35 protein-coding genes (1 of these 35 only partly in view) are annotated in these 41,364 nt (G+C 31.5%); 21 read left to right on the top strand and 14 right to left on the bottom strand.

The genetic code is table 11. The features are described from left to right. The 5 genes from ACFQ1R_RS00640 to ACFQ1R_RS00620 all read left to right on the top strand — a co-directional run. A partial coding sequence (locus ACFQ1R_RS00640) for an HYR-like domain-containing protein (RefSeq protein ID WP_379924148.1) occupies window positions 1-3,051 on the top strand: 3,051 nt, incomplete at its 5' end. Between the two features lie 10 nt (window positions 3,052-3,061). After that, window positions 3,062-4,009: a PorP/SprF family type IX secretion system membrane protein gene (locus tag ACFQ1R_RS00635; RefSeq protein WP_379924147.1), complete on the top strand. Its 948-nt coding sequence runs from the start codon at window positions 3,062-3,064 to the stop codon at window positions 4,007-4,009. A 10-nt stretch (window positions 4,010-4,019) separates the two neighbouring features. Continuing rightward, complete coding sequence (locus tag ACFQ1R_RS00630; RefSeq protein ID WP_379924146.1) at window positions 4,020-5,936, top strand: OmpA family protein; 1,917 nt, start codon at window positions 4,020-4,022, stop codon at window positions 5,934-5,936. Window positions 5,937-6,008: 72 nt separating this feature from the next. Next, window positions 6,009-7,922, top strand: coding sequence for an OmpA family protein (locus ACFQ1R_RS00625; RefSeq protein WP_379924145.1), 1,914 nt, complete (start codon window positions 6,009-6,011; stop codon window positions 7,920-7,922). Window positions 7,923-8,092: 170 nt separating this feature from the next. Next, entirely contained in the window at window positions 8,093-8,641 is a 549-nt protein-coding gene (locus ACFQ1R_RS00620; protein ID WP_379924144.1) for a hypothetical protein, read from the top strand. A gap of 192 nt (window positions 8,642-8,833) precedes the next feature. Here the strand turns inward: ACFQ1R_RS00620 and ACFQ1R_RS00615 are convergent, their stop codons facing one another. Together ACFQ1R_RS00615 and pdxH are read right to left on the bottom strand one after the other, a co-directional pair. Beyond that, window positions 8,834-9,328: a CAP domain-containing protein gene (locus tag ACFQ1R_RS00615; protein ID WP_379924143.1), complete on the bottom strand. Its 495-nt coding sequence runs from the start codon at window positions 9,326-9,328 to the stop codon at window positions 8,834-8,836. Between the two features lie 166 nt (window positions 9,329-9,494). Further along, window positions 9,495-10,142, bottom strand: coding sequence for a pyridoxamine 5'-phosphate oxidase (gene pdxH / locus ACFQ1R_RS00610; RefSeq protein WP_379924142.1), 648 nt, complete (start codon window positions 10,140-10,142; stop codon window positions 9,495-9,497). Window positions 10,143-10,230: 88 nt separating this feature from the next. Between pdxH and ACFQ1R_RS00605 the strand changes: the two genes are divergently transcribed. Both ACFQ1R_RS00605 and ACFQ1R_RS00600 read left to right on the top strand, forming a co-directional pair. Next, entirely contained in the window at window positions 10,231-10,659 is a 429-nt protein-coding gene (locus ACFQ1R_RS00605) for a hypothetical protein (RefSeq protein ID WP_379924141.1), read from the top strand. A 183-nt stretch (window positions 10,660-10,842) separates the two neighbouring features. Then, on the top strand, window positions 10,843-11,154 hold the full coding sequence (locus tag ACFQ1R_RS00600; RefSeq protein WP_379924140.1) for a hypothetical protein: 312 nt from the start codon (window positions 10,843-10,845) through the stop codon (window positions 11,152-11,154). Window position 11,155: 1 nt separating this feature from the next. Here the strand turns inward: ACFQ1R_RS00600 and ACFQ1R_RS00595 are convergent, their stop codons facing one another. From ACFQ1R_RS00595 to rpsA, 5 genes are all read right to left on the bottom strand, one after another. Next, a complete protein-coding gene (locus ACFQ1R_RS00595) occupies window positions 11,156-12,061 on the bottom strand; it encodes a ribonuclease Z (RefSeq protein WP_379924138.1) in 906 nt (301 codons plus the stop codon). A gap of 77 nt (window positions 12,062-12,138) precedes the next feature. Continuing rightward, window positions 12,139-12,471 carry a ribonuclease Z gene (locus ACFQ1R_RS00590; protein ID WP_379924136.1) on the bottom strand — a complete coding sequence of 111 codons (333 nt, stop codon included), beginning with the start codon at window positions 12,469-12,471 and terminating at the stop codon, window positions 12,139-12,141. Between the two features lie 3 nt (window positions 12,472-12,474). Further along, window positions 12,475-13,404 (bottom strand): aspartate carbamoyltransferase catalytic subunit, encoded by a 930-nt coding sequence (locus ACFQ1R_RS00585; protein ID WP_379924135.1) that lies wholly within the window; start codon window positions 13,402-13,404, stop codon window positions 12,475-12,477. A gap of 125 nt (window positions 13,405-13,529) precedes the next feature. Next, window positions 13,530-14,069, bottom strand: coding sequence for a bifunctional pyr operon transcriptional regulator/uracil phosphoribosyltransferase PyrR (gene pyrR, locus ACFQ1R_RS00580; RefSeq protein ID WP_379924134.1), 540 nt, complete (start codon window positions 14,067-14,069; stop codon window positions 13,530-13,532). Between the two features lie 203 nt (window positions 14,070-14,272). Continuing rightward, window positions 14,273-16,123 (bottom strand): 30S ribosomal protein S1, encoded by a 1,851-nt coding sequence (rpsA, locus tag ACFQ1R_RS00575; protein WP_379924133.1) that lies wholly within the window; start codon window positions 16,121-16,123, stop codon window positions 14,273-14,275. A gap of 342 nt (window positions 16,124-16,465) precedes the next feature. Here rpsA and ACFQ1R_RS00570 point away from each other — a divergent pair, with 342 nt between their 5' ends. The 6 genes from ACFQ1R_RS00570 to ACFQ1R_RS00545 all read left to right on the top strand — a co-directional run bounded on the left by ACFQ1R_RS00570 (window position 16,466) and on the right by ACFQ1R_RS00545 (window position 21,902). Then, on the top strand, window positions 16,466-16,846 hold the full coding sequence (locus tag ACFQ1R_RS00570; RefSeq protein ID WP_379924132.1) for a LysM peptidoglycan-binding domain-containing protein: 381 nt from the start codon (window positions 16,466-16,468) through the stop codon (window positions 16,844-16,846). 148 nt (window positions 16,847-16,994) lie between these two features. After that, a complete protein-coding gene (locus ACFQ1R_RS00565) occupies window positions 16,995-18,056 on the top strand; it encodes a sensor histidine kinase (RefSeq protein WP_379924131.1) in 1,062 nt (353 codons plus the stop codon). After that, window positions 18,053-18,739 (top strand): LytR/AlgR family response regulator transcription factor, encoded by a 687-nt coding sequence (locus ACFQ1R_RS00560; protein WP_379924130.1) that lies wholly within the window; start codon window positions 18,053-18,055, stop codon window positions 18,737-18,739. Before ACFQ1R_RS00565 ends, ACFQ1R_RS00560 begins: the two co-directional genes overlap by 4 nt. Window positions 18,740-18,830: 91 nt before the next feature. Further along, window positions 18,831-19,940 (top strand): DUF3500 domain-containing protein, encoded by a 1,110-nt coding sequence (locus ACFQ1R_RS00555; RefSeq protein WP_379924129.1) that lies wholly within the window; start codon window positions 18,831-18,833, stop codon window positions 19,938-19,940. Next, window positions 19,927-21,090 carry a HupE/UreJ family protein gene (locus tag ACFQ1R_RS00550; RefSeq protein ID WP_379924128.1) on the top strand — a complete coding sequence of 388 codons (1,164 nt, stop codon included), beginning with the start codon at window positions 19,927-19,929 and terminating at the stop codon, window positions 21,088-21,090. Before ACFQ1R_RS00555 ends, ACFQ1R_RS00550 begins: the two co-directional genes overlap by 14 nt. Window positions 21,091-21,185: 95 nt before the next feature. After that, entirely contained in the window at window positions 21,186-21,902 is a 717-nt protein-coding gene (locus ACFQ1R_RS00545) for a dioxygenase family protein (RefSeq protein WP_379924127.1), read from the top strand. A gap of 72 nt (window positions 21,903-21,974) precedes the next feature. Here ACFQ1R_RS00545 and cmk read toward each other — a convergent pair whose 3' ends face one another. From cmk to ACFQ1R_RS00525, 4 genes are all read right to left on the bottom strand, one after another. Then, window positions 21,975-22,658 (bottom strand): (d)CMP kinase, encoded by a 684-nt coding sequence (gene cmk / locus ACFQ1R_RS00540; RefSeq protein WP_379924126.1) that lies wholly within the window; start codon window positions 22,656-22,658, stop codon window positions 21,975-21,977. A 104-nt stretch (window positions 22,659-22,762) separates the two neighbouring features. Further along, window positions 22,763-23,782 carry a type IX secretion system protein PorQ gene (porQ, locus tag ACFQ1R_RS00535; RefSeq protein ID WP_379924125.1) on the bottom strand — a complete coding sequence of 340 codons (1,020 nt, stop codon included), beginning with the start codon at window positions 23,780-23,782 and terminating at the stop codon, window positions 22,763-22,765. Window positions 23,783-23,991: 209 nt separating this feature from the next. Further along, a complete protein-coding gene (gene lon, locus ACFQ1R_RS00530) occupies window positions 23,992-26,442 on the bottom strand; it encodes an endopeptidase La (RefSeq protein ID WP_379924124.1) in 2,451 nt (816 codons plus the stop codon). Between the two features lie 202 nt (window positions 26,443-26,644). Further along, complete coding sequence (locus ACFQ1R_RS00525) at window positions 26,645-27,280, bottom strand: rhomboid family intramembrane serine protease (protein WP_379924123.1); 636 nt, start codon at window positions 27,278-27,280, stop codon at window positions 26,645-26,647. Between the two features lie 63 nt (window positions 27,281-27,343). Here ACFQ1R_RS00525 and ACFQ1R_RS00520 point away from each other — a divergent pair, with 63 nt between their 5' ends. Then, window positions 27,344-28,213: a lysophospholipid acyltransferase family protein gene (locus ACFQ1R_RS00520; RefSeq protein ID WP_379924122.1), complete on the top strand. Its 870-nt coding sequence runs from the start codon at window positions 27,344-27,346 to the stop codon at window positions 28,211-28,213. A gap of 87 nt (window positions 28,214-28,300) precedes the next feature. Here ACFQ1R_RS00520 and ACFQ1R_RS00515 read toward each other — a convergent pair whose 3' ends face one another. Beyond that, complete coding sequence (locus ACFQ1R_RS00515; RefSeq protein WP_379924120.1) at window positions 28,301-28,864, bottom strand: DUF4256 domain-containing protein; 564 nt, start codon at window positions 28,862-28,864, stop codon at window positions 28,301-28,303. Between the two features lie 16 nt (window positions 28,865-28,880). Beyond that, window positions 28,881-30,269, bottom strand: coding sequence for a phosphoglucosamine mutase (glmM, locus tag ACFQ1R_RS00510; protein WP_379924119.1), 1,389 nt, complete (start codon window positions 30,267-30,269; stop codon window positions 28,881-28,883). 64 nt (window positions 30,270-30,333) lie between these two features. Between glmM and ACFQ1R_RS00505 the strand changes: the two genes are divergently transcribed. Then, on the top strand, window positions 30,334-30,936 hold the full coding sequence (locus ACFQ1R_RS00505; RefSeq protein WP_379924118.1) for an acyl carrier protein phosphodiesterase: 603 nt from the start codon (window positions 30,334-30,336) through the stop codon (window positions 30,934-30,936). 153 nt (window positions 30,937-31,089) lie between these two features. Further along, window positions 31,090-31,806, top strand: coding sequence for a hypothetical protein (locus tag ACFQ1R_RS00500; protein WP_379924117.1), 717 nt, complete (start codon window positions 31,090-31,092; stop codon window positions 31,804-31,806). Window positions 31,807-31,854: 48 nt separating this feature from the next. On the opposite strand, the gene ACFQ1R_RS00495 is transcribed toward ACFQ1R_RS00500, so the two are convergent. Beyond that, window positions 31,855-32,379, bottom strand: a complete 525-nt coding sequence (locus ACFQ1R_RS00495) for a hypothetical protein (protein WP_379924116.1) — start codon at window positions 32,377-32,379, stop codon at window positions 31,855-31,857. Window positions 32,380-32,529: 150 nt separating this feature from the next. Between ACFQ1R_RS00495 and ACFQ1R_RS00490 the strand changes: the two genes are divergently transcribed. From ACFQ1R_RS00490 to ACFQ1R_RS00470, 5 genes are all read left to right on the top strand, one after another. Then, the gene (locus ACFQ1R_RS00490; RefSeq protein ID WP_379924115.1) at window positions 32,530-32,997 is read left to right on the top strand and encodes a septal ring lytic transglycosylase RlpA family protein; all 468 of its coding nucleotides are present in this window, start codon (window positions 32,530-32,532) and stop codon (window positions 32,995-32,997) included. Window positions 32,998-33,072: 75 nt separating this feature from the next. Next, window positions 33,073-35,922, top strand: a complete 2,850-nt coding sequence (gene uvrA / locus ACFQ1R_RS00485) for an excinuclease ABC subunit UvrA (RefSeq protein ID WP_379924114.1) — start codon at window positions 33,073-33,075, stop codon at window positions 35,920-35,922. Window positions 35,923-35,994: 72 nt separating this feature from the next. Continuing rightward, on the top strand, window positions 35,995-36,684 hold the full coding sequence (locus ACFQ1R_RS00480) for an LOG family protein (RefSeq protein ID WP_379924113.1): 690 nt from the start codon (window positions 35,995-35,997) through the stop codon (window positions 36,682-36,684). Window positions 36,685-36,884: 200 nt separating this feature from the next. Further along, the gene (locus ACFQ1R_RS00475; protein WP_379924112.1) at window positions 36,885-39,644 is read left to right on the top strand and encodes a metalloprotease; all 2,760 of its coding nucleotides are present in this window, start codon (window positions 36,885-36,887) and stop codon (window positions 39,642-39,644) included. Between the two features lie 165 nt (window positions 39,645-39,809). Then, window positions 39,810-41,364 carry the 5' portion of an alpha-ketoacid dehydrogenase subunit alpha/beta gene (locus ACFQ1R_RS00470; RefSeq protein ID WP_379924111.1) on the top strand. It continues 857 nt past the right edge of the window, so 1,555 of the gene's 2,412 nt are visible here — the first part of the coding sequence; it begins with the start codon at window positions 39,810-39,812; the stop codon falls past the right edge of the window.

Raw genomic sequence — 41,364 nt, 5'->3', positions numbered from 1 at the left:
GCTGATATTGCTTGTTCTGGTGATATGGTTTGGGTATATACTTATACCGATTGTGAAGGTAATACACATGATTGGTCATATACTTACACTATTGATGTACCAGACTTTACAATGCCTGCTAATGGTTCTCAAACCGTTACGAATCTAGCCAATGCGGTGGAACCAACACCTCCTAGCGTGAATGATGCTTGTGGAAACCCTATTACACCTGCAGCTCCTACTAAAACCGATACTCCTGACTGTCAGGGTTCTATCGTATACACATTTAAATATACCGATTGTGAAGGTAATACGCATGATTGGACCTATACTTACACTATTGAATTGGCACCTTTTACAGCGCCTGCTAATGGTAGCTCTACTGTAGAATGTATCGCAAATGCAACTATTCCAATACCTCCTGTCGTTTTAGATGCCAATGGTACTGCCATTACACCAGTAATGAGTCAAAACACAGATCCAATTTGTGAAGGTGATAAAGTTTATACATTTACGTATACTGACTGTGCTGGTAATACTGCTGATTGGACCTATACTTACACTATTGATGTAACTACACTTCCTGTAGTACCTACTAATGCTGGATCAACTGTTGAATGTATTGCAGATGCAACACAACCAACTGCTCCTGTAGTAACCGATGTATGTGGTAACAACATCATACCAGTAATTACTGAAAATGCAGATCCTATTTGTGAAGGTGATAAAATTTATACATTCACTTATACCGATTGTGCTGGCAATATATCTGTTTATGTATATACCTATACTATCGATGTAACTACAGTTCCTGCAGTACCTACTAATGCTGGATCAACTGTTGAATGTATTGCAGATGCAACACAACCAACTGCTCCTGTAGTAACCGATGTATGTGGTAACAACATCATACCAGTAATTACTGAAAATGCAGATCCTATTTGTGAAGGTGATAAAATTTATACATTCACTTATACCGATTGTGCTGGTAATGTATCAGTTTATGTATATACCTATACTATCGATGTAAATACAGTTCCTACAGTGCCTGCTAATGTTGGATCAACTGTTGAATGTATTGCAGATGCAACACAACCAACTGCACCAGTAGTAACCGATGTGTGTGGTAACAACATCATACCAGTAATTACTGAAAATGCAGATCCTATTTGTGAAGGTGATAAAATTTACACATTCACTTATACAGATTGCGCTGGTAATGTATCGGTTTACACATATACTTATACTGTAAAAGATACAACTGCTCCTGTTCTTACACTACCTGCTAATGTAAGTGCTGAATGTAGTGATGACATATCTCCTATTGCGTTTGGAAATGCAACAGCTATTGATAACTGCGATCCATCTCCAATTGTAACCTATAATGATGTAATTACAAATGGTTCTTGTTCAGGAACTTATACAATAACCCGTACTTGGACAGCTACCGATGCTTGTGGTAATGTTGCTACGGCAGATCAAATAATTTCAACTTCTGATACAACAGCTCCAGAATTTGTTGAAACAAATCTTCCTGGAAACATAACTGTTGAGTGTACTACAATTCCTGTTGCCGAAACTTTAACTGCTACTGATAATTGTGGTAATGCTACTGTAACAGTACAAGATGTAAGAACTAACGGAAATTGTCCAAACAATTATATAATTACGCGTACTTGGACAGCAACTGATGATTGTGGACTTACAAAAACTCATGTTCAAACCATAACTGTTCAAGACACTACACCTCCTAGTTTTGTTGAAACATTACCTGTATCTAACTTAGTAGTAGAGTGTGATGCTGTACCAACAGCTGAAGTACTAACCGCTATTGATGCTTGTGGTACTGCAACAGTTTCTGTAACAGATGTAAGAACTAATGGTAGTTGTACAAACAACTACACACTTACTCGTACCTGGACAGCAACTGATGAATGTGGTTTAACAACAAAACACACTCAAATTATCACTGTTAGAGATACCAAAGCGCCAACATTTGTAGGAACGCTTCCTGTTAACACCTTAACTGTTGAATGCGATGCAGTACCAACTGCACAAACATTAACAGCTACTGATAATTGTGGAGATGCAACAGTAACAGTGCAAGATGTAAGAACTAATGGTGATTGTCCAAATAACTACATTATTACTCGTACTTGGACAGCAACCGATGAGTGTGGTTTAACAACTAAATACACACAAATCATCACTGTACAAGACACAAAAGCACCTGTTCCTGCTACAACATTTGATACTGTTTTAAATGTTAGTTGTACAAACATACCTGAAAAACCAGCTTTAACGTTTACAGATAATTGTTCATCTGCATCATCTATCGTAGTGGTATATAATGAAACAAGTACGTTTGTTGATAATGTTTATGAAGACTACCAAATTGTTAGAACATGGACAGTAAGAGATGAATGTGGTAACGAAGCTATTTACAAACAAACACTTAATGTAGCACTTGATGAAATTATTACAGATATTGTTGCTGAAGACAGATGTTTTGATGATGGTCTTGTAAACTTAAACGACATTATATCATCAACACTAAATACTAATGGTACTTGGGAATTAATTGAAGGTAATCCAGTAGCAACATTAAATGGTAGTATTTTCAACCCAACATTATTAGAGCTTAGTGCCGATTTCCTTCCACAAGATGGTGGTATGGATTATAAATTTAGATATACTACTACAGATAATGGCTGTATAAGCATAACAGATGTAACCATGAATATCAATGCCGATTGTGTGGTATTACCATGTGGTGAAAACGATGTTATAATATCAAAAGCTGTAACACCTAATGGTGATGCTCATAATGAATTCTTTGAAATCTCTGGAATTGAACTATGTGGCTTTAGATACGACGTTAAAATTTTCAACAGATGGGGTGCATTAATTTACGAATCCAACGATTATAAAAACGACTGGAATGGTTTTGCTAGCAAAAAATCTGTAGGAAATTCTGGCACTGTACCAAACGGAACATATTATTACATAGTAACTTTAAAAGATAGTGGATTGCCTCCTTTTACTGGACCAGTTTACTTAGGAACCAAATAAAACTTAACCTATGAAATTTATAAAACATAACATAATCGCTATTGCATTGTTTAGCTGTACGGTTGGAGTTGCGCAACAATTACCGCAATTCACACAGTATATGTACAATACAATCTCCATAAACCCTGCGTATGCTGGTAGTAGAGAAGCTTTAAGTATTGTTGGGTTGCACCGAAGCCAATGGGTTGGTTTTAAAGGCGGTCCTATTACACAAACACTTTCTATTCATACACCGTTAAGAAATGATCGTGTGGGTGTTGGTTTATCTTTTATTGAAGATGATTTAGGTCCTGAAAATTTCACTTATTTGTATGGTGACTTTTCATATAGTATCCCAACAGGACAAACAGGTAAGCTTGCTTTTGGTATTAAAGGTGGTTTTACACAATATAGTTTTGATTCTGAATTTTTAAATGATACAGATATTTCTAATGATGATTATTTCAAAGGGTTTCAAAACCGTTGGTCGCCTAACATTGGTCTTGGTATTTATTGGAGTACAAATAGAATTTATGCTGGTTTATCAACACCTAGAGTTCTTAATACTGATAGAAACAAAAATAATGTAAACCCTATCACAAATAAAGACTACGAAGCTCTAGACAAATTAAGTTACTATTTTACAGTTGGTGGTGTAATTGATTTAAGTAACAATATTAAATTTAAACCTGCCGGTTTAGTAAAAGCTACTAATGGTGCGCCAGTTTCTTTTGATTTAACCGCAAATTTCTTATTTAATGAAAAATTTTGGTTAGGTGGCTCGTATAGAATAAACGAACAAACAGCAGCCATAGGCGGTATTGCAGATTTTCAAGTATCTAGACAACTTCGTGTAGGATATGCTTATGAAAAACCAATTTCTGAAATTGCTCGTTACACAACTGGCACACACGAAATATTAATGATTTACGAATTCAAATTCTTAAGTTCTAAATTAAAATCACCAAGATATTTCTAATACTTTTTTTATGAAATTTAAAAATTACATATTAGTCTGTATCGCATTAATGATTAGTGCTTCTTCGTTTTCTCAACAAGGAAAACAAAAAAAGGCTGACACATTATTCAACAAGTTTTCATTTGTAAAAGCTGCCGAAGTTTATAATGAACTTATAGCTAATAATTACAATAAAGATTATGCAACAAGGCAACTTGCAGATTGTTATGCATACTTAAGAGATCCAAATAACGCATCTAGATACTATAAAAACGTTGTAAAACAAGAAAAAGTGCCTATTGAATATTATTATAAATATGCACAATCTCTTAGAGGAATGAAAAAATACGACGAATCTCAAGAGTGGTTACAACGGTTTATTGATTCTGGTGGCGTAGTTAATGCTAACGATTTTTCAAAAGATGTAAACTTCATAACAAGTGTTTTTGGAGCAAAACAACAATACTTTTTAGATAAAGTTTACTTCAATACAAAGTTTAGTGATTTTGGAGCTTTTGAACAAAATGGTAAAGTCTATTTCACTTCTTCTCGCGATGAAGGTGTTGCCGTAAAACGTTTATATGGATGGAACGAACAACCTTTTTTAGATATCTATGTAACTGATGCTAAAACGAAACGAAATGTTGATCATTCATCTAAACTAAAAGGAGATGTAAACTCAATTTACCATGATGGTCCTGTTACAATTACAAAAGATGGTCTTACCATGTATTTCTCAAGAAATAACTACAAAGATCAAGTTGAAGTAAAAGATAAAAAAGGACTTACCAACATGAAAATTTACAGAGCTACTTTAAGAGATAGCATCTGGACTGATGTTGAAGATTTATCAATAAACGGTGATGAGTTTTCAACCCAACATGCCGCTTTAAATAGTGATGATACTAAATTATACTTTACTTCCGACAGACCTGGAGGTTATGGTGGTTCAGATATTTGGGTAGTTAATATTTATCCAGATGGCACACTTAGAGATCTTCAAAATGTTGGAAAAGTTGTAAATACAGAAAGCGCAGAAGGGTTTCCATTTATAAACAATGAAGGTACTTTATTCTTTTCTTCTGATGGGCATACTGGTTTAGGTTTACTAGATATTTTTGGAACCATTAAAGGTGATAATGATGAAATTGTTGATGTTATAAATTTAGGCGTTCCTGTAAATTCAAATAAAGATGATTTTGCGTTTACCATGAACCAAAATGGCATTACCGGTTACTTTTCTTCAAATAGACCAGGTGGTCGTGGTGATGACGATATCTATGCATTTCATAGAGTGCCAACACTACAAGTAGAAGGCGTAGTTACCGATGCAATTAATTCAAACCCAGTACCAAATGCTATAATTACCTTATTTGATGATAAAGGCAATAAAATAGCATATATGGAAACCGATAAAAATGGTTTTTATCAAATAAATATCGATAGAAATAAAGATTATAAAATTGTAGCAAGTCAAAACAAATATATTGACGACTATAGAAACTTTACATCAAAAAATGTTCAAACAGAGCTAATAACCATCAACGCCAACTTATTACTAAATCCGAAGCCAGATGTTGTTAAACTTGCAGAATTAAATACCATTTATTTTGATTATGATAAGCACAACATAAGAGAAGATGCTGCTTTAGAATTAGACAAAATTGTTAAACTAATGATGGTAGATTATCCTGAAATGGTTATTAGAATTGAATCGCATACAGATTCTCGCGGTGCATTAACCTACAACGATAAATTATCTATTGATAGAGCAAATTCAACCTACGAATATTTAATTTCTAAAGGTATTAAACCAGAAAGAATTACTGCACACGAAGGTTTTGGTGAACGTAGATTAACTAATGGTTGTGAAGATGGTGCAAAATGCGAAGAAACCGATCATCAATTAAACCGTAGAACACAATTTATAGTTGTAAAAATGGAATAAAACACATAATTAACAACTGTGTATATAACTAAAAAATTCTAGTATAGATTTTTTTAATTAAAACAAGTCCCCATGAAATTAAAACATTACATAATAACTAGTTTGGTTTTAGCAGTAAATTTATCTGCTTTAGCACAATCTGGTTTACAAAAAAAAGCAGACAACCTATTTAACAAATTTGCATTTGTTAATGCTGCTAATGTATATAAAGAACTTATTTCAAAAAATGATAATGCAGATTACGCTACCAGACAATTAGCCGATTGTTATGCCTTTATGCGAAACCCAGATGAAGCTGTTATATACTATAAAACAGTAGTACAACAAGCAAATGTGCCTACAGAATACTATTATAAATATGCTCAAGCACTACGTGGTATTAAGGATTACAAAGAATCGCGTGTTTGGTTAAAACGCTTTAAAGATGCTGGAGGCGATATAAACGATTCTAAATTTTTAAAAGATGCCGATTTTATAAACACCATTTTCAATGCAAAACCGCAATACACACTTAAAGATGTAAAATTCAATTCTAAATATAGTGATTTCGCAGCTTATGAAAAAGATGGTAACGTTTACTTTGCTTCTTCAAGAGATGAAGGTGTATTAAAAACACATAATTACGGATGGAACAACGAGCCTTTTTTAGATATTTATGTAAAAGCTGAAACCGATACCGTTGTAAGCACAAAATCTAAAATAAAAGGCGATATTAATACGGTTTTTCATGAAGGTCCTTTAACTATTTCAAAAGATGGAAAAACACTTTATTTTTCAAGAAACAATTTCAATAAACAAGTTTTAGGAAAAAGTAATGAAGGTATAACCAACCTAAAAATTTACAAAGCAACACTTATAGACAATAAATGGAAAAATATTGAAGAAGTATCATTTAATAGTGATGATTACTCTGTAAGTCATCCAGCTTTAAGTAATGATGATTCGAAGTTATATTTCACATCCGATATGTCTGGTGGTTTGGGTGGAACAGATATTTATTATGTAGATATCAAAAATGATGGTTCTTACGGAACACCACAAAACTTAGGAAACGTTATAAACACAAATAAAAACGAAAGCTTTCCTTTTATAAATAATGAAGGTTCTTTTTTCTTTGCTTCTGATGGACATCCAGGTTTAGGATTACTTGATATTTTTGGCACCGTTTCAGATAATAACAAGATAGTTAGTGTTATAAATTTTGGAATTCCTGTAAATTCTAGTAAAGACGATTTTTCTTTTTTTATGAGTGAAGACGGTCTATCTGGTTATTTTGCTTCAAATAGAGATGGTGGTGTTGGTAGTGATGATATTTATGCATATGATAGAACGCCACAATTAAAAATTGAAGGTACTATAACAGATGCAAAAACCAATAAACCTATTGCAAATGCTACTGTAACCTTACTAGATAGCAACAACAACCAAATTGCAACGCTACAAACAGACAATAACGGACATTACGAAATTAATATAGATAGAGATACAGATTACTATGTTAATACTAAAAAAGAGGATTTTTTAGACAAAATAATTCCAGTAACATCAAAAGGTGTTGAAAAAAGTGTTACAAGTATTAATGCAAACATATCGATTAACCCAAACACCAATAAAGTAACGCCTATTACAGAGCTTCAACCTATTTATTTTGACTTTAATAAATATGATATAAGACGTGATAGTACTGTGGAATTAGACCAAATTGTAAGCCTAATGAAAACAACCTACCCTAACATGGTAATTAAAATTGAATCGCATACCGATGCTAGAGGAACAGTAGATTACAACAATGAATTATCAGAAGAAAGAGCAAAAGCTACTTATGATTATTTAATAAATAAAGGTATAAATCCCGCAAGAATTACTTCTTACAAAGGTTTTGGTGAACAAAAATTAACCAACCAGTGTAATGGTACTGTACCATGTACAGAAGAACAACACCAATTAAACAGGCGTACACAATTTATTGTGATAAGAATGCAATAAATTATATTCTTAGTTTTATAATAATTAAAAAACCATCAAAAGACTATTTCTTTTGATGGTTTTTGGTTTTATACTAAATGTCTATTTTCCTTTTTTTTATAAATAAACAGATAATGTGTATATTGTTTTGTATGACGCTTTACAACAACCAAAAAATAATTTAAATTAAAATGAAAAAAATTGACCTATATGAAATTGCAATTAAAATATTAGGACTCTATTTATTGACCCTAATAATAAGTCAATTTCGAGAAGTAATGATTTATTTAACGGTTTGGTCACAGCAAAAAAATAATCCTGAAATATTCGGTGACTTTGACCAATTTCCAGCATTCATTGTAACCTTATTAAGCTTTTTAGCATTAATTATATTATCTAGTATCTTAATTTTTAAAACAAAACAAATTGCAAAACTAATAAGTAGAAAATCTGATTTTGAAGAAGATTTAAGATTATTTGCAAACAAGAAAACAATTTATGAAATATGCTTAGTTCTGTTAGGTCTTGTAACGTTTGTTCTAACTTTACCAGACTTCATTTATAAATTAAAAAATCATATCAATTTAGTTCAAAGCAATTTGCCAACAAAAGATTATGACAATGCCTTTTTGTTAACTTCGGGAATAAAAATTGGAATTGGTCTAATTGCAATTATATATTCTACCGAATTATCAAACTTAGTAACAAAAAAAAGTGAAATTGATAAAACTAATGATTAATAAAAATTTCTAAAAAAAAATCCTGTCATAAAGAAAAGAGAGGATTTTATACCAAAAGCTAAATTTAATGACAATACAAGTTATTAAAATAACCTATTAATTTCTTTAATGCTTTAAAATTAAAACATGTAGTTTGTTACTAAACAGTCATCAATAAGGTTATGTTGTTATTGTTTTAGATCAAAAACAACGTTATTTTTTTATAAAAATGTTGGTGTAATACCATTTTCCTTCTGCATTTTTTTCAGCAGCTAAATCAAAATCGGTATAATCACCTTCAATATTTGCTCGGTGTCCATCACTTTTCAACCAAGCTTTCACCACCGATTCTGCAGATGTGTAACCATAAGCCACATTTTCTGATACTTTTGTTGCTCCAGCATTAGCTTTTAAATAATCACTTCTTTTATAAAAATTAGCATGAGATACTTCATTTTTATCAACCATATAATCGGTATGGCTAAAAGCTACTTGTTTAACCAAAGTCATATCAGAAAGCGTATTTAAACCCAATGATGCACGATGGTTATTTATAAGTTCAAGTATTTCTACTTCTATGGTTTTTGTTTCAGGTGTTATAAGGCTTAATTCAATCGCATCTGCTTTATCATCAAGACTATCCGTAGTACAAGAAAAGCTTAAAATAGCTAACAGTGCCAGTAAAGGCAGTTTGGTTAATAACTTCATAAGTAGGCAATTTAGATTTGGTTCTGTAAAATTAACCTGCTAATCTGAAGTAAACGTTAATAAAATGTTAAAATCGACCAAAAACACGTCATACGTCGATATTAATTGTATTATATCGATGAAATACACATTTTAAAAAGAAATAAGCTGTATTTCATCAGTCAAATTAAGGAGATAGTCGATTTTTAATCCAATTATAGTCTGGTTGAAGTTTATAGCTAATTCTATCATGCAATCTATTTGGTCTACCTTGCCAAAATTCCATTTCATCGGGTTTAACTATGTAACCACCCCAATACGCTGGTCTTGGAATTTCTTTACCAACAAATTCCTTTTCTAATTCTAAAAGTTTTTGTTCTAAATATTCTCTGTTTGGAAGAACTTCGCTTTGATGAGATACTAGAGCTCCTAATTGACTACCACGTGGTCTAGACTCAAAATAGCCATCACTTAAATTTTCTGCAATTTTTTCAGCTTTACCCTTAATTATTATTTGACGTTCGGCACCGTGCCAAAAAAAGGACAAGCATACATTTGGGTTTTGTGCTATAGCTTTTCCTTTTTCACTTTCATAATTGGTGTAAAAAATGAAGCCTTCAAAAGTAAATCGTTTTAATAGCACTACCCTATTTTTAGGGAAGCCATCTAAACCAATAGTGCTTAAAGTCATAGCATTAGTTTCATCTTTACCAAAAAAATTATCGACTTCAAAAAACCACTTTTGAAATAATTCTACAGGGTTTTCTGGTGTGTTTTCTAAAAGAAGTTCACTCTTTTCGTATGATTTTCTGTAATTACTTAAGTCTTGTTCCATGATTACAAAATAACAAAAAATTTATTTTGCTTTTTTGAATATTTGTATTGATAAACTTTATAAATTAGTATAACCCTAATTAGCATATATGACGTTTGAAAATTCTGAGTTTTTTAAACTGAAACATTTCAAGTTAGAAAAACCTTTTGGTAATTTTTATTTTTTTGAAACCTTTTTTATTTCTGAAGTTAATGAAGGTGTACATTTTGATTGGAATATGATTCAAGAAGTTATGGATTATATAGTAGAATTTTATGGCATTACTGCTAAATTAGGATATATATCAAACCGAATAAATTCGTATTCAACAAACCCTCATACATGGAATAAAGTTAAAAACAAGTATAATATTATTATTGCTGGTGCTATCATATCTTATACTAAAACTACTTTTTTAAATGCTTCCTTGGAAAAAGAATTATCCAAAACAAAAATAAAAAGATGCTTATCTTTAAAGGAAGCTATTGAATGGATTTTAGATTTAAATGAATTTAAAAAAGAAGAAATTCATTTTTAAATAATAATAATAAATACATTTCATTATTTCTGTAATATATAATTAACAAAAACAAAACATTGTTTTTAAAAAAAAATTGTATATTCTGACATGAAATTTGAAGATTCAAAAAATCTAACAAAATTTATACATAAAAAAAATCAACTTTCTTTCGGAAATTTTTTTCTTTGTGAACACTTTGTTGTGGCTGAACTTAACCACGAAATTCATGTAGATTGGTCAATAATTAAAAGAATTGCCAATATGATTATTGAGCAATATGGTAGAAGCTCAAAAATTGGGTTTATTTCAAACAAAGTAAATTCATACTCTATAGATCCATTTGTTTGGGTAACTTTTAGTAAAGAATACGATTTTATTGATTCTGCAGCCATTGTTTGGTATAACGATGCAGGTTTTATGAGTTCTACTTTAGAAAAAATGTTTTTAAAAAACAGTGTTAAATTATGTGAATCGCTTGATGAAGCTATTGAATGGGTTACAAATACCAAATAACTTAAAAATTGAAAACTTTGCCATCTTCACTTAGTTCTACGGTGCTAAATACTTCTTCAGCTTCTTCTTTAAAAGCATTTAAACCATCATATCGTGTAGAATAATGTCCTAACAACAAAACACCTGCATTGGCTTGTTTTGCAATTCTAGCGGCTTCTTTTGCTGTAGCATGCTTTGTTTTTGGTGCTAAATGTGCATGTTTTTCTAAAAAAGTAGATTCATGGTATAAAACATCAACATTTTTTATTATTGGCACAATATCTTCTTTATACATAGTATCACTACAAAATGCATAACTTTTTGGTTTTGCACCTGCTTTGGTTACTGTTTCATTTTTAATAAGCACTCCATCATCATTAATAACATCAAAACCTTGAGCTAGTTTTCTATAATATGCTACGTTAATGTTGGCTTCTTCAACTAAATTAATATCTAATTTACGATTACCTTCTTTTTCTTTGAAAAGATATCCGTTTGTATAAATACGATGGTTTAGTGGAATGGTATAAACTTCAATTTCCTCGTCTTCAAAAATTAATTCGGAATTTGGTGATGCTAATTCATGAAAAATTAGGTTGTAATTTGTCCACGAATCGGCCAACTTCATTTGAAGGGTTACTATTTCTTTAATGCCTACTGGCCCATAAATATGCAAATCGGTTTCACGCGTTAATAACCGAAAAGTTGAAATTAAACCTACTAAACCAAAAAAATGATCGCCGTGTAAATGCGAAATAAAAATATGCTTTATTCGGTTAAATTTAATTTTATGTTTACGCAGTTGTACTTGTGTTCCTTCGCCACAATCAATTAAAAACATATGATTGCTAATTTCTAAAACCTGCGATGTGGTATTATTTAAAGTTCGTGGTGTGGCACTATAGCAACCTAATATGGTTAATTTCATTTTTTGTGAGTTGTTAAGTTGTTAAGTTGATAAGTCGTGTTCAAATACCCGACATACACCTAAACAACAAACTAATTTTAGAACCCTAAATCGCGTTCCATTTCTTCCATTTCAATAATATCATAAGCTTCTTGTGTAGTAGGTACTATCACAATTTCATCAGGAACAATATTTAAATCAATTTTATCAGAAACAATAACGAACGATTGTTTTGAACTTCTATGGGTATTTGAAAGTTCTAAAAATTCAATTATATCTTGTAAACCAAGGTTGTTTAAAGATGATAAACATACAATAATATTGTTCTTTTTAAACTTAGGATATAAAGCTTGTATTTTTTTTACTAATTCTACAATTGTTGCTTTTTCTTGAGTTATGATGGAAATTGTACCGTCTTGATCTATAATCATGATTTACTGTTTTATTTTTGAAGCTAACAAATAAATAACTGCCATTCTTATGGCAACACCATTTTGAACTTGGTCTAGTATGATAGATTGCTTAGAATCGGCTACATCGCTAGTTATCTCAACACCTCTATTTATGGGTCCAGGATGCATGATAACTATTTCTTTATTTAATGAATCTAACAATTCTTTATTAACGCCAAACTGTTGTGTATATTCTCTTGTTGATGGAAAATAACTAATATCCATACGTTCGTTTTGCACACGTAACATATTTGCTACATCACACCAGTTTAATGCTTTACGTAAATCTGTTTCAACTTTTACTCCAAGTTCATTTATATACTTAGGTAATAGTGTTTTAGGTCCGCAAACCATTACTTGAGCACCTTGTAATTGCAATGCAAATATATTGGATAGCGCTACCCTACTATGTAAAATATCACCAACAATAACCACTTTTTTACCAGCAACATCACCTAATTTTTCTCTTATAGAATACGAATCTAATAATGCCTGAGTTGGGTGTTCATGTGCACCATCACCTGCGTTTATTATACTCGCTTTTACGTGTTTTGATAGGAATACTCCAGCGCCTGGATTTGGGTGACGCATCACTACCATATCTACTTTCATTGATAAAATGTTGTTAACAGTATCAATTAAAGTTTCTCCTTTTTTTACTGATGATTGTGATGATGAAAAATTAAGCACATCGGCAGATAGACGTTTTTCTGCCAATTCAAAAGACAACTTCGTTCTGGTTGAATTTTCGAAAAACAGATTAGCAATGGTAATATCTCTAAGCGAAGGTACTTTTTTAATAGGCCTGTTTATCACTTCTTTAAAATGATCGGCAGTTTCAAAAATAAGTTGAATATCCTGTTTGTTTAGATATTTGATTCCTAATAAGTGATTTACACTTAATTCGCTCATTGTCAAAGTTAAAAGTTAAAAGTTAAAAGTTAAAAGTTAAAAGTTACTCGTATGCGTATCTAAAACTTAAACTTTGGTTATTCATTTTTAATTGTTAATTGACAATTACCAATTGTTAATTGTCTTTATTTCTCTATTAAGTAAACCGAATCTTCATTATCATGCTCTTTCCAGTTTACTTTTACTTTTTCATTGTTTATCACATCTACTTGTCTGCCTCTATAATTTGGTTGAATTGGTAAATGCCTGCTAAAACGCCTATCAATAAGCGTTAAAAGTTCAATTTCATTTGGTCTTCCAAATGACTGAATAGCTGTTAATGCCGCACGAATACTTCGACCGGTATACAAAACATCGTCAATGAAAACAACGTTTTTATCTTCAACAATAAAATTGATATTTGTGGTATTGGCTTCCAATGGTTTTTCGCCTCTGCGGAAATCATCCCTAAAAAAAGTGATGTCCAAATGCCCTAATTGAATATTTTTTACTTTATAGTCTTCTCGTAATATTTTAGCAATTCTGTCGGCTAAAAACACGCCACGAGGCTGTAAACCAATAAGAACCGTGTTTGAGAAGTCGTTATGTTTTTCAATAAGTTGACAAGCCAATCGGTGAAGAATGATGTTTACCTCTTTCGCGTTAAGTAAAACTTTTTGACTCATATAGTATCCAAACGTATTCGGATTACAAATGTAATGTAAAATATTAGAAATTTAAACGATTGCAGAAATTTTTAGTTCGGTTAGAATTTATAAGATTTTGTTTTAAATATTACAGCTTTGTGGCTTTACGCGAAAAAAAAACCTTCTCCCAATATTTTGGAAGAAGGCTTAATTTTATAAATGAATTTTTAATTTACTTAAAACTATTTTTTAGTTTTTTTTGCAGCTTTACCGTCCATTTTATCTTTAAGAGCTTGTAACGCTTCGTTAGCATCACCTAAAGTTGGTTTAGCTTCAGCAGCAGCGGCTTCAATTTTCTTAGCAGCAGCTTTTACGTTTGCAATTTCTTCTGCTTTAAAAATAGCAGTATGAGATGCAACAACACGTTTGAACTCTTTGTTAAATTCTATTATTTTGAATTCAGCAGAATCGCCTTTTTTAAGTTTGCTTCCGTCTTCTTTTTCAAGGTGACGTGCAGGAATAAATGCAACGATATCTTCATTAAATTCTACAGTTGCACCTTTATCAACGATTTCAGAAATTTCACCTGTATGAACAGTTTCTAAAGCGAAATCGGTTTCGTATGCATCCCAAGGGTTTTCTGTAGTTTGTTTGTGACCTAAAGATAATTTACGTCCTTCAACATCTAACTCAAGTACGATAACTTCTAATTTATCACCAGCTGCACAGAATTCAGATGGGTGTTTGATTTTCTTAGTCCAAGATAAATCAGAGATGTAAATTAATCCATCAATACCTTCTTCTAATTCAACAAAAACACCAAAGTTTGTAAAGTTACGAACAATACCTGTGTGCTTAGAACCTAATGGGTATTTAGTTGTAATATCAGTCCAAGGATCAGATGTTAATTGTTTGATACCTAAAGACATTTTACGTTCTTCTCTATCTAAAGTTAAGATAACTGCTTCAACTTCATCACCAACATTTACGAAATCTTGAGCTGAACGTAAGTGTGTAGACCAAGACATTTCAGAAACGTGGATTAAACCTTCAACACCATCAGCAACTTCAATAAATGCGCCGTAATCTGCAATAACAACTACTTTACCTTTTACTTTATCACCAACAGCTACAGTATCAGCAAGTGCTTCCCATGGGTGTTTAGATAATTGTTTTAAACCTAATTGGATTCTTGATTTATTTTCATCAAAATCAAGGATTACCACGTTAAGTTTTTGATCTAATTCTACAATCTCGTTTGGATGATTGATACGAGACCAAGATAAATCGGTAATGTGGATTAAACCATCTACACCACCAAGATCGATGAATACACCGTAAGACGTAATGTTTTTAACAATACCTTCTAATACTTGACCTTTTTCTAATTGACCAATGATTTCTTTTTTCTGAACCTCAATATCAGCTTCAATAAGCGCTTTATGAGATACTACTACGTTTTTGAATTCGTGGTTGATTTTCACAACTTTAAATTCCATAGTTTTATTTACGTACTGATCGTAATCTCTAATTGGTTTCACGTCAATTTGAGAACCTGGTAAGAATGCTTCGATACCGAATACATCTACAATCATACCACCTTTAGTTCTACATTTAACAAAACCGTTAACGATTTCACCAGTTTCGTTAGCTTTAATAACGCGGTCCCATGCTTTGATTACACGAGCTTTTCTGTGAGATAATACTAATTGTCCAGTTGCATCTTCACGAACATCAATTAATACTTCTACTTTGTCACCAACTGCTAAGTTTGGGTTGTAACGGAATTCGTTTAAAGAAATAACACCTTCAGATTTAGCGTTGATATCAATAATAGCATCTCTATCAGAAATGTGTACTACGGTACCTTCAACAACTTCATCATTTAAAGTGTCAACGAAATTCTCAGCTACTAATTTTTCAAATTCTTGTAATTGCTTTTCATCAACTTCATCAATACCTTCTTGGTAATTGTGCCAGTTAAAGTTTGCTAAGAATTTTTCAGGGTTTGCTTTAGCTTCAGATACTACTGGAGCTTCTACTGTTGGAGCGTTAGTTGCTTCAACTTCAGCTTGATTTGCTTTTTCAGCCATTGAGATAATTTAAAAATGTATTAAGAATTCTATCAATTAAAATCTTAATTACACTTGTTTTGTATTCTGTATGCTTCGGAAGATTTAAGCAATTTACACACAGAAGTGTTATTGTTTTTTTGTTTCACGTTCCTTCTATCTTTCCGACGATTTGCTAAAAGGAGTGCAAAAATACATATTATTAAGGTAATTACCTAAAAATGAGTAAACAAAATTGATTGTGACTTCCAGCTCTTTTTGGTGTCTAAATTGTAAAGACAAAAAGTTAACTTTAAATTAATAAAATATAGCTGAATAATTCAGTATATTTAAGAACAATAAACTATTAAAAAATTTATAATTATGGCAGTAAAAGCAAAATACCAAGCAGTATTAGATTTAGGTGAAGCGTTAAACATTAAAAATGGTGATGTACAAGAAGAAAATGGCGTTTTAAAAGTAAAAGGCATCGCAAATACACCTTATGAAAAAAACCTGCTTTGGGATAAAATAAAAGAAATTGGTGGTGAAAACCCAAGCGATATTAAAGCAAATATTACTGTTGCTGATGAAAGTATTTACCATAAACACACCGTAAAAAGTGGAGAAACTTTAGGTAAAATAGCAAAACAGTATTATGATAATGCATCAAAATACAATGCTATTTTTCAGGCTAATACTAACATTTTAAAGAATCCGGATTTAATTCATCCAGGACAGGAATTGGTAATTCCTAATTTATAGAGTTTAAATTAATTGCTTATAAAAGGTGAATTTTATTTAAAAAATTCACCTTTGTTTTTTGGTTTACCTTATTATTTCTTTAATTAACCTCATTTATTTTAAAATACATACATAAATATTTTAGATTTAGATGTGTAAACAACCAAAAATGTCACTTTTAAAAAATCGTCAACTTGTTATTAATATTTTTATTGGTTTAGGACTAATTAGTATTCCTTTTTTGTCTTCACCCGATTTAAGTAATGGTTGGCAAATGCTTCAAGTAAAAGGCTTTCAAAAAAGTTTATTCAGCTACACATTATTATTACTTTTTTTCTACACCAATTATTATTTAATAATCCCTAAATTTTATATAACTAAACGCTGGATTGTATTAACAACCACAGTAATTGTTAGCTATTTAATTATTTTAAAACTTCCAGACTTAATTTTAGGCAGTCATCCTAAATTACCATTTAACCCACGTATTAGCAATTCTCCTTCAAACTTACCGCCATATCTGCCTAAAAGGAATGAAATTCCGTTTTTTAATTTATTTGATAAAGAACATTATTTATACCAGTTTTTAGGGGTTTTTAGTTTATCCCTTTTTTTAAGAACTCATGAGCATTTAAACGATGTTAAAAACGAAAAATTAACCACAGAAGTTTCTTATCTAAAAGCCCAAATAAACCCTCATTTTTTATTTAATACACTTAATAGTATATATGCATTAGCTTTAACAAAATCAGATAAAACACCTAACGCTATTTTAAAACTTTCTGATTTAATGCGTCATGTGGTAACCGAGAGTCATCAAAACAATATTTCATTACAAAAAGAAATAAATTATATTCAAAACTTTATAGATTTACAAAAATTAAGATTGACTGAACGCACAAAACTTACTACCATTTTTACTGGTAATTTTAAAAAATACCAAATTGCACCACTCATACTTATTTCTGTTATTGAAAATGCTTTCAAGTATGGCGTAAGTAGCGAAGATGCTTCAGAAATTAATTTAAGCCTTTCTGTTAACAAAAATAATTTACTAACTTTAAACGTTGAAAATACAATTGTTGTTAAATCAAATAAAAATAATTCAACAGAAGAAGGAATAAAAAACACAAAAAAACAACTAAATATATTTTATCCAAATAAACACGTATTAAGAATTAAAACAGATAAAAACACCTACAATATTAACTTAACCATACAATTGGAATGATAAAAGCTATTGCTATAGACGACGAACCACTAGCCTTACAAGTTCTTGAAGTTTATTGCAATTCTATTCCAAATATTTCTTTATTAAAAACCTTTAGCAACCTTTCTAATGCAAAAAAGTACTTAAATAAATTTCCTGTTGATGTTGTTTTCTTAGACATTGAAATGCCAAACATAAATGGTATCGATTTTTATAAATCCTTAAACAAAAATATAAAAGTAATATTTACTACAGCATACGACCAGTATGCTGTAGAAGGTTTTAATTTAAATGCTATAGATTATTTGTTAAAACCTTTTTCTATAGAACGTTTTACGGAATCTGTAGGGCGAATTGAAAAAATAAAACACATTGATAATAATACACAAGAAAACACCCATTTGTCAATAAGAGCAGATTATAAATTGCATCGTATTCCTTTTGAAACTATTTTATACATTGAAGCAATGGATGATTATGTTAAAATTTATATTCAAGATGAAAAAACCATAGTAGCACGAGCTACAATGAAGGGCGTTTTAGAAAAATTACCAAAAAACATATTTGTTAGAATACATAAATCGTACATCATACCAATTTCAAACATTAAACAAGTAAACAGCTACGAAGTAAACTTAAATTATATACTACTTCCAATAGGAAATAGTTATAAAAAAGAACTAGAAAAACTTCTAAGCGTTTAAACTTACCGCAAACTTTTCTTAATTAATCGCAAAAAGTTTAACAAAACTAAACTGCTATATACTTTTGAGTTCAATTAAAAAAAAACATGCTATGAACTCGATAATTGGAAAAACAAATGTTATAGCTACGTTGCTAATAGTTTTTATTTTACTTGCATGTAGTTCTGATGAAACCAAAACAGAAACAGAAAATGAATCTGAAACTGAAACAACCACAAGTGGTTTGGGTAATGGACTTACAAATGCTGCAACTGTAACGACCTGTAATAGTGAATCTGGTTTTGCAAAAATACTATGTTTAGCAAATGCCTTTAAGGCTACACTAAATGCCAGTCAAATAGCAACATTACAACGTGCGTATTCTATTTCGGTAGCAAAAAGCAGTTGGTCTAACTTACCAGGAGTACAAGGTAGAGTTGGTTTACGTTTTGAAGTTTTAACCAATGAACAAATAAGCTACGCTAAAGCTTTAATACAAGCTGCTTCTGGCACAGGTACTAGTGAGGGTTACAATGAAATAAATGGTTTATTGGCAGCCGATGAAACTTTAGGAGGCAATAGCTATGGTTCTGGTCTTTACTATATTGCATTTCATGGCACACCTTCTGCAACAAATAAATGGGAACTACAATTTGGCGGACATCATTTAGCATTTGCAAACACATATTCCAATGGTGCACTAGTTGGAGCTACACCTTCTTTTAGAGGCATTGAACCATTTAATGAATTTACTTATGATGGTGTAACTTATAGTCCTGTAAACCAAGAACGTGATGCCTTTGCTACGATGCTTCAAAGCTTATCTACAACCGAGTTAACCACAGCAAAATTAAGCGGTATATTTTCCGACATACTTGCTGGTCCAGGTTCAGATAATGTTTTCCCATCAACAGCTTCTGGTTTACAAGTTGGCACATTATCTACTGCCAAACAAACATTGGTTTTGAATGCTATAAAAACTTATGTTGAAGATATTGATAGTGAAAACGCTGCAAGTATATTGTTAAATTATACAAACGAATTAGCCAATACTTACATTGCTTATTCTGGCACTACAGCAGTGGCTTCACAAAATGATTATGTTCGAATAGATGGTCCTTCAGTTTGGATTGAGTTTTCAATGCAAAGAGGTGTTGTTTATTCTCCTAATCATCCACATTCTGTTTGGAGAGATAAAACCAACGATTATGGCGGAAACTAAAATTGTTAAATCCTTTTTTTACTTTTTAATAATAATTGGTTTCTTTTTAGGCATTGGTAAAGCGTTAGCACATCCAATGCCTAATTCTGTATTGCAATTAAAAATTAAAGAAGCATATGTTTTAGGTGAGTTAAAATCGCCTTATATAGAATATCAAAATGCTTTAAGTAAAAAATTTATAGACTTAAATACACTACCCACATATTATTTAAAACATATAAAAGCAAGTTCAAATACGAACCAATGGCAAACTAAAATAGATACGATTTATATTCAAAATGATTCCATTCCAAATTTTGGAACATACCAAGAAATTATTGTAAAATTTAAACTAATACCTGTTTCATTAACTGATATTAGATATTTTACCTTGAATTTTGATGTTATAACGCATCAAGTAATTAATCATCAAATCATGGTGGTCTTATGTGAAGATTGGATAAATGGTGTGTTAAATGATAATAAAACCCCACTTCTTTTAGGAACTATTAAATACGCCTTAGAAACAGATAAAATTTCACCATTAACTATTCATCTTGAAAAAGGTAGTGTTTGGAAAGGTTTTAAAAGTTTTTGTATTATGGGTATAAATCATATAATTCATGGTTTAGATCACATATTTTTTATCGTGCTTTTACTACTTATTGCACCAGTTAGAAATGAGGGTAAAAAATGGTCTTTATTTCAAGGAAACACTTATACATTTAAAAGATTTTTAAGCATAAGCTTATTTTTTACCTTAGGACATTCGTTTTCTTTATTTCTAGGAACTTTTAATTTAATACCTTTTGAAATAGGATATATTGAAGTATTTATAACTATAACAATCATATTAACAGCTATTCACACAATCAAGCCAATTTTTCCTTCAAAAGAAACTATGGTTGGTCTTATTTTTGGTACTATACATGGCTTAGCTTTTTCAGAAAGTATTTCAAGTCTTGATTTAACATTTAAACCAAAACTTATCAGTATGCTAGGTTTCAATTTAGGTATTGAAATTGCTCAAATAGGTATTATTTTAATTGTATTTCCATTATTACTTTTTAGCAAATATAAAATATATCATACCTTTAGATTTTGGTTTGCCTTAACAACCATACTACTTTCTATGTTTTGGTTTTATAACAGAATTCAATTTTTATTTTAATACTATATTCACCGCAAACTATTCTTAGTTAATCTCAAAAAATTTCAAAACTTATTCGTAAAATCTATTTTTGAATGAAAAGAAAATAAGATGTTATGGAAAGAAAAGATTTTTTTAAAAAAGGATTAGTAGGTTTAGGTAGTATTGTTGCTATTCCAACATTAATCTCTGCTTGTTCTAAAGAAGATGATTCCGTTTCTAATGATGATTCTAGTGAAACAACAACAGGAACAACAGGAGATTGCATCCTATCACCAAGTGAAACTGCTGGACCATTCCCTATTAAAACACCATCCGATTTAGTTCGTGAAAATATTATTGGAGATCGTTCGGGTGTTGCTTTATTAATTACCCTAACCATTCAAGACCAAAGTAACGATTGCAAACCATTAGCTGGAGTGTTGGTAGATATTTGGCATTGCGATTCAAAAGGTGATTATTCAGAGTATGGTGGAACGTCTATGCAAAGTACCAATTATACTAATAACCACTTTTTAAGAGGCAGACAAACTACAAATGCAAACGGTCAAGCTTCTTTTATTAGTATTTTTCCAGGTTGGTATAATGGTCGTGCACCACATATTCATGTTGAAATTTTAACAAGTGGCGCAAAATCTATTAGAGTTACACAGATTGCTTTTCCTAAAAACGTTTGCGATACGGTGTATGCTACTTCGGGTTATAACGGACAAGCTAATACCTTAAACGCTAACGATAATGTGTTTTCTAATAGTTTAGAAGGTAATATGTTAGACTCTATCACAGGAAATACCACCGATGGTTATACGCTTTTAAAAACCATTGTAGTTTAAATGTTAATTAGTAGCTTTTTTTTCTAAAGGGTTGGATATTATAATGATAACAACCCTTTTTTATTATGCATTTTAATTGATAGAATTCACTAATTCTAAAATTTTATTAAACTGTTCTTGTAAAGTCATGTTTGAGTTATCAATTTCAATAGCATCGGTAGCTTTAACTAATGGCGAATCTTCTCTATTTGTATCAATATAATCGCGTTCTTCAACGTTTTTTAAAACAGCATCATATGTTACGGTTTCGCCTCGCTCTATTAATTCTGAAAAACGACGTTTTGCTCTGGTTTCGGCTGAAGCCGTCATAAATAACTTTAAGTCGGCATTAGGAAACACCACCGTTCCTATATCACGTCCATCCATAATAACACCACCATGTTTTCCAAATACCTGCTGTTGTTCTACTAATTTTTGACGAACTTCTGAAACTTCGGCTACTTTACTAACAAAGCTTGAAACTTCTAAAGTACGTATTTGATTTTCTATGTTTTCACCGTTTAAATACACTTCAGCAAATCCTAAACTTTCATTAAACTTAAAACTTATGGTTATATTTTTAAGATTTGCTATTAAACCATCCTTATTAAAATGATGCTTGGTAATGTATCCTTCTTGCATCGCATAAAACGTAACAGCTCTATACATAGCACCAGAATCTACATATACATAGCCTAAATGTCTTGCAAGTTGTTTAGCTACTGTACTTTTTCCTGTTGAAGAAAATCCATCAATAGCAATCGTAATGTGTTTCATTGAAATTAAATTAGTTGTAAAGTTAAAAAGTTATAAAGTAAAAAGTTGACTCTTTTCATTAAAAATAACTTTAAAAACTTTCTACTTTATAACTTGAAAAACTTCTATTGCAAATCTATCTGTAAACCGACAAAATTTGCATTCGCTGCACTAGAATATTTCATGTGTGTATAGCTAAAACGCATTTTATTCATTTTTAATGAAAAACCAGCAGATAAGCCTGAAAAATTTCGTTGGTCTATAATTCGTAATTCTTCGGCACGTCTAAAATTATAGCCAAAACGAATGTTAAATCCACGTTCAGGAAAAATTTCAGCACCAACAATAGTGTGTCGCATTATTTGACCCAAAAATCCAATTTTTTCATCGGTTTGGTTGCCACTTAAATCGTTTATTGTTCTAGAAGGATTTGGTCTTGCTATGGGCCATTCCTGCAAATTCTCTAGAGTAAGATGCCAACGAAGGGGTACATTTTCTAAACTTTGCGACATACCAAAATCTACCTCAAAAGGCAATTTTTCATTTAAACCCGCATAAGTGGTAATTTGTGTTCCCAAATTTCTAACAGCTAATGCTGCGTGAAAGTCTATATCTTCATTGATATATAACAAACCAATATCAATAGCCGCACCAAACGAACCATACTGTTCAAGTGCAGAGGTTATTATTTTTAAATTACTTCCAAAATAAAAATCAGAATAGCCTAATTGTAATGCATATCCGATTGATAAAGCTGTTTCTTTTCCTGTAAACGAACCTGTTTCTTGACCAGATTCGTCATACCCATCAAACGTACCGTAATCTATATATGTAATACCCGCGTGAAAAGTTTGTGTACGTCTATCAACCGTATAGGCATAAGCTGCAGACCCATAGCTAATAGCCCCCAAATAGCTGGTATAATTTAATGCTAGTTGATTATCCATTTCCACATTAATGGTTGCTGGATTATAAAGTGCCTGCGTAACGTCATAATCTACATTAGTTAACACTTTACCTCCTAAAGCAGCTTGACGTGGAGATGTTATTAAATTCAGAAATTGATACGTAGACTCGCCTCCTACCTGCGCATAGGTTAAGACTGTAAGAAGCAAACAAAAAAGCGTGATAATTTTTTTCAGCATATTTACATCGCAAAGTAAGTAAATCTATCTTAAAACGGTAGCATGAATGTTTTATTTTAAATCATAAAAAAAAGGCTTTCAAAAAAAAAATGTATTTAAGTCTTTACGAAGTATGAAGCAATCGGTAAAATTGATAATCAAATTATTGAGATTGCTTAACTGTGCTCGCAATTACGTTACCAGTTAATTTTTGAAAACCCTTTTAATGTTTAAAGTGTTTTTGCATTAACAACCTTTTGATTTGTGAGTGCTATTTTAATAACATCACTCATATCAGTCACATAATGAAAAGTTAAACCTTTTAAGTAATCTTGTTTTATTTCTTCAATATCACGTCTGTTTTCTTCACAAAGTAATATTTCTTTAATCCGAGCTCGTTTTGCTGCCAGAATTTTTTCTTTAATACCACCAACAGGCAGTACTTTGCCTCGAAGCGTTATTTCACCTGTCATAGCTAAACTTTTCTTCACTTTTTTCTGGGTGAATAACGACACTAACGAGGTTAGCATGGTTACACCTGCACTTGGACCATCTTTTGGTGTTGCACCTTCTGGCACGTGTATGTGTACATTGTATTTTTCAAAAATCTCAGAATTAATTCCAAATTCATCAGCGTTAGATTTTATGTATTCCATAGCAATTGTAGCAGATTCTTTCATAACTGTACCTAAATTACCAGTAATAGTCATGGTACCTTTTCCTTTTGAAAGAATAGATTCTATAAATAAAATATCACCACCAACACTTGTCCATGCTAATCCGGTTACAACACCTGCAACATTGTTGTTTTCGTATTTATCACGCTCCATTTTTGGACCACCCAATACCTCAATAACATCTTCGTTAGTTACTTTAATGTTGTAATCCTCCTCCATTGCAATGTTTTTAGCTGCATAACGCACCATTTTTGCAATTTGTTTCTCCAAACCACGAACACCAGACTCTCGGGTGTAACCTTCAACTATTTTTTCTAATTGTGCTTTACCTATTTTTAAGTGTTCATCAGTTAAACCATGCTCTTTTAATTGTTTTGGAAGTAAATGGCGTTTTGCAATTTCAACTTTTTCTTCAATGGTATAACCTGTTACATTGATAATTTCCATACGATCTCTCAATGCTGGTTGAATGGTTGATAAACTATTTGATGTTGCTATGAACATCACTTTCGATAGGTCGTAACCCATTTCCAAAAAGTTATCGTAAAATTCAGAATTCTGTTCTGGATCCAACACTTCTAACATTGCTGAAGATGGATCGCCTTGATGTGAATTTGATAATTTATCAATTTCATCTAATACAAATACTGGGTTTGATGTGCCTGCTTTTTTCAAACTTTGAATGATACGTCCTGGCATTGCACCAATATAGGTTTTTCTATGACCACGTATTTCAGCTTCATCACGTAAACCACCTAATGAAATACGCACATATTCTCTACCCAACGCTTCTGCAATCGATTTACCTAACGATGTTTTACCAACACCTGGTGGTCCATATAAACACAGAATAGGCGATTTCATATCATTACGTAGCTTTAAAACCGCTAGATATTCTATAATTCTACGCTTTACATCTTCTAAACCAAAATGGTCGCGGTCTAGAATTTTCATGGCGCGTTTTAAATCGAATTTATCTTTACTGAATTCATTCCAAGGTAAATCTAAAAACAATTCTAAATAGTTTCTTTGTATAGAATATTCTGCTACTTGCGGATTCATGCGTTGCATTTTTGCAAGTTCTTTTTCAAAATGCTTCGCTACTTTTTCATCCCAAACTTTATCATCAGCACGTAAGCGCATTTCTTCAATTTCTTCATCATGACTTACGCCTCCCAATTCTTCTTGGATGGTTTTCATTTGCTGATGCAAGAAATATTCACGCTGTTGCTGATTCATATCCATTTGCACTTTCGATTGAATATCGTTTTTAAGTTCCAGTTTTTGAAACTCCATATTCATATACTTAAGTGTAGCAAGGGCGCGTTTTTTAAGATCGTCAATTTCTAATAACGATTGCTTTTCTGCAACCGAAAGATTCATGTTTGACGATACAAAATTTATTAAAAACGAATCGCTTTCAATGTTTTTTATAGCAAAAGAAGCTTCACTAGGAATGTTTGGGCTTTCTTTAATTATGCTAAGTGCTAAATCTTTAATAGATTCTATGATGGCTAAAAACTCCTTGTTTTTTTGTGCTGGTCTTGCTTCAGGAATTTCACGTACTGTAGCATTCATATACGGTTCTTCAGTAAGAACTTCGGCTACTTTAAAACGTTTTTTTCCTTGGATGATAACCGTTACATTACCATCTGGCATTTTTAAAACACGTAAAATTTTGGCAACTGTACCTATACCATGTATTTCTTTTGCTGAAGGATTTTCAACCGATTCATCTTTTTGGGCTACAACACCTATAACCTTATTGCCTTTATTAGCATCGTTTATTAAACGAATTGATTTATCACGACCTGCTGTAATAGGAATTACTACACCAGGAAACAAAACCGTATTTCTTAATGATAAAATTGGTAGTGTTTCGGGCAATTTCTCGCTGTTTATTTCTGCTTCATCTTCAGGCGTCATTAGTGGAATTAATTCTGAGTTCTCATCAAAATCCTGTAATGACAAACTGTCAAGCGTTAAAAAATTAGATTTTTTCATATATGTATTTAGGTCAATCTGTCATTAAAACAAACCGTTCCTTTATTTTTAATAATTTACAAAAAATTTATAATACTGAATACCAGTTAATTAAAAACAATCCTTATTACTCAGTTATTGTATAAATTCAATAGCTATGCCAATTGTAAGTTTAAAGTTAAAAGTTTCAAAGTTGAAAGTTATAAAGCTTTAAAAATAAGTGCTAAATTTTCCCTGCTTTTTTCAAAATGAATAACAGTATAATTGGTATTAATAATAAACATACAAACAATAAGTCTGTTTTAAAAAGTGAAGGAGATAATATTAAGGTAGTAACATAACCTCCAATTGCCCCTCCAAAGTGAGCATCGTGTCCTATGTTTCCAACTTTATTCTTCATTCCATAAATCGAATACAGTAAATATCCTATTCCAAAAACAAAGCCTGGAATAAAAAAGTTAATTTCCATCCATGGATCAAACAATATTGCAGAATAAATAACTCCCATTACAGCGCCACTTGCCCCAACTGCACTATAATGATATTCTGTTTTGTGAAAATATAAAGTTAATAAATTCCCAAAAATTAAACTACTTACATAAATTGTTAGAAACCCAAACACATCTAATTCATTAATTACAATTCCTGCAAAAAAATATAAGGTTAGCATATTAAACAACAAATGTTGCGTATCTACATGTAGAAAACCAGAACTAAACATACGTAGCTTCTCGCCTCTTTGTACACCGCCAATGTTAAATTTATAAGCATCAAAAAAGGCATAGTCATTAAATCCTTTGTATGATATAATTACATTTGCTGCTATAATAATAATGGTAATCAAATCTAAATTGCCCATAAGGTGTAAAGGTTTAAGTTCAAAATTAGCATATATTTGCTTTTACAAATCTAAAATTAATTCATGCAATTTTTAGCATATATTCTTATTTATCCACTTTTATGGATGGTTTCTATACTACCGTTCCGATTATTATACTTAATTTCCAATGGTTTATATGTTTTACTTTATTATGTAATTGGCTATCGAAAAAAAGTAGTTTACAACAATTTAAAACTTGTTTTTCCTAACAAAAGTGAAAATGAATTAACTAGCATTCAAAAGAAATTCTATAAACATTTGTGCGATATGTTTTTAGAAATGGCAAAAACCATGACTATTTCTGAAAAAGAATTAAAGAAACGATTTAAAATATTGAATCCTGAGGAATTTCAACGTTTAGAAAGTTTAAATAAAAGTATATTGTTAATGTATGGGCATTATGCAAGTTGGGAATGGTCTGTTGTTTTGCAAAATTACATCAACTTTAAAGGCTTTGGTGTTTACAAAAAATTAGCAAACACCTATTTTGACAAATTGGTAAGAGCGATTCGGTCTAGGTTTAATACACAATTAATTAGCACAAAAGAGACAATAAGTGTAATTAACCAGAATGAAGCTAAGGGAAGAAAAAGTATTACTGCTTTTTTAAGCGATCAATCGCCCAGGCTTACAAAAGAAGTTTATTGGGGTACATTTATGGGTATTGAAACGCCATGTTTTACCGGTGCTGAACGATTAGCTAAAAAATTAGATTTAACCATTGCCTATTTAAAAGTAACCAAAGTTAACCGCGGTTATTATGAAGCTGAAATTATAACGCTTTCTGAAAATCCAAACGATTTTAAAGATTATGAATTAACAGATTTGTTTTTACGTGAAGTTGAAAAACAAATTTATGAAGCACCTGAATATTATTTTTGGACGCATAAACGCTGGAAACATAGCCGTTAGAACTTCAATTTTTAGATTATTGCGAGAAATAGACGCAATCTTTTAATAAAATTGAAATTTAGTTAAATTACTTCGAACTTAATAACATTAAACTCTTAACGAAGCACGAAACCCACGCCCTGCATAATAAGATTCTGCACCGTTATGGTACACAAATACGGTATTAAAACGAAAATCGGCAAAAAGTGAACCTCCTAATTTTCTAATATCAGCAGGTGTTTGTATCCAACTAGATGTTTTTTGATCAAACTTCCCTAGTTTTTGTAATGCTCTATACTCTGTTTCATTTAAAAGCTCAACACCCATTTTGGTAGCCATACCAATAGCACTATCATTTGGTTTGAATTTTTTTCTAGACTCTAAAGCTTCAGGGTCAAAACAAATACTTCTTCTGCCTTCTGGTGTTTCAGCAGAACAATCGTAAAAAATATAGCTGTTAGTGGTTTTATCAAAACCAACAACATCAGGTTCGCCTCCTGTTTCTTCCATTTGGTTAAGCGACCATAATTTTTCTGGATTTGAACGTAGTTTACCTTCAACAGAAATCCAATCAATATCCTTATGACGATTTTTGTGCGTTTCAAAACGCAACTTTAATATATTAATAAGTTGATTTTGTTGTTCTATTGAAAGTTGTTTTTTATCACTCATAACTAACAATTAAAAATTATGTCTTAGCAATTGCACTAATTTCTTCAATAAATTTATCAGCTAAAGCATCTGCCTCTTGTTGCGATTTTGCTTCGGTATAAATTCTAATAATTGGCTCGGTATTACTTTTGCGCAAATGCACCCAACTTTCAGAAAAATCTATTTTAACACCATCAATTGTGGTTAGTTGTTCGTTTTGGTAACGATGTTCCATCGCTTTTAAAATACCATCTACATCCAAACCTTCTGTTAATTCAATCTTCTTTTTACTCATAAAATAGTTTGGGTAGGTTTTTCGAAGTTCACTAACCTTCATGTTTTTTTCAGCTAATAAGCTTAAAAATAAAGCAACACCAACAAGCGCATCACGTCCGTAATGCGATTCTGGATAAATAATACCGCCATTACCTTCGCCTCCAATAACAACCTTATTTTTTTTCATTAACTTAACAACATTCACTTCTCCTACTGCACTTGCTTCATATTTACCACCATGTTTTTCGGTTACATCGCGCAATGCTCTGGTAGAACTCATGTTACTAACTGTATTTCCTGGTGTTTTACTTAGTACGTAATCGGCACAAGCAACCAAAGTATATTCTTCACCAAACATCTCGCCATTTTCGTCCATAAAAGCTAATCTATCAACGTCTGGATCTACAACAATACCAAAATCGGCATTATGTTTTTTTACAGCTTCAGATAAATCTCCTAAATGCTCTTTTAGTGGTTCTGGATTGTGTGGAAAATGTCCGTTTGGTTCGCAATATAATTTAACAACATCAACACCTAAACGCTCTAAAAGTAATGGAATTGCAATGCCACCAGTAGAGTTTACACCATCAACAACCACTTTAAAACGGGCTTCTTCAATAGCAGGAACGGTTACCAATGATAAATCTAGAACTTCAATAATATGTAAGTCTATATAGGCTTTGTTTTTTGTTATTTGCCCCAAACTATCTACATCGGCAAAACTTAAGTTATCACTTTCTGCAATTTCTAAAATTTTTGCACCTTGCATGTCATCTAAAAATTCGCCTTTAGCATTTAGTAGTTTTAAAGCATTCCATTGTTTTGGGTTATGACTTGCCGTTAAAATAATTCCGCCATCGGCATGTTCCATAGGTACTGCCATTTCTACTGTAGGCGTTGTAGATAAACCTAAATCAACCACGTTAATACCTAAACCAACCAACGTATTCATAACAAGGTTTTGAATCATGGCTCCTGAAATTCGTGCATCTCTACCAACAACTACTTTGTAAGTATCTTTTTCACGTTGTTGCTTTAACCAAACGCCATAAGCGGCAGCAAATTTTACAGCATCAATAGGTGTTAAATTATCGCCTACGTTTCCGCCAATAGTTCCTCTAATTCCTGAAATTGATTTTATAAGTGTCATAATTTTTTTTTCAATTTGATGAACAAATATACTATTTCAAAATTGTAATTCGTAAATTTCCAAAATGAATTACTTAGCGCATATTTATCTTTCTGGAGATAACGATTTGGTTACCATAGGAAATTTTATTGCAGATGGCATTAAAGGTAAATTGTATAAAAAACATCCAAAAGACATTCAAATTGGCATTTTGCTTCATCGAAATATTGACACATTTACCGATGCACATCCTATTGTTAGACAAAGCACCAAACGGCTACATGAAAAATACGGGCATTATTCGGGTATAATTGTAGATATTTTATACGATCATTTTCTAGCTAAAAACTGGAGTAAATATAGCAACACACCATTAAAAGATTATGTTGAAAATTTTTATGATTCTTTAGAAACGCATTATGAGTTACTATCGCTTCGTATTCAAAAAATGATGCCTTACATGATGACCGATAATTGGCTATTAAGTTATGCCTCGATTGAAGGTATTTCAAGGGTTTTAGATGGCATGAACAGGCGTACAAAAAACCGTTCTGGTATGGATGAAGCCGTAAATGAATTAGAACTATTTTATTCTGAATTTGAAACCGAATTTTCTATTTTTTTTGATGAATTAATTCGCTTTTCAAAAGAAAAATTACAAGAACACACACATAACATAATAGAATAACTGCTTCGATAGAATTCCTTTTTTTAAGATTAAGTGTAAAAGCAAATACAGGTTATCGAAATAGACTTAACCGCCGTCGGATTTTAACCTTTTTCTTTGATTAATATATTAGTAATTAATAATTTAGACTCAAGTTTTACAGATTATATTTAAATGAGGTCAAAAAAAATATTAAAAATAACAACAGGTGTACTTGTGTTTCTTACCTTACCAAGTCTGTTATTTTTTTGTTTTTTATATTTTAAATATGATGAAACGTTGCCCACAGGAATTATAGGAAACGAAGCAGATGCTTTAGCCTACAAAATGCTTGATGCTTTAAATTATGATGCTTTTAAAAAAACCGATTATATTGAATGGACATTTAAAAGAAGACATCATTATAAATGGAAAAAAGACAAAAATATTTGTGATGTATATTGGAAAGAATATAAAGTAAGCTTAAACTTAAATGATGCATCACAAAATAAAGCCTACGTGCATAGTTTTAAGGTTGATAATGATATGGCTGAAGAACTTATAGCCAAAGCAACAAATTACTTTAATAATGATTCCTTTTGGCTTGTTGCACCTTATAAAGTATTTGATAAAGGCACAGAACGCCGATTGGTAACCTTAAAAAACAACGAACAGGCGCTTTTAGTAACCTATACAACTGGTGGGTCAACACCAGGTGATTCGTATTTATGGCATTTAGATAAAACAGGAAAACCCACAAGTTTTCAAATGTGGGTTGATATTTTACCTATTAATGGTTTAAAAGCTACTTGGAACGATTGGGTTACTACCGAAAGTGGTGCACAACTACCAAACTTTCATAAAATGAGCGTTTTCGGTTTAGAAATTTCTCATATTAAAGGAACTGAATAAATTCGCAGTCTCGTTTTTTTCTAAAAAACTAAGACTTCAAACAAAGTCTTAACTCCCTTTCTGCCCAACAAAACGATGGCTATCAGATTTAAACAAAATATTAAAACTAGTTAAGCTACCGTAAATTCGAGTTATGTATTGTTGTAAATCTATTTTTCCTTGCTCATCCAAGTCACTAGCATTTACACGTTGTTCCATAACGCGCAAACGATCGCGAACCATCGTTATTTTATGAAAAAACGTATCAATTGGTAATTCATAACTTTTCAAATTGGTATCTGCTGGTTCTAAAATTAGTTTTCCGCCTTTATATTTATCAGCAATAGGCACAACCTCACTAGCATCACTCCATTTTTTTAAAATGTTTACCAAGCTACTTTCAACATCAAAAAAGCTTACAGTATCTACATCGCCATCGGCAGCTTCAATAACTTCAAAATCACTATCTAAATCTATTGTTTCTAATCCGTTTTCTATAAAAGTTACCCAATAATGCTGTGTTGTAACATTGGTAACTACGCCTTTTCCGTATTCTGCATGATTAATTCTAGAGCCTATTCCTAATAATTTCATGTTACTATTATTTAATAATATTTTGTACAATTATAACAAATATCAAATAAAATTTCACCTATTTTAAACTACAAAAGTCTAAATTGATTAATTTTTCGTATAATTAAAAATCAATTCTTTCGTTACTATGAAGAATTTAACAAAAAATACATGAAGTTAACTACTCAAATTATTAGTTTTTTAGGCTTAATTATTGTTTTAAGTAGCTTTAAATCTTCAAGTATAATTAATAGTAAACAACTTAATTACAACGTTATACAAATTGATTCTGTTTTAACCGATAGTACTGTTGTAGATTCATCCTTACTAGTTTATACACCATACAAAGAAATGGTACATGCTTCATACTATGCTGATAAATTTAATGGAAAAAAAACAGCTAGTGGTGAAAAATTTGACAATGAATTATATACCGCTGCACATAAAACCCTAAAATTTGGCACTAAAGTTAAAGTAACAAATACCGTAAATAATGAATCTGTAATTGTTACAGTAAATGATAGAGGTCCATTTGTTAAAGGCAGAGAAATAGATTTGTCAAAAAAAGCCTTTATGGAAATAGCCAAATATAAACTTAGAGGCTATTTAATTGTAAATATTGAAGTTCTTGAAGAGTAGCTAGTTTTCTAATTCAGATTAAATCTTCACACCAATTTAACAACTAAAATTGTAACTTTGCGCTTTTGCCTATTTATGAGCCAATTTAACGATTTTATTGAAGTAAAAGGAGCTAGAGTTCACAACCTTAAAAATATCGATGTATCCATACCACGCGAAAAACTTGTTGTAATAACAGGACTTTCTGGTAGTGGAAAATCGTCATTAGCCTTTGATACTATTTATGCTGAAGGACAACGTCGTTACATTGAAACATTTTCGGCTTATGCGCGTCAGTTTTTAGGTGGTTTAGAACGTCCTGATGTTGATAAAATTGATGGTCTTTCGCCAGTTATCGCTATTGAACAAAAAACAACCAGCAAATCGCCACGATCTACCGTTGGCACCATTACTGAAATTTACGATTTCCTACGTTTGTTGTATGCTCGTGCTAGTGATGCTTATAGCTATAACACAGGCGAAAAAATGATTAGTTATAGTGACGAGCAAATTAAAGAACTAATTATTAGTGATTTTAAAGGCAAACGCATTAATATTTTAGCACCTGTAATTCGTTCGCGCAAAGGACATTACCGCGAATTGTTTGAACAAATTGCAAAACAAGGTTTTGTAAAGGTACGAACCGATGGTGAAATAAAAGATCTTACCAAAGGCATGATGCTCGATCGTTATAAAAATCACGATATTGAAATTGTGATTGACAGATTGGTTATTGATGATACAGCTGAAAACAATAAACGCCTTACCGAAACCATAAATACCGCCATGTATCATGGTGAAGATGTGCTTATGGTTTTAGACCAAGATACTCAAGAAACACGCTATTTCAGTAGAAGTTTAATGTGTGCAACCTCTGGCATTTCGTACCCAAATCCTGAGCCTAATAACTTTTCATTCAACTCACCAAAAGGTGCATGCGATACATGTAATGGCATTGGAACACTTTACAAAGTAAATGAAAAAAAGATTGTTCCAGACGATAGTATTTCTATAAAAGCAGGCGCATTAGCACCTCATGGTCCAGAAAAAAATAGCTGGATTTTTAAACAGTTTGAAACCATAGCACAACGCTTCAACTTCAAATTAACCGATGCTTATAAAGATATTCCTGAAGATGCAAAACACATGATTTTGTATGGTGGTAATGAAAAGTTTTCAGTTGAAAGCAAAACTTTGGGCGTTACCCGCGATTATAAAATAGATTTTGAAGGTGTTGCCAACTTTATTGAAAACCAATACAAAACAGCCGAATCTACATCCTTAAAACGATGGGCAAAAGATTATATGGACAAAGTAACTTGTCCTGAATGTGAAGGTTCTCGTTTAAAAAAAGAATCGCTTTACTTCAAAATAAATAATAAAAACATCGCTGAATTAGCTAACGCCGATATTGTTGAATTAACGACTTGGTTTAACGATTTACACAATCATTTATCTGATAAACAATTTAAAATAGCTGAAGAAGTTTTAAAAGAAATTAAAGCCCGTTTGCAGTTTTTATTAGATGTTGGTTTAGATTATTTATCGTTAAATAGAAGTTCAAAATCATTATCTGGTGGCGAAGCACAACGCATTCGATTGGCAACTCAAATTGGCTCGCAATTGGTTGGTGTTTTGTATATTTTAGACGAGCCTAGTATTGGTTTACATCAACGTGACAATGAAAAATTAATAAATTCATTAATCTCACTTCGTGATATTGGTAATTCTGTTATTGTGGTTGAACATGATAAAGACATGATTGAACGTGCAGATTACGTAATTGATATCGGTCCAAAAGCAGGAAAACATGGCGGCGAAATTATAAGTGTTGGTTCTCCTAAAGAATTACTGAACCACAACACTTTAACTGCCGATTATTTAAATGGTAACAAACAAATAGAGGTGCCTAAAAAACGTCGGGAAGGTAACGGCAAGTTTATGGAACTTAAAGGCTGTACAGGTAATAACCTTAAAAATGTATCCGTAAAATTTCCTTTAGGAAAAATGATAGGTGTTACAGGTGTTTCTGGTAGTGGAAAATCGACCTTAATTAATGAAACTCTCTACCCTATTTTAAACGCTCATTACTTTAATGGCGTTAAAAAACCAATGCCTTATAAAAGCATTTCCGGATTAGAACATATTGACAAAGTGATTGATATTAACCAATCGCCCATTGGTAGAACACCACGAAGCAATCCTGTTACGTACACAAAAACTTTTGATGAAATTAGAAGTTTATTTGCTAAAGTTCCTGAAGCGATGATACGCGGTTACAAAGCTGGTCGTTTTAGTTTTAATGTTACTGGTGGTAGATGCGAAACCTGTCAAGGTGGTGGTTTGCGCGTTATTGAAATGAATTTTTTACCCGATGTGTATGTAGAATGTGAAACCTGCCAAGGAAAACGTTTTAATCGTGAAACTTTAGAAATTCGCTATAAAGGTAAAAGCATAAGCGATGTTTTAGATATGACTATTGATGATGCTGTACAATTTTTTGAACACATACCTAAAATTCATAATAAATTAAAAACCATTAAAGATGTTGGTTTGGGTTACATCACTTTAGGGCAACAAAGTACCACGCTTTCTGGTGGTGAAGCACAACGTATAAAATTGGCAACCGAATTAAGCAAACGAGATACAGGAAACACCTTTTACATTTTAGATGAACCTACTACAGGCTTGCATTTTGAAGATATTAGAGTGCTTATGATTGTTTTAAATAAATTAGCTGATAAAGGTAATACCGTTTTAATAATTGAACATAATTTAGATGTTGTTAAAACCGTTGACCATATAATTGACGTAGGTTATGAAGGAGGAAAAGGTGGCGGACAAATAATTGTTGAAGGCACACCAGAAGACGTAGCTAAACATAAAAAAAGCCATACAGCTAAGTTTCTTAAAAAGGAATTAGCTCCAATGATAGTTGAAAATTAAACTTAGTTTGGCTGTTTGTTTTGGAGTCATTTAATTTATACTTAACTTAACAATAAATAAACTTAACATAAAATGAGATTAGAAAAACACAGTAAAGCCTGGAACGAAATAAAAACAAACGATTCATGGGCTATTTTTAAAATAATGGGCGAATTTGTAAATGGCTATGAAAAACTTAGCAAAATTGGTCCATGTGTATCCATTTTTGGTTCTGCAAGAACAAAACCAGATAGTCCGTATTACATACTTGCCGAAAAAATAGCAAAGCGCATTGTAGAAGCTGGTTATGGCGTTATTACTGGTGGTGGTCCTGGTATTATGGAAGCAGGAAATAAAGGCGCGCATTTAGGTGGTGGTACTTCGGTAGGTTTAAATATAGAATTACCTTTTGAACAGCATGATAACCCGTATATCGATTCGGATAAAAGTTTAGATTTCGATTATTTTTTTGTACGCAAAGTTATGTTTGTAAAGTATTCGCAAGGCTTTATTGTAATGCCTGGTGGTTTTGGAACTTTAGACGAACTATTTGAGGCAATTACATTAATTCAAACACATAAAATTGAAAAATTTCCTATTATTTTAGTTGGAACATCGTTTTGGGAAGGTTTAATAGATTGGGTAAAAGCAACACTTTTAGAGTCTTTTGGAAATATAAGTGCTAAAGATTTGGATTTAATTCATTTAGTTGATACTGATGATGAAGTTATTGAAATTCTTGATGGTTTTTATAATGGTGCTGGGTTAAGTCCTAATTTCTAAAGCATCAATATAAATTTTAAAAAATAAAAACCAATCAACAAAAAAACATAAACTCTTTAAACAACTATAATTTATTATATTGCAGCCCCTTGCGAATTTTTAACCTTAAATGTTTTAACAGCAAATTGAATTTACGTCTTCTTAGTGGTATCCTATACATTTTTGTATGTTATGCTAGCTTTAGTCAAAATAACATTGACTTGAAGGCTATTTTTGATATTGAAAACAAACAAATTAGAATATCGCAAACCATACAATACCAAAACACAACGCAAGACGAATTGCAAACCATCTACCTAAACGATTGGAATAATAGCTATTCAACAAAAAAAACGCCACTTGCAACTAGAATTGCGGATGAATATAAAAACGATTTCCATTTAGCTAAAAGTAAAGACAGAGGTTTTTCAGTTATAACATCCATTAAACAAAATGGCGAAAGTTTAGAATTTCAACAATTAAAAAATCAAATTGATATTATAAAAGTTGAACTTAAAGAACCTTTAAAACCTAATAATTCATACACCATTCATTTAGAATATATTGTTCAAATACCTAGCGATAAATTTACAAGTTATGGTGTTACAAACACCGGCGATTTAAACCTACGATATTGGTATATAACGCCTGCGGTTTACAATGGTACATGGCAATATTACAGCAATAAAGATTTGGATGATTTGTATATTCCTGCTTCAAATATATCGCTTCAAATTGAGTTTCCTATAGGTTATAAAATAACTTCAGAATTAGATGTAATTAACAGTTCTCAATCTAATAAAAATCAAATAGTTAACCTTAAAGGAAATCAAGTCATTAACAATAAATTATTTCTAAGTAAAGCATCAAATTTCAACACCATACAGTCGGATGATTTCTCATTAATTTCAAACATTAATGATGAAGGTTTAGAGATGATTGATAAAGTTTTAATCACCGAAAAAATAACCAAATTCATTCAAAATAAATTTGGCAACTATCCGCATCAAAAACTGCTTTTAACAGATATTGATTATAATAAAGACCCAATTTATGGCTTAAATTTTTTACCAAGTTTTATTAAACCGTATCCACCACATTTTCAATACGAATTAAAATTATTAAAAGTAGCACTTCGCAACTATTTAGAAAATACACTTTTAGTAAACCCAAGAACCGAACAATGGTTGTTGGATGGTATCCAAATTTATTATTTAATGAATTATGTTGATGAACACTACCCAGACATGAAATTTTTAGGTTCGTTAGCCAACTTTTGGGGTATTAAATCGTTTCATGCAGCCAACATGAAATTTAACGACAAATATGTTATGGCTTTTATGTTAATGGCTAGAACCAATCGAGACCAACCTTTAACTACACCTAAAGATTCATTATTAAAATTTAATTATAGTATAGCAAATAAATACAAAGCTGGTTTAGGATTAAAATATTTAGGTGATTTTATCAATCACGACATAGTTGAAAACAGTTTATCATCATTCGTTATTGAAAACAAATTAAAACCAGTAACAACCTTAGATTTTGAAAAATACATAAAATCAAAAACCAATAAAAACATCGATTGGTTTTTTACAGATTATATAGCAACCAGAAAACGTATTGATTTCAAAATAAAAAAAGTTATTAAAACTGAAGATTCAATTACGGTAACTGTTAAAAATAAACGCGATAATAGCATGCCTGTTTCATTGTATGCGTTAAATAACGATAGTGTTATTTCTAAAAAATGGATAGAAACAATTACAAAAAGTAAAACACTTACTATACCAAGAAATGATGCTAATAAATTGGTTTTAAATTACAATAATGTTATTCCTGAAATTAACGAACGAGATAATTGGAAATCGTTAAAAGGCTTCTTTTTTAATAACAAACCGTTGCAATTTAGACTTTTTCAAGATATTGAAGATCCATATTATAATCAAGTTTTTTTTATGCCAATAGCTCAATTTAATAACATTTATGATGGTTTTACTTTAGGAATGAAAGTTTACAATAAAACCGTTTTAAGAAAACAACTTAATTATAAAATTGAACCACAATACGCATTAAAGTCAAAAACATTTACAGGATCTGCGGTAGTATCAATGACGCATAATTTAGAAAACAATAACCTATACGCAATTAATTACGGCATTGGTTTTGGTTATCTATCTTATGCACAAAACGCATTTGTAAGAAAAACAATACCTTCTTTAACATTTATGTTTAGACAAGAAAATGATTTTCGTTCAAACAAAAGAGACGCTTTAATGTTTAGATTTGTAGATATACATAGAGACAATCCAAATACAATTTTAACAAATAATCAACCTAACTATAGTGTATTTAATGCGCGTTATGTTGATTCTAACGATAATTTAATTAACTACAGTCGTTGGTCTGCAGATTTTCAAGCTTCCAAAAACTTTAGTAAACTTTCATTTAATTATGAATATAGACGTTTATTTGAAAGTAATAGACAATTAAACTTGCGCTTTTTTGCAGGCACTTTTTTAAAAAATGACAACGACCCAACGTCCATCTTTTTCAGTTTTGCATTAGATAGACCAACCGATTATTTATTTGAATATCCATATTTAGGAAGATCTGAATCTTCAGGCATTTTTAGTCAGCAATATATTGATGCTGAAGGTGGTTTTAAATCGAAATTTGACCCAGACACCCGATTTGCAAATCAATGGATTTCAACTGCAAATGCTAGTACAACTTTATGGAAATATGTTTTACTATATGGCGATTTAGGTTTAGTAAAAAGCAAGTTCAACAACGCTAAATTTGTTTACGATTCTGGTATTAGAATAAACCTAGTAACCGATTATTTTGAAATATATTTCCCTTTATATTCAAACTTAGGATGGGAAGTTGGTCAACCTTATTACGATCAAAAAATACGATTCAAATTCACTGTAGATCCGCAAGCACTTTTGGGCTTATTTAGAAGACGATGGTATTAAACCATTATATTATCACTAATCAAATCACAATATCAATAAATATTTCACAATATAATTAAATATTAATACTTAATTTTTAACAATTTATCAATTATTTGTTTAATTTTTTAATTGTAAAACCCATAATCTTTACCTACTTTTGCAAAAGACAAAGTATTCCTTAATATGCATACGATTTCAGATTTGAAAAACAACATATCATTCGAAGATTTTAAAGCAGAAGTTTTAAACGATTACAAAATAGCTGTAAAAAGTAGAGAATGTAGTTTATTAGGTCGTCGTGAAGTATTAACAGGAAAAGCAAAATTCGGCATTTTTGGCGATGGCAAAGAAATACCGCAACTAGCTATGGCTAAAGCCTTTAAAAAAGGCGATTGGCGTTCGGGCTACTACCGAGACCAAACCTTTATGATGGCGATTGACGAGCTTACTGCCGAACAATTTTTTGCTGGCTTATATGCTAACACAAATTTAGAACTAGAACCTATGTCTGCTGGTCGCCAAATGGGCGGTCATTTTGTAACACATAGTTTAAATAATGATGGTAGCTGGAAAGACCTTACTAGTCAATACAATTCCAGTGCCGATATCTCGCCTACTGCTGCACAAATGCCTAGGCTATTGGGCTTAGCACAAGCGTCAAAAATTTTTAGAAATGTTGAGGGTATAAATACCTCAAATTTTTCTGTAAATGGTAATGAAGTTGCTTGGGGAACAATAGGAAATGCAAGCACAAGTGAAGGTTTGTTTTTCGAAACTATAAATGCTGCTGGCGTATTACAAGTACCTCTAGTTATAAGTATTTGGGATGATGAATATGGTATTTCGGTACACGCAAAACATCAAACTACCAAAGAAAATATATCTGAAATTTTAAAAGGATTTCAACGCGACGAATATCAAAAAGGATTCGAAATGCTACGTGTAAAAGGTTGGGATTATGCAAACCTTGTTGAAACCTACCAAGAAGCTAGCTATTTTGCCAGAACAGAACACGTACCTGTAATAATACATGTTACTGAAGTTACACAACCTCAAGGACATTCTACTTCTGGTTCACATGAACGCTATAAAAGTGCCGAACGTTTAGCTTGGGAAACCGAACACGATTGCAATACTAAAATGCGCGAATGGATTATTGAAAGTGGTATTGCTACCAACGAAACACTTATTGAACTTGAAAGAACCATTAAACGCGAAGTTAGAGATGCCAAAAAGAACGCTTGGAACACTTTTTTAAAACCTATTTTAAAAGAACAAAGCGAGATGGTTTCTCTTTTAAAACAAGTAGCTACGGTAAGTGTTAATAGCGTTTTTATAGAGAAAATAAAAGACAGTTTAGCTGCCATTGACGAACCTACCCGAAAAGATATTTTGTCTCACGGCAGAAAAGCATTGGTACAAATTGTTAAAGAATCTTTCCCCGAAAAAGAGCAACTTCGTAATTGGATAAATAACCGTTTTCAAGTTATTCAACCAGATTTTAGCTCGCATTTATACTCTGAAACCAATCGTTCTAACACACTAATAAAAGAAATAAAACCGTCATATAGTGAAGATGCACCATTAGTAGATGGCAGAATTATTCTTCGCGATAATTTTGACAACATTTTTAGTAACTACCCAGAAGCACTAGTTTTTGGTGAAGATACAGGAAATATTGGCGATGTAAATCAAGGTTTAGAAGGTTTACAAGAAAAATTTGGAGAGTTACGTGTTG

This window comes from Mariniflexile jejuense (genome assembly GCF_042675665.1).
Taxonomy (GTDB): domain Bacteria; phylum Bacteroidota; class Bacteroidia; order Flavobacteriales; family Flavobacteriaceae; genus Mariniflexile; species Mariniflexile jejuense.
Note: the sequence above shows the minus strand (reverse complement) of the source record. Positions and strands in the feature narration are given on the sequence as shown.

Bases quoted from the DNA above. Each gene is read 5' to 3' on its own strand.
- ACFQ1R_RS00635 (WP_379924147.1), top strand. From the start codon at position 3,062: ATGAAATTTATAAAACATAACATAATCGCTATTGCATTGTTTAGCTGT.
- ACFQ1R_RS00630 (WP_379924146.1), top strand. From the start codon at position 4,020: ATGAAATTTAAAAATTACATATTAGTCTGTATCGCATTAATGATTAGT.
- ACFQ1R_RS00625 (WP_379924145.1), top strand. From the start codon at position 6,009: ATGAAATTAAAACATTACATAATAACTAGTTTGGTTTTAGCAGTAAAT.
- ACFQ1R_RS00620 (WP_379924144.1), top strand. From the start codon at position 8,093: ATGAAAAAAATTGACCTATATGAAATTGCAATTAAAATATTAGGACTC.
- ACFQ1R_RS00615 (WP_379924143.1), bottom strand. From the start codon at position 9,328: ATGAAGTTATTAACCAAACTGCCTTTACTGGCACTGTTAGCTATTTTA.
- pdxH (WP_379924142.1), bottom strand. From the start codon at position 10,142: ATGGAACAAGACTTAAGTAATTACAGAAAATCATACGAAAAGAGTGAA.
- ACFQ1R_RS00605 (WP_379924141.1), top strand. From the start codon at position 10,231: ATGACGTTTGAAAATTCTGAGTTTTTTAAACTGAAACATTTCAAGTTA.
- ACFQ1R_RS00595 (WP_379924138.1), bottom strand. From the start codon at position 12,061: ATGAAATTAACCATATTAGGTTGCTATAGTGCCACACCACGAACTTTA.
- ACFQ1R_RS00590 (WP_379924136.1), bottom strand. From the start codon at position 12,471: ATGATTATAGATCAAGACGGTACAATTTCCATCATAACTCAAGAAAAA.
- ACFQ1R_RS00585 (WP_379924135.1), bottom strand. From the start codon at position 13,404: ATGAGCGAATTAAGTGTAAATCACTTATTAGGAATCAAATATCTAAAC.
- pyrR (WP_379924134.1), bottom strand. From the start codon at position 14,069: ATGAGTCAAAAAGTTTTACTTAACGCGAAAGAGGTAAACATCATTCTT.
- rpsA (WP_379924133.1), bottom strand. From the start codon at position 16,123: ATGGCTGAAAAAGCAAATCAAGCTGAAGTTGAAGCAACTAACGCTCCA.
- ACFQ1R_RS00570 (WP_379924132.1), top strand. From the start codon at position 16,466: ATGGCAGTAAAAGCAAAATACCAAGCAGTATTAGATTTAGGTGAAGCG.
- ACFQ1R_RS00565 (WP_379924131.1), top strand. From the start codon at position 16,995: ATGTCACTTTTAAAAAATCGTCAACTTGTTATTAATATTTTTATTGGT.
- ACFQ1R_RS00560 (WP_379924130.1), top strand. From the start codon at position 18,053: ATGATAAAAGCTATTGCTATAGACGACGAACCACTAGCCTTACAAGTT.
- ACFQ1R_RS00555 (WP_379924129.1), top strand. From the start codon at position 18,831: ATGAACTCGATAATTGGAAAAACAAATGTTATAGCTACGTTGCTAATA.
- ACFQ1R_RS00550 (WP_379924128.1), top strand. From the start codon at position 19,927: ATGGCGGAAACTAAAATTGTTAAATCCTTTTTTTACTTTTTAATAATA.
- ACFQ1R_RS00545 (WP_379924127.1), top strand. From the start codon at position 21,186: ATGGAAAGAAAAGATTTTTTTAAAAAAGGATTAGTAGGTTTAGGTAGT.
- cmk (WP_379924126.1), bottom strand. From the start codon at position 22,658: ATGAAACACATTACGATTGCTATTGATGGATTTTCTTCAACAGGAAAA.
- porQ (WP_379924125.1), bottom strand. From the start codon at position 23,782: ATGCTGAAAAAAATTATCACGCTTTTTTGTTTGCTTCTTACAGTCTTA.
- lon (WP_379924124.1), bottom strand. From the start codon at position 26,442: ATGAAAAAATCTAATTTTTTAACGCTTGACAGTTTGTCATTACAGGAT.
- ACFQ1R_RS00525 (WP_379924123.1), bottom strand. From the start codon at position 27,280: ATGGGCAATTTAGATTTGATTACCATTATTATTATAGCAGCAAATGTA.
- ACFQ1R_RS00520 (WP_379924122.1), top strand. From the start codon at position 27,344: ATGCAATTTTTAGCATATATTCTTATTTATCCACTTTTATGGATGGTT.
- ACFQ1R_RS00515 (WP_379924120.1), bottom strand. From the start codon at position 28,864: ATGAGTGATAAAAAACAACTTTCAATAGAACAACAAAATCAACTTATT.
- glmM (WP_379924119.1), bottom strand. From the start codon at position 30,269: ATGACACTTATAAAATCAATTTCAGGAATTAGAGGAACTATTGGCGGA.
- ACFQ1R_RS00505 (WP_379924118.1), top strand. From the start codon at position 30,334: ATGAATTACTTAGCGCATATTTATCTTTCTGGAGATAACGATTTGGTT.
- ACFQ1R_RS00500 (WP_379924117.1), top strand. From the start codon at position 31,090: ATGAGGTCAAAAAAAATATTAAAAATAACAACAGGTGTACTTGTGTTT.
- ACFQ1R_RS00495 (WP_379924116.1), bottom strand. From the start codon at position 32,379: ATGAAATTATTAGGAATAGGCTCTAGAATTAATCATGCAGAATACGGA.
- ACFQ1R_RS00490 (WP_379924115.1), top strand. From the start codon at position 32,530: ATGAAGTTAACTACTCAAATTATTAGTTTTTTAGGCTTAATTATTGTT.
- uvrA (WP_379924114.1), top strand. From the start codon at position 33,073: ATGAGCCAATTTAACGATTTTATTGAAGTAAAAGGAGCTAGAGTTCAC.
- ACFQ1R_RS00480 (WP_379924113.1), top strand. From the start codon at position 35,995: ATGAGATTAGAAAAACACAGTAAAGCCTGGAACGAAATAAAAACAAAC.